56 protein-coding genes, 1 tRNA gene and 4 riboswitches (2 of these 61 running past the window's edge) are annotated in these 57,315 nt (G+C 60.6%); of the genes, 39 read left to right on the forward strand and 18 right to left on the reverse strand.

The genetic code is table 11. From position 1 onward, the window contains the following. Positions 1 to 1,694, forward strand: the 3' portion of a protein-coding gene (locus VGG22_13520; GenBank protein ID HEY1729392.1) for an HAD-IIB family hydrolase. 19 nt of this gene lie to the left of the window's left edge; 1,694 of the gene's 1,713 nt are visible here — the last part of the coding sequence; the start codon falls outside the window, past its left edge; its stop codon occupies positions 1,692 to 1,694. Here the strand turns inward: VGG22_13520 and VGG22_13525 are convergent. Continuing rightward, positions 1,691 to 3,118, reverse strand: coding sequence for a class II fumarate hydratase (locus VGG22_13525; protein HEY1729393.1), 1,428 nt, complete (start codon positions 3,116 to 3,118; stop codon positions 1,691 to 1,693). The genes VGG22_13520 and VGG22_13525 overlap by 4 nt on opposite strands. Positions 3,119 to 3,261: 143 nt before the next feature. Between VGG22_13525 and VGG22_13530 the strand changes: the two genes are divergently transcribed. After that, positions 3,262 to 4,446: a tetratricopeptide repeat protein gene (locus VGG22_13530; GenBank protein ID HEY1729394.1), complete on the forward strand. Its 1,185-nt coding sequence runs from the start codon at positions 3,262 to 3,264 to the stop codon at positions 4,444 to 4,446. On the opposite strand, the gene VGG22_13535 is transcribed toward VGG22_13530, so the two are convergent. Then, positions 4,443 to 4,823, reverse strand: a complete 381-nt coding sequence (locus VGG22_13535) for a Rid family detoxifying hydrolase (GenBank protein HEY1729395.1) — start codon at positions 4,821 to 4,823, stop codon at positions 4,443 to 4,445. The genes VGG22_13530 and VGG22_13535 overlap by 4 nt on opposite strands. Continuing rightward, on the reverse strand, positions 4,820 to 5,875 hold the full coding sequence (locus VGG22_13540; protein HEY1729396.1) for an aldo/keto reductase: 1,056 nt from the start codon (positions 5,873 to 5,875) through the stop codon (positions 4,820 to 4,822). The genes VGG22_13535 and VGG22_13540 overlap by 4 nt, the downstream gene beginning before the upstream one ends. Positions 5,876 to 6,040: 165 nt before the next feature. Here VGG22_13540 and VGG22_13545 point away from each other — a divergent pair, with 165 nt between their 5' ends. From VGG22_13545 to VGG22_13580, 8 genes are all read left to right on the forward strand, one after another. Continuing rightward, the gene (locus VGG22_13545) at positions 6,041 to 7,462 is read left to right on the forward strand and encodes an aminotransferase class I/II-fold pyridoxal phosphate-dependent enzyme (GenBank protein HEY1729397.1); all 1,422 of its coding nucleotides are present in this window, start codon (positions 6,041 to 6,043) and stop codon (positions 7,460 to 7,462) included. 104 nt (positions 7,463 to 7,566) lie between these two features. Then, positions 7,567 to 7,923 carry a hypothetical protein gene (locus tag VGG22_13550; protein ID HEY1729398.1) on the forward strand — a complete coding sequence of 119 codons (357 nt, stop codon included), beginning with the start codon at positions 7,567 to 7,569 and terminating at the stop codon, positions 7,921 to 7,923. An 84-nt stretch (positions 7,924 to 8,007) separates the two neighbouring features. Further along, a complete protein-coding gene (locus tag VGG22_13555; protein ID HEY1729399.1) occupies positions 8,008 to 8,484 on the forward strand; it encodes a VOC family protein in 477 nt (158 codons plus the stop codon). Positions 8,485 to 9,051: 567 nt separating this feature from the next. Further along, positions 9,052 to 9,291 (forward strand): hypothetical protein, encoded by a 240-nt coding sequence (locus VGG22_13560; GenBank protein ID HEY1729400.1) that lies wholly within the window; start codon positions 9,052 to 9,054, stop codon positions 9,289 to 9,291. Next, a riboswitch (Fluoride riboswitch) is annotated at positions 9,265 to 9,327 on the reverse strand. (Overlaps the previous gene by 27 nt.) A 59-nt stretch (positions 9,328 to 9,386) precedes the next feature. After that, positions 9,387 to 9,450, forward strand: a riboswitch (Fluoride riboswitch). 11 nt (positions 9,451 to 9,461) lie between these two features. Further along, positions 9,462 to 10,031: a hypothetical protein gene (locus tag VGG22_13565; GenBank protein ID HEY1729401.1), complete on the forward strand. Its 570-nt coding sequence runs from the start codon at positions 9,462 to 9,464 to the stop codon at positions 10,029 to 10,031. Further along, a complete protein-coding gene (locus VGG22_13570; GenBank protein HEY1729402.1) occupies positions 10,028 to 11,560 on the forward strand; it encodes a hypothetical protein in 1,533 nt (510 codons plus the stop codon). Before VGG22_13565 ends, VGG22_13570 begins: the two co-directional genes overlap by 4 nt. A gap of 11 nt (positions 11,561 to 11,571) precedes the next feature. Next, a complete protein-coding gene (locus tag VGG22_13575) occupies positions 11,572 to 13,065 on the forward strand; it encodes a hypothetical protein (protein HEY1729403.1) in 1,494 nt (497 codons plus the stop codon). 345 nt (positions 13,066 to 13,410) lie between these two features. Next, positions 13,411 to 13,686 carry a histidine phosphatase family protein gene (locus tag VGG22_13580; protein HEY1729404.1) on the forward strand — a complete coding sequence of 92 codons (276 nt, stop codon included), beginning with the start codon at positions 13,411 to 13,413 and terminating at the stop codon, positions 13,684 to 13,686. A 6-nt stretch (positions 13,687 to 13,692) separates the two neighbouring features. Here the strand turns inward: VGG22_13580 and VGG22_13585 are convergent, their stop codons facing one another. Genes VGG22_13585 through VGG22_13595 form a run of 3 tightly spaced genes read right to left on the reverse strand, consistent with a single transcriptional unit; the run spans position 13,693 to position 15,498 of the window. Next, a complete protein-coding gene (locus tag VGG22_13585; protein ID HEY1729405.1) occupies positions 13,693 to 14,868 on the reverse strand; it encodes an MFS transporter in 1,176 nt (391 codons plus the stop codon). A gap of 3 nt (positions 14,869 to 14,871) precedes the next feature. Further along, positions 14,872 to 15,333, reverse strand: coding sequence for an NUDIX hydrolase (locus VGG22_13590; GenBank protein HEY1729406.1), 462 nt, complete (start codon positions 15,331 to 15,333; stop codon positions 14,872 to 14,874). Positions 15,334 to 15,336: 3 nt separating this feature from the next. Next, positions 15,337 to 15,498, reverse strand: coding sequence for a hypothetical protein (locus VGG22_13595; protein ID HEY1729407.1), 162 nt, complete (start codon positions 15,496 to 15,498; stop codon positions 15,337 to 15,339). Between the two features lie 11 nt (positions 15,499 to 15,509). Further along, a riboswitch (Fluoride riboswitch) is annotated at positions 15,510 to 15,569 on the reverse strand. A gap of 191 nt (positions 15,570 to 15,760) precedes the next feature. Between VGG22_13595 and VGG22_13600 the strand changes: the two genes are divergently transcribed. From VGG22_13600 to VGG22_13635, 8 genes are all read left to right on the forward strand, one after another. After that, entirely contained in the window at positions 15,761 to 17,470 is a 1,710-nt protein-coding gene (locus VGG22_13600) for a dynamin family protein (protein ID HEY1729408.1), read from the forward strand. Beyond that, positions 17,467 to 17,862, forward strand: coding sequence for a hypothetical protein (locus VGG22_13605; protein HEY1729409.1), 396 nt, complete (start codon positions 17,467 to 17,469; stop codon positions 17,860 to 17,862). The genes VGG22_13600 and VGG22_13605 overlap by 4 nt, the downstream gene beginning before the upstream one ends. Before the next feature lie 109 nt (positions 17,863 to 17,971). Continuing rightward, entirely contained in the window at positions 17,972 to 18,931 is a 960-nt protein-coding gene (locus tag VGG22_13610) for an NADH-quinone oxidoreductase subunit H (protein HEY1729410.1), read from the forward strand. Beyond that, a complete protein-coding gene (locus VGG22_13615; protein HEY1729411.1) occupies positions 18,931 to 19,602 on the forward strand; it encodes a hypothetical protein in 672 nt (223 codons plus the stop codon). The genes VGG22_13610 and VGG22_13615 overlap by 1 nt, the downstream gene beginning before the upstream one ends. Continuing rightward, positions 19,599 to 21,041, forward strand: coding sequence for a proton-conducting transporter membrane subunit (locus tag VGG22_13620; protein HEY1729412.1), 1,443 nt, complete (start codon positions 19,599 to 19,601; stop codon positions 21,039 to 21,041). The genes VGG22_13615 and VGG22_13620 overlap by 4 nt, the downstream gene beginning before the upstream one ends. 38 nt (positions 21,042 to 21,079) lie before the next feature. Next, positions 21,080 to 22,447, forward strand: a complete 1,368-nt coding sequence (locus VGG22_13625; protein HEY1729413.1) for a nickel-dependent hydrogenase large subunit — start codon at positions 21,080 to 21,082, stop codon at positions 22,445 to 22,447. After that, the gene (locus VGG22_13630; GenBank protein HEY1729414.1) at positions 22,444 to 23,196 is read left to right on the forward strand and encodes a hypothetical protein; all 753 of its coding nucleotides are present in this window, start codon (positions 22,444 to 22,446) and stop codon (positions 23,194 to 23,196) included. Before VGG22_13625 ends, VGG22_13630 begins: the two co-directional genes overlap by 4 nt. Continuing rightward, positions 23,193 to 25,184: a proton-conducting transporter membrane subunit gene (locus tag VGG22_13635; GenBank protein ID HEY1729415.1), complete on the forward strand. Its 1,992-nt coding sequence runs from the start codon at positions 23,193 to 23,195 to the stop codon at positions 25,182 to 25,184. The genes VGG22_13630 and VGG22_13635 overlap by 4 nt, the downstream gene beginning before the upstream one ends. A 354-nt stretch (positions 25,185 to 25,538) precedes the next feature. Here VGG22_13635 and VGG22_13640 read toward each other — a convergent pair whose 3' ends face one another. The 5 genes from VGG22_13640 to VGG22_13660 form a co-directional block, all read right to left on the reverse strand. After that, positions 25,539 to 26,498 (reverse strand): DMT family transporter, encoded by a 960-nt coding sequence (locus VGG22_13640; protein HEY1729416.1) that lies wholly within the window; start codon positions 26,496 to 26,498, stop codon positions 25,539 to 25,541. Then, positions 26,465 to 27,775: a glutamine synthetase family protein gene (locus VGG22_13645; GenBank protein ID HEY1729417.1), complete on the reverse strand. Its 1,311-nt coding sequence runs from the start codon at positions 27,773 to 27,775 to the stop codon at positions 26,465 to 26,467. Before VGG22_13645 ends, VGG22_13640 begins: the two co-directional genes overlap by 34 nt. After that, the gene (locus VGG22_13650) at positions 27,759 to 28,910 is read right to left on the reverse strand and encodes a helix-turn-helix domain-containing protein (protein HEY1729418.1); all 1,152 of its coding nucleotides are present in this window, start codon (positions 28,908 to 28,910) and stop codon (positions 27,759 to 27,761) included. The genes VGG22_13645 and VGG22_13650 overlap by 17 nt, the downstream gene beginning before the upstream one ends. A 114-nt stretch (positions 28,911 to 29,024) precedes the next feature. Next, positions 29,025 to 30,317 (reverse strand): divalent metal cation transporter, encoded by a 1,293-nt coding sequence (locus VGG22_13655; GenBank protein HEY1729419.1) that lies wholly within the window; start codon positions 30,315 to 30,317, stop codon positions 29,025 to 29,027. Continuing rightward, positions 30,318 to 31,613 (reverse strand): CBS domain-containing protein, encoded by a 1,296-nt coding sequence (locus VGG22_13660; GenBank protein HEY1729420.1) that lies wholly within the window; start codon positions 31,611 to 31,613, stop codon positions 30,318 to 30,320. A 6-nt stretch (positions 31,614 to 31,619) separates the two neighbouring features. After that, a riboswitch (M-box (ykoK) riboswitch) is annotated at positions 31,620 to 31,787 on the reverse strand. 96 nt (positions 31,788 to 31,883) lie between these two features. Here VGG22_13660 and VGG22_13665 point away from each other — a divergent pair. After that, positions 31,884 to 32,627: an inositol monophosphatase family protein gene (locus VGG22_13665; GenBank protein HEY1729421.1), complete on the forward strand. Its 744-nt coding sequence runs from the start codon at positions 31,884 to 31,886 to the stop codon at positions 32,625 to 32,627. Here the strand turns inward: VGG22_13665 and VGG22_13670 are convergent. After that, entirely contained in the window at positions 32,601 to 33,959 is a 1,359-nt protein-coding gene (locus tag VGG22_13670; GenBank protein HEY1729422.1) for an MATE family efflux transporter, read from the reverse strand. The two genes, VGG22_13665 and VGG22_13670, sit on opposite strands and share 27 nt — an antisense overlap. Before the next feature lie 5 nt (positions 33,960 to 33,964). Between VGG22_13670 and VGG22_13675 the strand changes: the two genes are divergently transcribed. After that, the gene (locus VGG22_13675) at positions 33,965 to 35,107 is read left to right on the forward strand and encodes a site-2 protease family protein (GenBank protein HEY1729423.1); all 1,143 of its coding nucleotides are present in this window, start codon (positions 33,965 to 33,967) and stop codon (positions 35,105 to 35,107) included. On the opposite strand, the gene VGG22_13680 is transcribed toward VGG22_13675, so the two are convergent. Together VGG22_13680 and VGG22_13685 are read right to left on the reverse strand one after the other, a co-directional pair. After that, entirely contained in the window at positions 35,061 to 35,495 is a 435-nt protein-coding gene (locus VGG22_13680) for a VOC family protein (protein HEY1729424.1), read from the reverse strand. The genes VGG22_13675 and VGG22_13680 overlap by 47 nt on opposite strands. A 36-nt stretch (positions 35,496 to 35,531) precedes the next feature. After that, positions 35,532 to 36,902, reverse strand: a complete 1,371-nt coding sequence (locus tag VGG22_13685) for a tetratricopeptide repeat protein (GenBank protein ID HEY1729425.1) — start codon at positions 36,900 to 36,902, stop codon at positions 35,532 to 35,534. Between the two features lie 53 nt (positions 36,903 to 36,955). Here VGG22_13685 and VGG22_13690 point away from each other — a divergent pair, with 53 nt between their 5' ends. Beyond that, entirely contained in the window at positions 36,956 to 37,432 is a 477-nt protein-coding gene (locus VGG22_13690) for a hypothetical protein (protein HEY1729426.1), read from the forward strand. A gap of 1 nt (position 37,433) precedes the next feature. Further along, entirely contained in the window at positions 37,434 to 38,582 is a 1,149-nt protein-coding gene (locus VGG22_13695; protein ID HEY1729427.1) for a mandelate racemase/muconate lactonizing enzyme family protein, read from the forward strand. Here VGG22_13695 and VGG22_13700 read toward each other — a convergent pair. Continuing rightward, on the reverse strand, positions 38,572 to 39,486 hold the full coding sequence (locus VGG22_13700) for a VOC family protein (GenBank protein HEY1729428.1): 915 nt from the start codon (positions 39,484 to 39,486) through the stop codon (positions 38,572 to 38,574). The genes VGG22_13695 and VGG22_13700 overlap by 11 nt on opposite strands. Before the next feature lie 39 nt (positions 39,487 to 39,525). Here VGG22_13700 and VGG22_13705 point away from each other — a divergent pair, with 39 nt between their 5' ends. The 3 genes from VGG22_13705 (at position 39,526) to VGG22_13715 (ending at position 41,013) form a co-directional block, all read left to right on the forward strand. Beyond that, positions 39,526 to 39,957 (forward strand): GreA/GreB family elongation factor, encoded by a 432-nt coding sequence (locus VGG22_13705; protein ID HEY1729429.1) that lies wholly within the window; start codon positions 39,526 to 39,528, stop codon positions 39,955 to 39,957. A 72-nt stretch (positions 39,958 to 40,029) separates the two neighbouring features. Next, on the forward strand, positions 40,030 to 40,776 hold the full coding sequence (locus tag VGG22_13710; GenBank protein HEY1729430.1) for a hypothetical protein: 747 nt from the start codon (positions 40,030 to 40,032) through the stop codon (positions 40,774 to 40,776). A 149-nt stretch (positions 40,777 to 40,925) separates the two neighbouring features. Then, a tRNA-Ser gene (locus tag VGG22_13715) sits at positions 40,926 to 41,013 on the forward strand. 68 nt (positions 41,014 to 41,081) lie between these two features. On the opposite strand, the gene VGG22_13720 is transcribed toward VGG22_13715, so the two are convergent. Then, positions 41,082 to 42,428 carry an NCS2 family permease gene (locus VGG22_13720; GenBank protein HEY1729431.1) on the reverse strand — a complete coding sequence of 449 codons (1,347 nt, stop codon included), beginning with the start codon at positions 42,426 to 42,428 and terminating at the stop codon, positions 41,082 to 41,084. 68 nt (positions 42,429 to 42,496) lie between these two features. Between VGG22_13720 and VGG22_13725 the strand changes: the two genes are divergently transcribed. After that, entirely contained in the window at positions 42,497 to 42,829 is a 333-nt protein-coding gene (locus VGG22_13725) for a DUF6582 domain-containing protein (GenBank protein HEY1729432.1), read from the forward strand. Here VGG22_13725 and VGG22_13730 read toward each other — a convergent pair. Continuing rightward, positions 42,826 to 43,728, reverse strand: coding sequence for an L-threonylcarbamoyladenylate synthase (locus tag VGG22_13730; GenBank protein HEY1729433.1), 903 nt, complete (start codon positions 43,726 to 43,728; stop codon positions 42,826 to 42,828). The two genes, VGG22_13725 and VGG22_13730, sit on opposite strands and share 4 nt — an antisense overlap. After that, the gene (gene serS, locus VGG22_13735; protein ID HEY1729434.1) at positions 43,721 to 44,986 is read right to left on the reverse strand and encodes a serine--tRNA ligase; all 1,266 of its coding nucleotides are present in this window, start codon (positions 44,984 to 44,986) and stop codon (positions 43,721 to 43,723) included. Before serS ends, VGG22_13730 begins: the two co-directional genes overlap by 8 nt. A 12-nt stretch (positions 44,987 to 44,998) precedes the next feature. On the opposite strand from serS, the gene glp reads away from it, so the two are divergent. The 13 genes from glp to VGG22_13800 all read left to right on the forward strand — a co-directional run. Next, positions 44,999 to 46,255: a gephyrin-like molybdotransferase Glp gene (glp, locus tag VGG22_13740; GenBank protein HEY1729435.1), complete on the forward strand. Its 1,257-nt coding sequence runs from the start codon at positions 44,999 to 45,001 to the stop codon at positions 46,253 to 46,255. 5 nt (positions 46,256 to 46,260) lie between these two features. Further along, a complete protein-coding gene (locus VGG22_13745; protein HEY1729436.1) occupies positions 46,261 to 46,824 on the forward strand; it encodes a BON domain-containing protein in 564 nt (187 codons plus the stop codon). Then, positions 46,811 to 47,935, forward strand: coding sequence for an aminotransferase class I/II-fold pyridoxal phosphate-dependent enzyme (locus tag VGG22_13750; protein ID HEY1729437.1), 1,125 nt, complete (start codon positions 46,811 to 46,813; stop codon positions 47,933 to 47,935). Before VGG22_13745 ends, VGG22_13750 begins: the two co-directional genes overlap by 14 nt. Then, positions 47,935 to 48,663 carry a metallophosphoesterase family protein gene (locus tag VGG22_13755; protein ID HEY1729438.1) on the forward strand — a complete coding sequence of 243 codons (729 nt, stop codon included), beginning with the start codon at positions 47,935 to 47,937 and terminating at the stop codon, positions 48,661 to 48,663. Before VGG22_13750 ends, VGG22_13755 begins: the two co-directional genes overlap by 1 nt. Next, positions 48,660 to 49,592 (forward strand): hypothetical protein, encoded by a 933-nt coding sequence (locus VGG22_13760; GenBank protein ID HEY1729439.1) that lies wholly within the window; start codon positions 48,660 to 48,662, stop codon positions 49,590 to 49,592. Before VGG22_13755 ends, VGG22_13760 begins: the two co-directional genes overlap by 4 nt. A 58-nt stretch (positions 49,593 to 49,650) precedes the next feature. Further along, positions 49,651 to 50,010 carry a PaaI family thioesterase gene (locus VGG22_13765; protein ID HEY1729440.1) on the forward strand — a complete coding sequence of 120 codons (360 nt, stop codon included), beginning with the start codon at positions 49,651 to 49,653 and terminating at the stop codon, positions 50,008 to 50,010. A gap of 1 nt (position 50,011) precedes the next feature. Beyond that, entirely contained in the window at positions 50,012 to 50,497 is a 486-nt protein-coding gene (gene smpB / locus VGG22_13770; GenBank protein HEY1729441.1) for an SsrA-binding protein SmpB, read from the forward strand. Between the two features lie 96 nt (positions 50,498 to 50,593). Beyond that, the gene (tilS, locus tag VGG22_13775) at positions 50,594 to 51,406 is read left to right on the forward strand and encodes a tRNA lysidine(34) synthetase TilS (protein HEY1729442.1); all 813 of its coding nucleotides are present in this window, start codon (positions 50,594 to 50,596) and stop codon (positions 51,404 to 51,406) included. A 1-nt stretch (position 51,407) separates the two neighbouring features. Next, a complete protein-coding gene (gene hpt, locus VGG22_13780; protein ID HEY1729443.1) occupies positions 51,408 to 51,947 on the forward strand; it encodes a hypoxanthine phosphoribosyltransferase in 540 nt (179 codons plus the stop codon). 47 nt (positions 51,948 to 51,994) lie between these two features. Beyond that, positions 51,995 to 53,911, forward strand: a complete 1,917-nt coding sequence (gene ftsH, locus VGG22_13785) for an ATP-dependent zinc metalloprotease FtsH (protein ID HEY1729444.1) — start codon at positions 51,995 to 51,997, stop codon at positions 53,909 to 53,911. 21 nt (positions 53,912 to 53,932) lie between these two features. Beyond that, a complete protein-coding gene (locus VGG22_13790; GenBank protein ID HEY1729445.1) occupies positions 53,933 to 55,228 on the forward strand; it encodes an insulinase family protein in 1,296 nt (431 codons plus the stop codon). Continuing rightward, positions 55,225 to 56,520: an insulinase family protein gene (locus tag VGG22_13795; protein HEY1729446.1), complete on the forward strand. Its 1,296-nt coding sequence runs from the start codon at positions 55,225 to 55,227 to the stop codon at positions 56,518 to 56,520. The genes VGG22_13790 and VGG22_13795 overlap by 4 nt, the downstream gene beginning before the upstream one ends. After that, positions 56,517 to 57,315 carry the 5' portion of a glycosyltransferase gene (locus VGG22_13800; GenBank protein HEY1729447.1) on the forward strand. Its footprint extends 350 nt past the window's final position, so 799 of the gene's 1,149 nt are visible here — the first part of the coding sequence; it begins with the start codon at positions 56,517 to 56,519; its stop codon lies beyond the right edge, outside the window. Before VGG22_13795 ends, VGG22_13800 begins: the two co-directional genes overlap by 4 nt.

Here is a 57,315-nt window from a genome sequence, read left to right on the forward strand (position 1 = left end):
CGGTGGACTTCGATGGAACGCTCGCACACGACAGCCGAGTGGCCGAGCAGGCACTCGAGGCGCTGCGGGCATTGCGGAAATCCGGCCGCCGTTCCATCCTCGCGACCGGTCGTATCCTCGACGACCTGCGCGGCGTCTACAAGAACCTCGAGTTGTTCGACGCCGTCGTCGCGGAGAATGGCGCGGTTCTCTTCGACCCGGCTAGCGGCAAGACCGAACTGCTTGCACCGCCGCCGTCCGAAAAGTTCGTCGAGGCGCTGCGTGCGCGCGGCGTCGCGCCGCTCGAGGTCGGGCACGTGATCGTTGCGACGTGGCAGCCGCATGAAGCTGCGGTGCTGGAGACGATACGCGAGCTCGGGCTCGATCTGACGGTTATCTTCAACAAGGGCGCCGTCATGGTATTGCCTTCCGGCATCAACAAAGCGACCGGACTCGAAAAGCAGCTCGAGGCTTTCAAGCTTTCATTCCACAACGTAGCCGGTATCGGCGACGCAGAAAACGATCTGCGTTTCCTGGAACGCTGCGAAGCATCGGCTGCAGTCTCCAACGCTCTGGACAGCGTCAAAGAGCAATGTGACCTTGTGATGGAAGGCGATCACGGACACGGCGTTCGCCAATTCATCGAGCAGATCATCGAGGACGATCTTGCATCGCAATCCGAGCGTATCGATCGCCGTCATCGTATCGCGCTCGGGAAGTTGCAAGACGGAGTGCTCGACGTATCGGTCGCGTGCCGCGGCGTCCTGATCGCGGGAACTTCCGGCGGTGGAAAGTCGACGATGGCGAGCGCAATCATTGAACGCGTCGCGGAAGGCGGCTATCAATATACGATCTTGGATCCCGAAGGTGATTTTTCCGACCTCGAAGGCGCGATCGCCGTCGGCGATGCGGAGAGCGAACCCAATCTCGCGACGGTCAGCGACGTCATCACCTCCGGTCAGAACAGCGTAATCTCGCTCGTCGCGATCAAAGTTGACGATCGCGCCGTGCAGGCACGGCAGCTGCTCAGCCGCATCGCCGAGTTACGAGCGCGCTTCGGGCGCCCGCATTGGCTGATCATCGATGAGGCGCATCATTTTTTCCCGGCCGCCGCGAAATCGTCGTCTGATTCGCTCGAGCCGTGTCTCGGCGTCCTGTACACGACGACCGAGCCGCAGCTGGTCGCGACCGAGGCCCTCCGCTGCGTTGACGTCGTTATCGCGATGGGTGAAGAGCCGCGTGCAACAATCGACGCGGCCCGAAAGCAGCTGGGCATCGAAGGCTCGATCGGCGGCGCCTCCGTTCCGAAAAAGCTGCGCCGCGGTGAAGCGCTGGTTTGGCGGCGCAGCGACCCTGAAACGCTTGCTCACATCGAGACGATTGCCGGAAAGTCCGAACGCCGGCGCCACGCGCGAAAATACGCCAAGGGCGAATTGGCGGAAGAGAAGTCGTTCTATTTCACGGGGCCAAAGCGCAAGCTCAATCTCCGCGCGCAGAACCTCTTTACGTTCGTGCAGATGGCGGAAGGCGTCGATGACGAGACGTGGACGTACCACTTAAAACGCCACGATTATTCAGGCTGGGTTCGCGAGATGATCGGCGACGACGATCTCGCTGCTGAATTCCGTGCAACCGAAAGCGAACGCAAGCTCAGCCCCAGCGAAGGCCGTAAACGCATCGCCGAGGCTGTGCGCGAACGCTATACGGTAGGTTAGCCGCCGCCGGCGCCGACGCGATCGGCGCTGGGTTCGGTCATCAGCATCGGATCGAGGATTTCTTTGAGCTTCTCCGCGTCGAGATCCGTCTTGCGCAGGGCGACCTCGCGTACGGTCTCGCCCGTTTTCGCGGCTTCCTTTGCAATCGCAGCAGCCGCGTCGTAGCCGATGATCGGCGCAAGGCTCGTGCACATCGAGAGGCCGCGCTCGACCATTGCCGGGCCTTGGCCCGTCGCCTGGATGCCGCTGATGGTCTGCTTCGCGAAATTTGCCGCCGCTGCCCCGAGCAATTCGATCGAATTGATGAGGTTGTGGGCGACGACCGGCATCATCAGATTGATTTCGAAGTTGCCGCTGGCACCGCCGAATCCGATCGTCGCGTCGTTGCCGATGACTTGCGCGCACACCATCATCACCGATTCGGCGATGACCGGATTGACTTTGCCCGGCATGATCGAGCTTCCGGGCTGTACTTCGGGTAGCGTGATCTCGCCGATTCCGGCACGCGGACCGGAACCGATCCAGCGAATGTCGTTTGCGATCTTGAACATCGATACGGCGATCGTGCGCATTGAGCCGCTCGCCTCAACGGCGTTATCGAGGGTAGACTGTGATTGAAAATGATTGGTGGTCTCACGAATCTCGCTGCCGACGTCTTTGCTCAAGCGCGCGGTCGCGCGCTTCGCGAACTCCGGGTGCGTGTTGATCCCGGTTCCGACGGCCGTTCCGCCGAGCGCGACTTCCGAGAGTTCTTTCTTGGCGTGATTGGCGCGCTCGACCGCGCGCTCGATTTGTCCGGCGTAACCGAGAAACTCCTGACCCAGGCGAATCGGCGTTGCGTCTTGCAGATGCGTGCGTCCGGTTTTGATGACGCCCCAAAACTCTTTGCTCTTCGCATCGAGCGCGGATTTGAGCTCGCGTAGACCGGGAAGTAGCACTTCGTCGATTGCCATCACTGCGCCGACGTGAAGCGCGGTCGGAATCACGTCATTCGAGCTTTGTCCGAAGTTGACGTGATCGTTGGGATGCACGGGTTTCTTCGACCCGAGAACTCCGCCGAGTTTTTGAATCGCGCGATTCGAGATGACCTCGTTCGCGTTCATGTTCGTCGACGTGCCGCTTCCGGTTTGATAGATGTCGAGAACGAAATGCTCGTCGAGTCCGCCGTCGGCGACTTCTTGCGCCGCGCCGACGATGGCGTTGACGATGTCCTTCGGTACGAGGCCGAGCTCGCCGTTGGTTTGCGCGGCAGCCTTCTTGATCAACCCAAGCGCTTTGATGAAGCGCCGTGGAAAGCGTCGGTCGCTGATCGGAAAGTTGAGGACGGCTCGCTGCGTGCCGGCACCCCACAATGCTGTGGCCGGTACCTGCATCTCGCCCATCGTGTCCTTTTCAAGCCGGGTCGAGGATCCGTTTCCGCTCATGTTTCTCCTAACCTCAATTCGCGGGCAGCTTCGTCCAAATGTGAGACACCCCCCGTACGAGGAAAGTCGCCGCAAAAGCCTGCTTGCTAGTTGCGATGGACGGCGGCCGGTTCTATACTTTCGCTACCTGGGGGTCTCGCGGCATGCGCAAAACCATCGTCGTGTTGCTCTTGGCGTCGCTGACGCCATTTTTCGCGCCGCCCGTTCCGGCTCGCGCTGAAACGACCACGCTGTTCGAGCAATCCGTCGGCGGAATGATGGATCAATGGCGTGCCGAGGCAGTCAACGGCCAGCTTTCGGCCGTTATTTCGAAGATCGAAGACTTCGCGCGCCAGCATCCCGACAACAAGGGTCCGGCGCGACTGCTCGGTGATCTGTATTTTCGTAAATCCGACTTTCCCGCCGCCGAGCGCACCTATAAGAAGATATTGGCGCGCTATCCGGACGACGGCGAGACCTGGAATCGGCTCGGCGGTCTCTATGCCGCAGAGGATCGCGTCAATGATGCGATCGCTGCGTTCAACCGAAGCGTCCCCGATCCAAACGAATACCCGACGCTCGTTTCGCTCCATCGGCGGCGCGGAGATCTCGCCGACTTCGAGAGCATGGTCGCGTCCGATGCGCAACACAATCCGACCGATGAGCAGAAGCTGCTCAGCTACGGAATGGTGCTGCGGGGCGTCGGGAAACACGATCAGGCAATCGCCGTATTCAAGCAAGCCTTGAATTTCAGTCAGCCGAACGAGAGATGCCCGGCGCTGGACGATCTCGCTGTGGCCTATGCCGATGTGCATCGTCTCAACGATGCGATTCCCTTATTGCAAAGTTGTCTGGGCGGTAACTCCAAAGACTATTCTGCGCTCGTCAATCTTGGCGAAGCGTACATTGAACTTAACCACCTCGGCGATGCGCGTGACCTGCTGGAGCGAGCTATCCGAGTCAAGATCGACAAACCCGAGGCGTACGTCGACGTCGGCTACATCGAGGATGTTTCACAAAATTGGAAGTCAGCGGTCGCCAACTATCAGAAAGCCATTGCCGTCGATCCGCTCTGGCGCGATGCGTATATCGACCTCGGCTACGACTACTACTCGCAGAAAATGTACGCGCTCGCCGAAGCCGCGTTCATCAAAGGCCTATCAGTTTCACCACGTGATGGACGTCTGTGCTACTTGCTTGGCGTAACATATCGCGACCAAGGCAAAGTCGCGCTTGCGAAACAGGAATACGAGCACGCGGTCAATTACGGCAACGAAGAGAACGTTATCCTAGCCGCCCGCCACGATCTTAGCGAGCTTGAGGCCGAACCACCGAATACCGCGCACTAGCTCCGAAGAGCGATAGCCTCGATCTCGACGCGCGCGCCGGCCGGCAACGCGGCGACGGCGACGGTTGAGCGCGCGGGCGGTGAATCGGCGAATACCTCGGCGTAGACCTGATTCATCGCCGCGAAATCGTTCATGTCGACGAGAAAGACGGTGGTCTTCACGACGTCGCTCAAGCTCGCTCCGCCTGCGGAAAGCACCGCGGCAAGATTGAGTAGCGCACGCCGCGTTTGCGCGCCGACGTCGCCTTCGATCAATTTGCCCGTCGTGTGATCCAGCGCCACTTGCCCGCTGCAGAAGAGCATGCCGTTGGCTGCGATGGCTTGCACGTACGGACCGATTGGGTTTGGCGCGGCCGGACTATGGACGGACGTTTTCATGCGTGTGCTAACCGGGCGTTCTCTTCCGCGAGCTGTTCGAAGGTCATCGTTCCCTTATATTTCATGGGTGGTTCTTCGACGCCGAAGTTCGTCTTTGCGAGCTCGGCGATGCGCCCCATTTCATCGGCGGTTAAGGCCGGGGCGTCCGAGGTCGCCGCGAACTCGCGCAGCTGTTCGGCATCGTAGATGTTCGGCAGCACGGTCATGACGCGCGGCTCCGCGAGCAGCCACGCAAGTGCGGCCTGCCCGAGCGTACGTTTCGAACGCTCGAGAAAGCGCAGCGTCTCAATTTTCTTGATGCCGTTGACCAGCCACGAGCGGGGGCGGTGCGAGCGATGATCGCTGGGCTCAAACGTCGTCTCGAGCGTGTACTTGCCTTCGAGCATTCCACTCGAATGCGGGACGCGAATCTGATAGCCGGTGTCGGCGTTCGAATCGCGTGCGGCTTGCAGCATTGCGTCGCCCGGAAACTGCTCGAGCATATTCCAGATCATCTGGACGCTCGTCGTGTTGCGTCGCGTTGCCGCCTCGACACCTTCGTACAGCCATCCGATCGCGGGACCGAGCGCAACGCCGTACGAGCGGATCTTGCCTTCTTCGCGTAGTGACTCGAGGAGCTGCCACAGCGTATCATCGCGGACTTGATCGAGATGCGCATTGTGCATCTGCCAGATGTCGATGTAGTCCGTCTTCAGACGCTTGAGCGAGCCTTCGAGCGCGCGGCGGACGTACGCCGGAGAGAAGTCGTGCGGGATCTCGGATTGACCCTTGCGGTCGCCCGTATGCGAATAGAAATCGTAGCCAAACTTCGTTGCGTAGATGACCTTGTCGCGCTTACCGTCAAACGCGCTCGCGAGATGCTCCTCGCTGAGGCCATTACCGTACGTGTCGGCGGCGTCGAATAGCGTGATCCCGAGATCGTGTGCTTCGCGCAGCAGCGCGACCGCCTCTGCGTCAGTTTTGTTTCCCCACCAACCGGTCGACGTGGTCCACAACCCGAACCCGACTTCGCTGACGGTAATATCGGTCTTGGGGTACGTGCGGTATTTCAATTTAAAGGCGCTCCGCCCCAGGCTCCGCAGCCCCACGCTTGCGCGTGGGGCCCCCTGCCGCCGAGCCCGGCATCATTACGAAAAGGCAAGATTCCCCGAGGGGGGCTCGCAACGACATTTTCTTGCCAGGCATGATGCGCCTTCACCGAGAGAAAAGTCGTACGCATGCCTGAAGACTTTCGTTCTCAGTTCGAGCGCGTCGCGGATTGGATCGACGGCTACTATCGCGATGCGCGGCGGTACCCGGTTCTCTCGCGGTACAAGCCCGGGGAGCTCGTCGCTGCGCTTCCGGCCGAGGCGCCGGAAGAGGGCGAATCGTTCGACGCGATCTTTGCCGACTTCGAGAAATTGATCGTTCCGGGAATCACGCACTGGAATCATCCGCGCTTCTTCGCATACTTCGCAATCAGTGCGGCGCCGATTTCCGTGCTCGCGGAGATGCTCGCGGCCGCACTCGACGTCAACGCAATGTTGTGGCGTACGTCGCCGTCGGCGACCGAGCTCGAGGACGTCGTCACCGCGTGGTTGGCACGGCTGATGCGACTGCCGAAGCATCTGCACGGCATCATTTACGACACGGCCTCGATCAGCGGTTTTACCGCCCTTGCGGCAGCGCGCCAACAAGCCGAGCCGTCGATTCGGATGAAGGGCATGGCAGGGCGCGCCGATCTCGCGCCGCTCCGGATCTACATTACGGACCAGACGCACAATCATATCGAGAAGGCCGCGATCGCGCTTGGCATCGGACAAGAAAACGTCATCAAGATTCCGTGCGACGCCCAGTTTGCAATGCGGCCGGACGCGCTTGCCGCGCAAATCGAATCGGACCTTGCCGCCGGCATGAAACCGATGTGCGTGTGCGCAACGGTCGGAACGACCTCAACGACGTCCAGCGATCCGCTCGTCGCGATCGCCGAAGTAACGCGCAAGCACAATGTGTGGCTGCATGTCGATGCGGCGTATGCCGGTCCTGCTACGATTCTGCCTGAGATCCGCCCGATTCTCGACGGAGTCGAGCATGCGGATTCGCTGGTAATGAACCCGCACAAGTGGATGTTCGTCCCGGTCGATCTCTCGGTGCTCTACGTTCGGGAGCCCGAGATTCTCCGGCGCGCATTTTCGCTCGTGATCGACATTCTTTATACGCCGGAAGTCGGCGTGCACAACTACATGGACTACGGTTTGCAGCTCGGCAGGCGGTTCCGCGCGCTCAAGCTGTGGTTCGTGCTGCGGCATTACGGTGCGGCCGAGATTCGCAAGAAGCTCCGAGCGCATATTGCCCTCGCGCAAGAGTTTGCGTCGTGGGTCAAAGCCGAGAGCGGTTGGGAAATCTCGGCGCCGCATCCCCTTTCCGTCGTGTGTTTCCGCTATGTAGCCGACGGCGGAACGCCCGAAGCCATTGACGCGCGCAATCAGGCAATTGCGGATGAAGTAAACGCGACCGGCGAGATATTCGTCTCAACAACGCGTCTTAGGGGAAGACTCGTTTTGCGGCTTGCAATCGGAAACGAGCGCACCACGCACGATGACGTCGAGGTCGCGTGGCGCCTTATTCGCGACCACGCCCGCGCAAAGGTGCAAGCGTAGGCCAACTCTTGGCACCACGAGCGAAGCCGAGGGGCAGCCTAGCAGTTGGCTTACTTCTGCTCGCAGGGTGCGCGTCGACGCCGCCCGCGACGTGCACGCCGCAGATGAACGCGCGCTTTCAAGCCAGCCTCATGGCGCGCAGCCGCGTCGTCGAAGGCGTCAGCGTGTGCGGGATCGTCAGCGGGCACCCGCACGAAAGCGGCGGAGAGCACGGTTTACATGTCTACATTCCGGTGCGGCTCGAAGCTCCAGGCGGCGCGACGTACGTAACGGAAGTAGTCCCGAACGAAGTGCTGGACGGGCGCATAGAGGTTCACGAAGGCGACCGCATCATTGCCGTTGGTCAGTTCGTCTATCCGAACAGGTATGGCTACGAGGGCCTCATCCACGACACGCATCCTGCAACTCATCGCGGTGGTGCCGACGGTTATGTCGACGTGAACGGAAAGATATATAGATGATGTTGGTGCGAGGCCGAGCGCTCACGGGGGCCCTAACCGCGAAGCGGTTGGGGGGCGCGGAGCCTAGGGAGGAGCGCCGTTAGAATGAACGTCAAAGGGCTCAATCATGCGGTGCTGCGGGTGCGCGACCTCGAGCGCAGCCTCGCGTTTTATCACGATGTACTCGGACTCGAGACAATCGCGCGCGCCGGACGGACGATGGCGTTCATGCGGGCTCCCGGTTCGGAGAATCATCACGATCTCGGCTTGGCGCGTGTCGGTCCCGATGCGCCGGCACCGGACGAACGCGGCGTCGGCCTCTACCATCTTGCGTGGGAAGTCGAGGAGATCGAGTCGTTGCGCGACGCACTCGCGGCATTCCAGCGCTACGGTACGCTCAGCGGCATGAGCAATCACGGCTCAACGAAATCAGTGTATGGCTACGATCTCGACGGTAACGAGTTCGAGGTAATGTGGGTGGTGCCACGCGAGTATTGGGGCGAGTTCGAGAACAGCGCACCGACTGCCCGACTCGATCTCGAAGCCGAAATCGCGAGTTGGGGAAAGAAAACGCACGCATGAAGAGCGCCTAAGAGTTTAACAAATTGGTGGCCATCATACGATTTTCGAGCCGTCGTGTATTTTTGTGTGAGGCAGCCGGGCGAAAGGACGGTTCGACCCATTGACGAGCTCGGTAACGTATTCTTGGTGCGCATCATTCGAAAGGCCAAACCGAGCCGAAGCGGCGATTGCCTCGATTGCGTCGTAGCGCACGTCGCCAAAGGTAACTTTACCATTCTCCAGCACGGCATAAGATGCGTGCCCGGCACGGTGAGACATGCCGACGCTCCCCGGGTTGACAATGAGATTTCGGCTTTGCCATGACCCAGGGCGATGCGTATGTCCGATGACGATGAGATCGCACTTAGGAAAAGCACGCGAAATCCGATCGATTTCATCGTCCGTCGGTTTTATGTACCGACCGTAGTCGCCAGGATATGCGTGCGTTACGGCGACGGCGACGTTCTCGAACCGCAATTCGATTTCAGGCGGAAGATTCTTCAGCCAACGAAGGTGCGCGCCAGAAAGTCTCTCGCGTGTTCGCGAGCGGCTTTCGCTTGTCGCCGTGGGGAGCGATGGCGGGGCTGCGTGAGACGTTCCGTTGGCGATGGCGTCGTCTTCGTCGCCGCGTACACAATGTGCGCCGCGTCGTTGAAGCTCATCGATGACGCCGGCGCTATCTGGGCCGAATCCAACAGCGTCTCCGGCACAAAGCACAGCATCGGCGTCCGGAAGCGCTCGCAAGGCTGCTGCATTACCGTGAATATCGGCGATAAGAAGAACTCGCATCTGGACTCCTGTCTTAAAACAGGAGCCATCAGCCGTTAACCGGCGGTTGTGGCGAGCTCCATCGCCCTCGAGCCGCTTCTGCCCCATGGGCCGACCCACCCACTTGAAGCCTACGCCCGTCGCACTATACTAGAGGGGATATCGGCGATGGGGCTCGCCGCAGACGTCGCGGACGCGACTGATGGCTCCTAGTTTTGTAGGAGAGCCATATGATCGATGATCCGCACCTCGCCACCGCGCGCGAATTCGAACGTTCTGCGCGCCATACACTCACAGACGCTTGCGGCACCGATATCGCGATCCTTGATCGGCTGTGCGCCGATGCCTTCGCGAACGCGCGTGCGGCGTTCGAAGATGCGCTGGGCTCAGCCGGCTACGATCAGAACGGGATGCACAAGCTGCTTAACGAGCGCGCAAGAGTCATCGCCGAACACTGTACGCGTCGGGTTCGCGACACGACGAACGTCCGATTTCGCGCGCGCTTTCGGTCATACGCCGAAGCAGTTTGGGAGACTGAATCACGGCTGGTTGCCCGCCCGCGTCGAATTGCACTCCCGCGAATTCACATTCGTGCCGTTCAACCCGCGATTGGCGCACACGCCTCACCCGACGATATCGTCGAGGCGTGGATGCTTGACTTAACCACTCAACTCCACGCAGCAGTGCGCGAAGCAGTAGCGATTGCCGTCGAGACGGTCATCAAACGCCTCATCGCGAGCGTTTCTCGATCAAGAACCGCCCACGCCTTGTTCACACTACGCTCGGTGACGCCGTCATGACAAGTATTCTGTTCCCCGTATCGCCTTCGGCCGAGGTACTCGCCGACCGCCAGCCGGACTGCTTTTCGGACCTGAACCTTGATCAGATCGTTGCGGCGATCATCGCCGGCAAAGAAGAGTACAATCTCAAGCCGTTCTTCCATCTTGCGCTTATTGACCATGAAGGCATTCTCTATCGCCAGAACGTTTTTGCGGATATTGAAAACACACAAGTGCTTGAAAACGTGCGACGGTTTGCGACCCGCATGCACGACATGCGCGCGCATGTTGCTCAATCAGAAAAGATGCGAAACACGTATGAGGCGGAAGCCTGGTTCCTTGAAGCGATCGCGATGTACTGCGAGGCAGTGCGCGAACTTGCAACCCAACTTGATGCTGCTGCTCCTCAATCGATTGGGTTTGAACGCTTCCGACAATATCTCTTAAGATACGTCGGGAGCAGCGCTTTTCGAGCGCTCGTCGCGGAAAAAGAACAGGTCGAGTCGCAGCTTGCGGGCGTGCGCTACAGTATACTCGTCCAAAATGGCGGCTTTAGCGTTCTGCGTTACGACAATGAGGCGGATTACGGTGCCGTCATCGATGAGACATTCGAGAAGTTCAAGCGGTCGGCGGCGACCGACTATCTCGTAACGTTCAAAGAACGCTCGCCGGAGATGAACCATATCGAGGCGCAGATTCTAATCTTCGTAGCGAAGCTGTTCCCCGACGAGTTGGGTCATCTCAACCGCTTTTGCAAGCGACACCGCGTATATGTTGATGATGTCATTGCGAGGTTCGATCGCGAGGTGCAATTCTACGTCTCATATCTCGAATATATTGATAAGCTTCGAGGCGCAGGGCTGAGTGTTTGCTATCCCGTCATCGCGCAAGGGTCCGATAAGTGTATATTCGGTAACAATATCTTCGATATGGCGCTGGCGCACAAGCTGATCGGTGCCCAGTCATCCGTTGTCTGCAACGACTTCTCACTCGATGGCGAGGAACGGATGATCGTCGTCACCGGCCCGAATCAGGGCGGAAAGACAACGTTCGCGCGGACGTTCGGGCAAGTGCATTATCTGGCGGCCATAGGCTGCCCCATCGCCGGCAGTGATGCGCGACTCTATTTGTTCGACAACCTCTTCACGCATTTCGAACGAGAGGAGAGCATCGAGAACCTACGCGGTAAGCTCGAGGACGATCTTCACCGCCTCCACGAGATCATCGAGACCGCTACCCCGGCGTCGATCGTCATTCTCAACGAAATATTCACGTCGACGACGATTCACGATGCCGTCTTCCTTAGTCGACACGTAATGGAACAGCTGCTCTCGCATGACGTACTCGGTGTGTGGGTGACTTTTATCGACGAGCTCTCGAGCCTGAGTCCGAAGACGGTCAGCATGGTGAGTACGGTTGTCCCCGATCAACCGGCAATGCGGACGTTCAAAGTCGTTCGGCGCGTGGCAGATGGGCTCGCGTACGCGCTCGCCATCGCGGAGAAATATCATGTCACATACAACGCCCTTCTGGAGCGGATACCGTCGTGAAGGCGTTCCTTATGTATCCCGACCGCGATTTTGATATCGAACACCCACTTCCGTGGAATGCCTTGGACCTCGCGCAGGATCTCGAGCTCAACGCGCTCTTCACGGCGATGAGTCGCGAAGATAAATTTCTCTACGAAGTTACCCGACGTGCAGTGTTTTCGAGCATAAGCGATATCGCCACGATTCGGTATCGACAGGCGATTCTCGCTGACTGTCTAGCGTATCCCGACGCGCTGCGCCAGATGTATGCGATCGCTGTGGAGGCGGAAGAGGGGAAGCGGGGTTATTACTGGATATCGAGCGGCCGCTATCCGTCCTCGACGCTCACGGGCGCCGTTGGTTTGCTCGAGTTTTGCGTTGGCATCCTTCGAAAGCTCCGAAAAGCGACGGATGCTTATCATGAAGCCTTTCGTTCTCCCGGGTTCAAGACGTTGTGCGCGACGCTTAAGGAAGAGCTCTCCGATGACTACTTCGATGTCGTCGAAGCACACCTCAAGCGTCTCAAGTTCAAGGGCGGCGCGCTGATCAGTGCGCGGCTCGGCGCCGGTAACAAAGGCGTCGATTACATCTTACGGCGCCCGAATCACCCCGACCGTAATTGGTTTGAACGGCTCTTTGGGGGAGGGCCGGACGCTTACTCTTACCAGCTACATCCGCGCGACGAGGCTGGGGCGCGTGCGCTCTCCTCGCTCCGCGACCGCGGCCTCAATCGCGTCGCGAACGCAGCGGCGCAGGCCGCCGACCATATTTTGAGTTTTCTCAAGTTATTGCGCGCAGAACTCGGGTTCTATGTCGCGTGCCTCAACGTGCACACGAAACTCATCGAGAAAGGCGAGCCGATCTGCTTCCCTGACGTCAGCGAGAGTAACATCCGGCGGCATTGGTTTAAAGGTCTTTACGACGTCTCCTTGGCGCTGACGATTTCCGATCGCGTCGTTGGCAACGACGTGGACGCCGATGATAGCGAAGTCGTTGTTGTGACGGGTGCCAATCGCGGCGGAAAGTCCGTATTTCTGCGCAGCATAGGCCTCGCACAACTAATGATGCAGTGTGGTATGTTCGTCGGAGCGGAAGCGTTCGCGGCAAACACGTGCGTTGGCCTCTACACACACTACAAACGCGAAGAAGACTCGTCGATGACGCACGGAAAGTTTGCGGAAGAAATATCACGCATGGACGAGATTGCAGGATACTTGCACCCGAATTCGCTGGTGCTGTTCAACGAGTCGTTCGCCGCAACCAATGATCGTGAAGGTTCCGAGATCGCACGACAAATCGTAGCTGCGTTGCTCGAAAAACGCATCAAGATATTCTACGTGACCCACCTCTATAAATTTGCTCGAACTCTTTGGGAAGAAAAGGCGCACAAGGCGACGTTCTTGCGCGCCGAGCGTCAATCGGATGGTTCACGTACGTACAAACTTGCCGTCGGTGAGCCGCTTGAGACAAGTTTTGGTGAAGACCTCTACAACGAAATCTTCCTCGCAGAGAAACAGCGCACATGAGCGGCCCAACAACCAAGGTACTGCTTGTGCGACACGGCCACGTCGAGGGCATCGATCCACCGCGATTTCGGGGTAGAAACGACCTACCGCTGACGCCCCTTGGAATCGTGCAAGCTGAGGCAGTCGGGAAGCGAATTGCAGAGCGATGGGAGCCGGCCTCAGTCTATGCAAGTCCTATCGGTCGCGCGATGCATACCGCCGAAGCAATTGCGCATCCGCTTGGGCTTGCGGTGCGCCCCGAACCGGATCTCATTGAGATTGATTACGGAGAGTGGACGGGCCTCGGACACGCCGACGTCCTTTCTTCATGGGCCACCGAAGCGAAGCTCTGGTTCCGGGCGCCCGATGTCGCACATATTCCGGGAGGCGAGGTACTTAGCGACGTTTCCCGCCGCATCTCACGCGGCGTGGGCAATCTCGTACGCCGGCACCGCAACCATCGTGATCGTCGGCCACGAGGCGATCAATCGCGTTGTCTTACTGTACGCACTGGGATTGCCGTTGTCCCATTATTGGCGCTTTCGTCAAGGCCCGTGCTGCATCAACGAGCTGGATTTCGAACCCGACAAATGTATCGTCTGCTCGATCAACGATATGTCGCACGTTCCGGTCCGTGCGTAGGCGTTCCTACATTCGGTGTTGTGGTCGGAGTCTTCGGGCGACGCGGATGAATATCGGAACGGCGATAAGCTGCAGCGCGACGCAAAAGGCGACGAGATCGACTAGCGATCGCGTATAGAAAATGCCAATCACGAGGCTTCCGGCGAACCAAGCGACTCCATACGCAGCGGTGAAAATGCCAAACGCAGACGCTCGGTGCTCGCGCGCAACCATCGTTGATACGGCTGCCGGTATGATCGATTCGTGGACGCCCATGCTCATGCCCCAGAGAGCCGATCCGAGAACGCTGAGCCAGAACGATCCGAGAAAAACCAGCGGTGTCGCGCATGCGGCGACGACGGTTAAGGGGACGAGAATAACAAGTCCGAAACGATCGAATAACCGTCCAAACGTGAGTGAACCGGCGCCACTTGCCGCCATCGCGATCGCGTAGAACACGGGCAGGAACCCATTCGAGACGGGGAGTTCTGTATGAAAGCGATACGAGATCAGCGAGAAATCCGCGAACCCCGCAGCGACGAGAATCGCTCCGCTCAGATACAGCCAAAAAAGTGGCGGGATTCCCCGCGTACGAACTTCGAGCGTTCGTGACGCCAGGGTTTCTGGTCGCGGATATATGATGCGCGCGATACACAGAAGAAATAGACAGGTTAGAGCCGGCACAACGAGGACGGCGAATGCTTGTTGGTATGCACCTTGCGTTGCGAGTATTGCTGCAATGATCAACGGGCCAGCAAGTGCACCGGATTGATCGAGGGCTTCATGGACTCCGAAGGCCCAGCCGTAGCCAATCTCTTCAGCCGCAACCGACAACATCACATCGCGCGGCGGATTGCGCGTCGCCCTCCCGACGCGCTCAAGTATGATGAGCGCCGCAGCTTCTTGCCACGTGCGAGCGAACGCGAGCAATGGAACGGCGACCATTTGAACGGTATATCCCACGATCGTAATGGGCCAGAATTTCCGCGTGATCTCGCTTAGGGTGCCCGAAGCCAAGCGCCAGGCGTGGCCTAATAGTTCACCGACCCCTGCGACGGCACTGATCGTGAATGCACTCGCACCGAGCAATCCGAGAAACGGTCCTGTAATGCTGCGCGCGCCTTCATACGTGCAATCGGCGAAAAAGCTCAAGACGCCGATGACAAGGACGAACTTTAGCGACGCGCGTTGTCGCGCGAGCACCTGTTACTTTTTCAGTGGATGGTCAGTGTCGGTAATATTCCCGAGATAGAGGCCGCTCGTGTTCAGGTTGATCAGCGGCAAGAGTTTTGACGGCAGGAAGTCGTCATGAGCAATATTTGGATTAAGCCAGCCGACTTCGACGATGCCGTCGGCTCCGCGACGAAGCGTCGCGTCCTCCTCGATGATCTCGCACGCAAAACAGAGTTCCAGGCGCCGCGGATCCCAACGGCTTGAACCAATCTCGAAAACGAAGGCGAGATGGTCGACACGCACGCGATAGCCCGTCTCTTCGCCAACCTCACGAACCAGTGTCTCCTCAAGCGATTCGCCAATATTCGAAAAGCCACCAGGCAGTGTCCAAAACCGCTCGCCGCGACGGGCGTGACGTACGGAGAGTACAAATCCACGCTCATCTCGTACAACCGCAAGCGTACGGACACGTTGTTGTGTGACGGCTCCCTCCATTGCTTACCCCTTGTTCCGAATGCAGAGAAGCGTCGAGAGGAAAAGCATCAGATCGCCGCTCGCGAGATGTTGCCGCAATCGCGCGGTGTAGAGCGTGAGTCGACGTTTGAGCTGACGTCGAACGCTATAGATTGCCCAGTCGGCAAAGATCATGGTTGACTCCATTTCGCACAAAGTTTCGCGTAGGAGTCATCAGTCCGAAGACGCTTGCGGCGAACTCCATCGCCGGGGTGGCTTCTGCTTATCCGCGAGTCCGATGGTTCCCCCATGCGGGCGCTTCGTTCTCTTGCCGATTTCTTGACAGCAGCAGCGTAGGACGGTTCAATACTACTGGCGCGAGGCGCGCTGGGCGATGGATCCCGCCCTCGAGACACGTTCTCGAAAACCGCGGCACGCTAATGGGTCCTCCACGCTTGGAGGATTTCACGTGTCACTAGGTCGAGCGGCAGCCGCACTCCGCGAGATAGAACGCATCGCATGGCGACATGCCGATGAAGCGACCGCCATTGAAACACGTTCGCTGATCAATCGTTCGACGGGTAATGAGTTGACGGTGCTCATCGCCGGGCAGTTCAAGCGCGGAAAGAGCACGTTAATCAACGCGCTTATTGGCAACGATATTCTACCGACCGGCGCTCTGCCGTTGACGTCGATTGCGACGAGCGTTCACTTCGGTACGGAAAGCGCGATTGTCAGCTATCGTGATGGAGGGTCATCGCAAATCGACATCCGCGATCTTGGCGAGTATGTCACTGAAGCTGGAAATCCGGAAAACGTTCGCGCGGTAAGTGCAGTCGACGTTCACGTGCATGCCGAGTTCTTGCACGGACTTCGCATCGTCGATACGCCCGGAGTTGCTTCGGCATTCGTGCACAATACGGATGCCGCACGTAGTGCCCTCCACGAAGCCGATGTCGCGATACTCGTCGTCGGTCCCGAACCACCGATTGGTGAGGCAGAGATTGTGTTCGCGAAAGAGGTTCGCGACGCTTCGGAGCGTCTTTTCGTTGTGTATAACAAAGCAGACTTGCTACCCGGGCAAGAGCGCGAGATCATTGGGTTTACGCAGCGCCAACTTGACGCGGCGCTCGGCTTTGAGCCCCGAATCTTTGCTCTCAGCGCTCGGGACGCGCTTTCTGCCGCTCAAGATGGACGATCAGATTCGCGATTTATGGAATTCGTTGCAGCGCTCACAGCCTTTCTCGATCGCAACCGGGATCTTGTTCGAGAGCGGTCGATTGCGCGAAAAGCTGCTGGCCTGGCGCGTCGCCTTCAATTCCTGATCGCGCTCCGCCGCCACGCTCTACGTTTACCGCTAAACGAACGCGAAGCGATGCGTCTGCGATTCGATACACTCGTAACCGAACTTCGAGATCGTAGCCATGAACTGGCCGGCTCTCTCGATCAGGCGCTCAAAGAGATCGGCGAAAGCGTCGACCGTCACTTGGGAGAATGTTTCCAGCGATCGTGTGTCGCTCTTGCTACCGAATTGCGCTCGCTCGCGCATGATGGTGAGATCGATGCCTTCGAGCGCGCGCTTGAAAAGGGCGCGGCGACCAGGACAGGCGCCTGGGCAGACGACATCACGGAACTCTTGAATGAGCGAATGAAGGCAAATGCTGAGCGATTGCTTCGTCAAGTCGATCGTCTCGAAAGCGAAATTCTTGCGCTCGGTGCAGGCCTCCTGAAAGCTGATCTCCCACTCCCTACGTCGCGAGCATCGACATTCGACGTTCCGGGAATCTCATTCCCGAAGGAGCGAATCGTAGACACGGGTTTAGAGATTCTCGTGCGCAGCCTCGCGCAACTCTTGCCACGAAGCTTGCGCTCGCATCTTCTCGCGCGTCGTCTTTCGCAACGCGTGGAAGAAACGCTCGGTGCGCGTCGTGGCCGACTGCGATACGCCGGGCGACGAGAAGCCGAACGTAACGTGCAAGAGCTTGGCCATCTTGCGACGATGCGACTCGCCGCTGCAGAAGGCGCAATTCGCCGTAGTTTGAGTACCCCAACAGATGCAAGCGATGACGACATTCGCGTTCTGTTGCGCAGTTGTGAGCATGACGAGGCGACGGCTGCTGCGCTGGCGGCTGATCTGGATGCTATTCCGTTAGAGGTCGAACAGGTTGTGAGCCGATGATCTTCAAGCGCCTATTGCGATTGGACTCACGAGAAGACGTTGTCAGCACTGACGACGATCCGCAGCCATTGCGGGCACGTATCGCGGATTTGGAGGAGCGTCTTCGCTCATCCGAGGCAATGGTACGGGAGCGGAGCGAAACGCTGTACGATTTACAACGGCAGTATTCAGCAGAGCATTTTGACTATGCTGAATCGATGCGAAATCTCAATATCGAACGCATGCGTAACGCCGGCGCATATGCTGCGAAAGATATTATAGTTTCACGGTACCAATTGTTACAGACGCGCATCGCAGCCCTCAAACGCCGGCTTCGCGTCCATGAACACGTCGACGACCTGCGTGAAGATGACGCCCCAATCCTCATCGAGGAACCGCATTCGGAAGGTTAGAAAGGGGTCTCAAGCGTGGTGGAGTCCGCGCGCGGCACGCGCCGCAAACCGCCGATCGGCCGATGACTCCTGACCCCGTGTATTTGATGACCCACGGTCAGGAGAGTCGTTGCTGAGCCTTTCACCGCTTGCCGTGCAGGCTGCTCAAGTCCTCACGGTAACGCTACTGTCGCCGCTTTTGAGTGGCGTCATTTCGCGCACTGAAGCGATGCTTGCCGGCAAGCGCGGGCCTTCGGTATTTCAGCCTTATCGCGACATTATCAAGTTTTTCCGTAAGCAGCGGCTGTTGCCCGAGCATGCGTCGTGGGTGTTTCGGGCCGCACCATACGCGGCGTGCGGAGCGTATGCAACGTTCGCGACCCTCATCCCCGTGCTTACGACGTATCCGCTACCCGGTGCTACGTACGGCGATATTCTCGGTAGCGCTTTTGTTTTCGCATTTGGATCGTTCGTCACCGCGCTTGCAGCCATTGACGGTGCCTCCCAATATACGTCGATCGGCGCCAGTCGAGCGACGATGGTTGGCGTTCTCGTCGAGCCGACGCTGATTTTTGTCTTTTTCTCCGTCGCGTTCATCACCGGGACGGACCTCCCGTACGCGCTCAATGCGACGCTACGTGCGTCGGCTGCCGACGTGTTGCGTCCTGCGCACGTGCTCGCGACCGCCGCATTCTTTATGATGATGTTGGTCGATACCGGACGGATTCCGATCGAGAGCTCGTCAGCGACGATTGAGTTCGGCATGATCGATGATGCTCGTCTCTTCGAGCACAGCGGCCCCGAGATGGCGCTCTTCAAGTGGGGCAGCGCCATGAAGCAGTTCCTGCTCTATACCGTTTTCGTCAATGTGCTGCTTCTTCCAATGGGGTTGTCGTCGACGGGGAGTCTTCAAACGGTTCTCTTAGCTATCGTGCTTCTTTTTGTGAAGATGTGCATTGTCGCATGCGCAGTCGTCATAATTGAAACCACGTTTGCGAAGCTTCGTTTGTACAAGATTACCGAATTCATCGCCACGGGTCTCCTCGTCGCCGTCCTGGCGGTCTTCGCGTACGCAGTGGGATTCGGCTAGTGCCACTGCACCACTTATCGGTTCCGGAAGCCGTCGCGGGCACAATCGCAGCGCTGTTGCTGCTAACGCAGCTTGCATTGTTCCGATCGGTCGTGCTATCCGAGCTGATCACGCTCTACGCAGTTCAGTCGCTATTTGTCGCGTGCATCTGCCTCGATGTGGGTCTTGTCGCCGGCGCATGGGATCTTATCGCGCTTGCGATCCTGACGTTTCTTTTCAAAGTAATCGCGCTCCCGATCTACATGCGCAGGTTGATGAACGGCGTTTCGACGCGGGTCGAAATCCCGAGCAAGATCAATGTGCTGCTTTCGTTGCTGATCGCAGCGGCACTCGTTGGAATTGGATGTCTGACGGCCTCACAGTTGCCACTCAAGACCGGCGCCTTTCTTCCAATCGCCGACCTCGCAACGATGCTCTCGATCGTCTTTATTGGGTTTCTCGTTGCAATATTACGGCCGAACGCATTCGCGCAAGTCATCGCATTTCTCACACTTGAGAATGGCGTTTTCTTTGGAGCAGTGACGCTTGCTCCCGGACAGCCGTTTGTGGTTGGCATCCTCGTGCTCTTTGACGTCCTCGTAGCCGTCGTTGTCTTTGCCGTATTAGTGCGCATTCTTGTCGCGATTCGATCGAGTGCTGCAACGGCGCAGCTTCAGGAGCTCATTGGATGATACTTATCATCGCAATGATCGCCATACCAGCGGCACTCGCCATCATCAGTATCGTCGTCCCGTCACGCATTTCGGGCCCGCTGACCGCGCTCGGTGGACTGTGCACCGCAGCGTGCATCATCGCCGCCGACTTGGGGGGCGCTTCCGGCGTTCGCGCTCCCGACGCGCTTTCTGCGATCTTTCTGTTGCCGGTAGCCATCATTTACGGAACGGTTGGATTGTATACACACTGGTACGTGCGAGCTGAGAGCCCCGCGAATTCCGAGGGCGAGCGCTATCGGCGCGAATTCCTTGCACTCACTAACGCGTTTGCATGCAGCGAAATAATCGTCCCGCTCTTGACGAACATGGGCGGCCTGTGGGTGGCGCTCGAAACGACTACGATTCTCTCGGCCTTACTCATCCGGTTACAGGGAACGGCTGCCGCACTCGAGGCTGCGTGGAAGTATATCTTGATCGCGTCCTGCGGTCTCGCGTTCGGCCTTGTCGGCGTCGTCCTACTCTACGTTGCCGGTATTGGACCGCTCGGCGACCATCATATCCCGCAGTGGTCTGCGTATATTGGTGCCGCAGCACATCTGAACCCTGACGCCGTCCGGCTCGCATTCATTTTTGCACTCATCGGATTCGGCACGAAGATGGGTCTAGCGCCAATGCATGCGTGGCTGCCGGACGCGCACGGAGCAGGCCCCACGCCGACGAGCGCAATGCTTTCCGGCGCGCTTCTTTCGGACGCGCTCTATGCGATTCTCAGGTTTGCTGCTATCGCAAATCTCGCGGTGGGCCATGGCCTCAGCCACATCCTGTTCTTCGTCGTTGGTTTGATCTCGCTGTTTCTCGCCGCATTCTTTCTCTTGCAGCAACGTGACATCAAACGTATGCTCGCGTATTCGAGCATCGAGCACATGGGAGTTATCGCGTGCGGTCTCGCGTTTGGAGCTCCGCTCGCCGTCGCGGGAGCGTTGCTTCACGCAATCAATCACTCCGCGTCCAAATCGCTCGCATTTTTCGCCGCGGGACGGCTGACGGAACGCTACGAAACGCGCGAGATCGCCGGAATTCGTGGAGGCATTGCGACGCTACCGGTTTCGGGGACGCTCTTTGCGCTTGCGGGTCTTTCACTCGCCGGACTTCCGCCGTTCGGGATCTTCCGCAGTGAGCTCATGATCCTCGGCGGCGGCTTCCAATCTGGCTCTTGGATCCTCGCGATCGTTGTTGCGCTACTGCTGGCCGTTGCATTCGCCGGTATTCTCCGCTGGGTAACCACAACGAGTGCCGGTTCTGCCGAGGGGGAGATTCATCGTGGCGAACGCTTCGGTGCGGCTATCTATGCGATGTTGCTGGGATTCATCGTCGTGCTTGGATTGGGTTTGGTCGTTCCACCGCAACTCACGCAACTACTTGAGCGCGCCATTGCGATTGTGGGGCAAGCATCGTGATCGCGCGGTCAAATGCGGTGGAAGCGGGCGAACGCGCGATGAGGCGCGTCGCTGAAGGAGCGCGTTTCGTGTGGCTCTTTTGCGAAGCCGGTCATGCCGATATGATGCTCCACTATGTGACCGATCTCGATGGCAAGCTCGAGTTCGCGAGTGGCGTCATTCCAGAATCCGGAGAAGTCGCTTCGATTGCGGGAGTTGTCCCCGCGGCGCGTTGGCACGAGCAAGAAGTCCACAACCGGTTCGCTGTTCGTTTCAATGGCTCTACCGATGATCCACCGATTATAAAATCGCCTGAGCAAGACGCCGAGAAATTGCGCCGTGCGCTCGGGGACGAAGTTTCGACCGTCCTATACGGTCCAGTTCGTTCGGGCATTGTCGAGTCAGCGTGTTGGATCATCGAAACCGCCGGCGAGGATTTCATTGCCGTACATCCCTCAATGTTTTTTAAACATCGGGGACTCGAAAAGCGGTTCGAGGGGGCGGCGCTCGAGTTCGCTCCCCTCATCGCCGAACACATCTCTGGTGTCACACCGTCGAGTCACGCTACGGCGTTCTGCCGCGCGGTCGAGGCGGTTTGTGGGATCGACGTGCCGCCACGCGCCCGTGCGGCACGTACGATCCTCGTCGAACTCGAGCGCATCCATCAGCATCTCGATTCGCTCGCAAAGCTGGCGGACGACGGATCGCTCTCAATAGGATCGGCCCAAACCTTCGCTGCGAAAGAACGTGTGCACCGACTGCTCTCCGAGGCGACGGGTCACCGGTTCGGGCGAGGTTCAATCTGCGTTGGTGGAACGCGTTCCGATATCTTTGGCACGCTGCGAACAGCTGCCGAACGGGCACTCGACGTCGTCGAACGGGAGGCGCTCTCCGTTTTGCGTGGACTTTTTGGAACACAATCGCTGCTCGATCGCCTGATTGGAACGGGTCGCCTATCGCGAGAGACTATGCAGGCGTATGGCGGTGTCGGTCCGGTGGCGCGCGGCAGCGACGTCGTCAACGACGCTCGCTTAACGGATGGCTGGCTCTACATGCCCCTCGATGCGTCGGCTGCGATCGAACTGAATGGCGACGCGATGGCGAGGGCGCGTATCAGACAGGCGGAAATCCGCCAATCGTTTCGACTCGTTCGCGAAGCACTCGACGCTTCGCCCACCGGCGCGTCGCGCCTGGATCAAGAACACATTCGGGGCAAGGGCCGCGCTCACGCGCGCGTTGAGTCACCACAAGGCGAGCTGCTTTATTTCGTGCACTATGATGATGATGCGCTGGTGCGTGTCGCCGTGCGTTCGGCCTCTTTCGCAAACTGGCCACTTTTCGTTCCATCGCTGCCTGGGAACATTTTCACAGACTTTTCGTTTATTGAGCACTCGTTCGGGCTTATCCAATCGGAGACCGATCGATGAGCAACTGGATTGGGCGTGGACTCCGGCGCGGCATTCTGACGACGAAGTATCCGTTTCAAGGAGACGCGATGCCCGAACGGTATCGCGCACGTCCAGTTGTGTTTCCTGGTGCGACGAACGAGCACATCGAACGGGGCGCCGCGGCCTGTCTTTCAGGTGCGATTCAACGCAGCGACGGAGGGGCAATCATCGACATGCAGCGCTGCTTTCAGTGCGGCGAGTGCGCACGTGTCGCGCCGGAAGCATTTACGTTTACAAATGATTTCGAGCTTGCGCTTACGGGCGATAGCATCGAGATGGTGCGCGCGGAGCTACGACGCCGCACCAAGGCGCTCGGTCGATCGATCCACATACGACATGTGGACTGCGGCAGCGACGCATCGTGCGAACAGGAGCTGCAAGCGATTTTCAATCCGTTCTATGATGCGAATCGGCTGGGCATTTTTTTGACCGCGTCGCCGCGGCACGCTGACATTCTCGTCGCGACAGGGGTAGTCACGCACGCGATGGTTGAGCCGCTACGTCGCACGTACGAGGCGATGCCATCGCCAAAAGTCGTCATCGCGCTGGGAAGTGCCGCGTCGTCGGGGACGATCTTTGATGACGACGATGTGGCAGGGCCAGTCGACGGGTTTATTCCCGTCGACGTGAAGGTGCCGGGTACGCCACCAGCTCCGCTCACGATTATCCATGGGCTTTGGGTTGCGCTCGGTCATGTCACCGCGCGTCGCCCGGGAGCCACGTCATGACGTCGATTAATATCGCGCTTGTTGCGCTCGCGCTCGCGATCGCCGGAATGCTTGCGGCGCTCTTCGTTTCCGCAGCGATTGGACGTGCGCTCGGCTTTCTTGCGGTGGCACTTGCTGGGTTGGCGGCACTCATCGCCGGTGTTGCGGCGCTCGTGACCGGTAGCGCGCAGGCCGTCGGAAACGTCGATCTTCACGTCGTCGTTCGACTCGATGCAACATCAGGATTTTTTGTCGGTATTATCGGTGCAATCGCGATCGCCGTAGGCCTCTTCGGTCTTGGAGGTCGTTCGAGCGATGAGCGGCGCACTGGGCGAACTGCCGCATCAACGGCGTGCGCAATCCTGCTTGCGTCGCTGCTTGTATGTCTCGCAGACGACGTCTTCCTATTCTTGTTTGCGTGGGAACTGCTGGCCCTCGCATTCTACTGGGCAATCACTTTCGCAGGCACGGACGAAAACGCGGAACTCGCCGGCTATTTCACGCTCACTCTCACGCACGTCGCAGGCGCAGCGCTCTTCGTTGCGCTGCTCGTTCTCGCTCGCAACGGAACGTCGGTGTCAGGCGCTCTCGGCGCTGCGCAGACGATGCCGGAATTTGCTCGAGGTGCGATCTTTGTGCTCTTGCTGATCGGTTTCGGAGCGAAGATCGGTTTGCTACCGCTGCAGGGGTGGCTTCCATACGGCTATCGGGCCGCACCATCAGTGGTTTCAGCGCTGATGGCGGGAGGAGCGCTCAACGTCGGATTCTACGGTATCGTCCGCTTTGTCTTTGGCCTAGGAGGCGGAACGCCACTGTGGTGGGGGCTGCTTCTGGCGAGTCTCGGTGCGCTTGGCGCAATCCTCGGGATCGCGTGGGCCGTCGCGCAACGCGATGCGCGGACGCTTGCAGCCTACTCAAGCATTGAAAATTCGGGCGTTATCGTTGCCGGGCTCGGGATCGCACTTGTGGGGAAAAGTGTCGACCTGCCGCTGCTTGTGGGAGTTGGGGTCGCATCAGCATTCTTCCAGATTGCAGCTCACGCATTCGCGAAATGCACCCTGTTCCTCGCATGCGCTGCGCTCGAATCGCGAGCAGGATCAACAGACTTCGATCAACTCGGCGGTATTGCGCGCAGGATGCCATATACGGCCGCGGCTGCGATTGCTGCGGCATTTTCGCTGGCAGCAATTCCGCCGCTTGGCGGTTTCGCGAGCGAATGGCTGACACTCGAATCGTTCATGCAGGCATTCCGCTCGGGTAACGCTGCAGTCGACGTTACCTTTGCGCTCTGCGCTGCGGCGATTGGTGTCGCAGCCGGCCTTGCTGTCGTCGCGTTCGTAAAGTTCGCAGGGATTGGATTCCTCGGTGCGGCGCGTAGTGCGGAAGCATCGGAGGCGCGTGAAGGTCATTTCCTCTGGCCTTTCGCCTCGTTGCTTTCGGCCGTCGCCGTCTTCGCGCTCGGCATCCTCGCGCCGCAGTATCTCTCGCTTATCGCCGCCCCGATCGATCAGCTCTCTGGAACGTCGACCGTCGCCTCGATGCTTGCAGCGCCGCCGGTCGTGCAGCCGGCCTTCCACGGATTCTCTTCGGTTTCGCCACTTGGCCTCGGTGTTTTGATTCTCTGCTTTGCCCTGGTCTTTGCGATCATCGCGCGCTTGTTCGCGCGGCCGCGCTTGCGATCTGCGGAAGTCTGGACGTCGGGTGAAGCATATCGTTCGTGGACGCAATACGGTGGAACGGGATTTGCGAACCCGACGCGGGTGATCTTCGACGTTGGGATTCGGACCGTTCGGAGTATTGAGGAAACGGAAGACGTGGGCATCCGCTACGAGAGCAAGACTCGACAGTTCTTTGATGTCGCATTCTATCGCTGGATAGCGACCGCTGCACTCTGGATCAGTAGCGTCGTACGGCGGACGCAATCGGGCGTCATCGGCACATATCTAACGTATATCCTCGTCTTTACGATCGTTTTGCTTGTTCTTTATCCATCCTTACGACACTGGTAGCTGGTTGCTATCATTTCCCGAGAGCGAAGACGAGAATTGCAGCGGTAAGAGCGACGAACGCGCCGGTAGCGATGTCACCAAGGGCTCCGACGAGCCGAGTTTCTAGCTCGTATCGAGCATGTACGCAGGGCCAATCCTGATCACACAGGGTGCCCTTGTCCGTCAGATGCGGTCGGCGCGATGGCAATGGCGTGTCCTCCAGCGGGAGGAGCCATCAGCATTGCTGCGGTTTCCAAGATGCAAAAATCTCAGGGGCGGGATCCATCGCCCAGGCATTCCCTCGCGAGGAACGCCTGCCACCATTTTGGACGTGTCACCGGACGTCTGTCAATGCGGCCGTGGCCATTGTTAGAGTCAGCGGCTTTCCGGAGCGAAAGCTGTATGCGTGCCGATCGGCTTCAGGGCGAGCGCAAGCGCAACCAGCAGCAGCGCGCCGGCCAAGAAATCCCACGCATTCACTTGCTCGTGCAAGATGCCGAGCGATCCGACCATGCCGAAGAAGATCGAGCCGTAGCCGGTGATCGCGGCAACGGGTATGACGCCCAAGATACGGATCGATAGGCTTTGCAGCACCTGGCCGGCGATTGAAAGCAGGACGACGAGCTCGAGATCGAACGCAAGGATCGTTTTGAGATCATAATAGCGCAGCGGCAGGATGCCTTCGTCGAGACGATGGTTCGCGGCGCCGATCGCGACGAGAATTAGGGATCCGAGCGCGCCCATGATTCCCGCGACGAAGAGTGCCGGGTACGTGCGGTTCAGCACGCGGAGCGCCAGCGCCATGACGCCCCAGCTGAAGACCATGACGAGAATCATCGCGTCGCCTGCAGGCGTCGAACCGCTCGCGGAGCGCGAGAACGTGAGGACGCACGCGCCGATAGCCCCGCCCATGATCGCTACGATTCGAACCGGATGGAGGCGCTCGTGGAGAAAGATCACCGCGAGAATTGACGCAAAGACCGGTGCGAGCGCGAGCAGCAGTACGGCATGCGCAGCACTCGTGTGACCGACGCCGAGCGCAAACATTCCCGTCGTCGCGGGGCCGTAGCAGATACCGCTGAGCAAGAACCAGGCAAGGTCACTGCGGCTCGGACGCAGGGCGTCGCGCGGCCGCGTTGCCAGCGCCAATAGCAAGAATAGCGGTAATGTCCACAACGAGCGCGCCGTAACGAGGCCCAGCGGATCGATGTGCGAGGGCGTGCCGGGAGCGTAGAGGACTTTCGTTGCGGTCGCGTTCAGACCGAAGAAGATCGCGGAGCCGAGCGCCGCGAGAAGTCCCGCTAGAATCTTGTCAGGTACTGTGTGCGTTCCCACGGATGTACGACGCGACGGTAGCGCTCGTACTCGGCGAGTTTCGCGTCGCGAAATGCATGATAGATGTGATCGCCGAGTGCGCCACGCAAAATGGCGTCGGCATCCAGCTCGTCGATCGCTTGGCGCAGTGACTTCGGCAGCGTTCGAATACCGCGCTCGCTTCGGAATTTTCCGGTTAGCTCGTAGCTCGAGCCGGTGAACGGGTCACCGGGGAGTAGGCGGTGACGCAGACCGTCGGCGATCGACTCGATCAAAACCGCGAACGCGAGATACGGATTGCACGACGGATCGGGGCTGCGCATCTCGATCTTCGTTTCCATTCCGGGCGCCGTCGGAACGCGAACGAGCGCATTCGCGCTCGCTTCGGACCAGACGGTGTAGATCGGTGCGTCCCACGCGGCCACGAGCCGTTTGTAGGAATTCACCGTCGGATTGCAAACGGCGGTTGCGGCCGGCGCGTGTTGGAGCAGGCCGCCGATGGCGTGCAAACGTTGATCTTCGTCGAGGCCGTCGAGACCGAAATAGACGTGCAGACCATTGCCGGCGACATCCTCGGCCGGCTTGGGCATAAAGGTTGCTTCCATACCCAATCCGCTCGCGACATGTTTGACCGCGCCGCGCAGCGTCACGAAATTATCCGCGCTTCGCAAGATTGGCGCTTCCGCGAGATCGATCTCGTGTTGATCTTGCCCGTGCTCGTGGTGCGAGCTCGAGATGACGAGTCCCATCTCTTGGAGTGCGGCGACGACGGCACCACGCGCATAGTCGCCGCGGTCGTTCGGCGACCAATCGAAGTACGATCCGACGTCGCTGGCTTGAATCAGCGGCGCGCCCTGCTCGGTGCGGGGGAACATGTAAAACTCGACTTCGAGCGCGGTTTCGACTCTCTTGAGCACGTCGCGCGCATCGTCGAGCACGCGGCGTAACGTCGTACGCGGGCAGCCTTCGAAATCCGAGCCGTCGGCGTTTGCAATCGCGCAGATCAGGCGCGCTTCAGTCGCTGCACCTTTGGTCCACGGCATGATCGAGAAGGTCGAGAGATCCGGCAAGAGGACCATGTCGACTTCGGCGTCGCGCACGAACCCGTCGATCGAACCGCCGTCGAAGCTGACTTTGCCCTCGATCGCGCGCTCGAGCTCTGCGACCGGGACACTCACGGATTTTTCGATTCCGAGAATATCGACGAACGTGAGACGCACGTACCGAACGTCGCCGTCTTTGGCGGCTTTCAGTACGTCGCGCTTGCTGACGCTTTTGCCGTTAACTGCCGAGAGCATCGAGGGCAATCGCCATGCGAAGCGTGAGTTGATCGTGCGGGGAGTCCAAGTCGAAGCCTCCGATGTCGCCGATCTGGCGCAGGCGGTAAAAGATGGTGTGACGGTGCACGTTGAGCTCCGCGGCCGCGACCTTGATGTTTTGTCCGACATCGAAAAAGAGACGCAACGTACGCACTAGCTCGGTCTGATGCTTTTCATCATACGCGCGCAGCGGCTCGAGAATTCCTTGTGCGAAACGGTAGAGCTCGTCGCGCGAGACTCCGCCACGAAGCAAGAGCGGGTACGCGCCAAGCTCTTCGTGCGACAGGATTCGTCCGCCGCCGAAAATGCGGCGCGCGATCAAGAGTGCTTCACGTGCATCGTCAACTGAAGCTGCGACGCTTGCGACGTCCGCTCGGCGGCCCACGCCGCCCACGATCTTGACGTCGACTTTCGCCTTCGCGAGCGAACGCGGCATGCTCGTGGCGGCCGTGCGCGCATTCGCCGCATCGACTTCGAGCGGGCTCGGAACGAGGAAGACGAAGCCGCCGCCGCGCTCGAGCACGACCAATTCACTGCCCCCGCGTCCGCCGAGCACCTCACCGGCGACTTTGCGGATCTCGGTGCTGCGCTGCGCGGCGACACTTTCGTCCAGGCCTTCGGGCTCGATGACGACGGCGACATAGTGCGTCGAAAGCGGGATCCCACGCGAAGCTGCGTCGTCGCGAGCTTCGGACGGATCGTCGTATGCGCGCGAGAGCAGGCGTTCCCAAAACGAGCGTCGCCGTCCGCGGTTCCCACTCGAATCGCGCGCCAGTTCGACGGCGATCACGTTCGCGCAGAGACGCGCCAGCGGAATCCGCGTGTCCATTTCCTCCCACACCGTCAACCAGCCAAGGGTCGTTTCACCGGCGCGAACCGCGAAGCAGCGTCCATTCCGGTCGGGCGGCGCGCTGATCGCGACACCGTCCTCGCCCGGCGTCCCCGCGCGCATGACGAAATCCCGCGCCGAGGCCGGCAGCGTCCGCGACCCGGCGCCGCTCAGCGAAAGATGGCGCCATTCGGCGTCTTCGAGCAATACCGGACTTCCGAGCGTTTGCGCGAGCTGCGCGCACAACGCTTTCGGGCCGCCGCCGCCGGCGGCGACGCGCGTCAAAGCATCCGCAAAGCTGAGCAGCTCGCTCGCGTCTGGCTCCCTTGAGACGTGGCGGGGGGCATGCACTTGGCCCCTTCTGACCCCCTACGACGCGAGGAGGTTGCGGCTCCGACTTTAGCCGGATTTGATGAAGAGCGGTGCGATGGTCTCGTAGACCGACAGCAGTGTCAGAGCACCGACGATGATCGCCGTAGCCCACGCGATGATGTTGAAGGCGAGACTGTTTACGTGCTCGCCCATCAGGCTGCGCTTGTTCACCATGATCAGCATGAAGACGAGCAAGAACGGCAGCAGAATTCCGGAGACGATCTGCGAGATCAGGATGACGCTCAGCAGCGGAACTCCCGGCAGGAGCACGAGACCAACGCCGATCGCGATGACCGTTGCGTACGCGGTGAAGAACACGGGCGCGTCGCGGAAGCGATTGTCGACGCCGGCTTCAAATCCGCCGGCCTCGCAGATATAGTACGCGGTCGACAGCGGCAGGATCGACGCCGTGAAGATGCCGGCGTTCAGAATGCCGAGCGCAAAAAGGACTTCCGCGAACTCGCCTGCGAGCGGCTTGAGCGCTATCGCAGCATCAGACGCTTGATTGATTGCAATCGGCGCGAGGTGCGGATGCGATGCGTTGAAAACGAAAATCGTGGCTGCCGTGCACAGAATCATGAAGAACGACATGAAGTCCGTTACGAAGCAGCCGAACACGACATCGATTCGCGATAGCGCGTAGTCGCGGACGCGAACGCCCTTTTCTACGATCGCGGCCTGCAGATAGAAGCACATCCACGGCGAGATCGTGGTTCCGACGAGCGCGATGACCATCCAGAGGTAACCCGAATCGGTCTGAAAGCTCGGAACGAAGAAGCCGCGCCAGACATCGGGCCAATGCGGCTGCGATTTCAGGCCGGATATGACGTAAGAAAAATAAAGCGCGGACGAAACCAGGAAGACGCGTTCGGTAATTTTACGATTGGCGCGCAGAATCAAGAAGAAGACCAGCAATCCCACGATCGGTACGGCGAGGAATCGCGAGACATGGAAGATCTCGGCCGCGGCGGCTACTCCCGCAAACTCTGCGGCTGTCGTGAATACGTTCGATGAGACGAAGGCAAGGCCGAGTATCGCCGTCCAACGGACGCCGAAATTCTCGCGGATCAGTCCCGAGAGACCCTTGCCGGTCACCGCGCCCATGCGCGCGGCCATCTCTTGCACGACGACGAGCGCAATCGTGATCGGTATGAGGACCCAAAGAATCTTGTAACCGTACTGCGCGCCGGCTTGAGAATATGTCGCAATGCCGCCGACGTCGTTGTCGGCGCTGGCGGTAATGATGCCGGGCCCGACGATTGCGAGCAGTCCGAGCAGGGCTGGAAGGAAGCCGCGTCTGCGTGTGAGCGAGACAGCCATTTACGCTACCCCGGCACGTTCCTGATGTTTGTGCTTGCGCGTGAAGCGCGGCAACTGTCGCTTGACTCGCTCCGGTAGGATTGCGTCGATCGCGTCGTCGACCGTCACGATGCCGAGCATCATCCCTTTTTCATCGACGACTGGACACGCCAGAAGGTCGTAACGCGCAATCGTGCCGGCGACGTCCTGTGCACTGGTTTCCGTGTCGACGTGCACGACGTCGCGTTCCATGATGTTGTGGATCGTGTCGGTCGGTTTTCCGAGCAGCAAATTGCGCAGCGAGAGAACGCCGAGCAGCTTCTCGGATTGATCGAGGACGTACAAGTAGTAGATGAACTCGGTCTCAGGCGCCAGCTCGCGGATCTTGTCGATTGTTGCGGCGACCGTACGATGAGGATAGATCCACATGTAGTCGGTCGTCATCAAGCCGCCGGCGGTGTCTTCCTCATATTCCGTGAGCTCGCGAAGCTCGACTGCGCGCTCCGGCTCCATCGCGGAGAGCAGTTCTTTCTGCTGCTCTTCGGGGAGATCGCTAAGGAGATCGGCGGCATCGTCCGAGTCCATCTCTTCGATGATGTCGGCCGCGCGTTCCGTGCCGACTTCTTCGATGATCGTCTTCTGCATGTCGGGCTCGAGATGTTCGAGCGCGTCGGCAGCGGTTTCGTCGTCGAGGTGCGTGATGACGCGCGCCGCGTCGTTCGTCGAGAGATCGCTGATGATCTCTGCGAGATCGGATGGATGAAGCCGGGGCAGCTGCCGCTGCGAAACGGAAAGGCGGACGTCGGAAGGCGAGAGGTCGTCGATCGGCGCGACGTCGTTCCATGAAATCATGCGTCGCGGAATGCGGTCGAAGACGGGCGCCGGAAGACGATTGGCGCCGAGCCTGCGCAACAAGCCGGAGAGACCGATGTCAGCTGCAACGACGCGCAAGGTTCCGCCCGTGCGCGCGATCTCGATGTCGTTGATGCGAACGAGTTTACGGCCTTCGACGTCGACGATCTGCTTGTCGAGCAGATCCTCGACCAAATACAAGGCCTGATCTTCCGGCGGCGGCGCCTCTGTCGGAGCAGCGCTGAGCGAAACACGGTTCGGTTCGATGTCGACGAGCGTATCACTCGGCGCGAGATAGTGACCGCTTCGCGCCTTGATGATCAGCGAATCGATCTTGGGAAACGTATCGTGCGGCTGTGTCACGACAAAATCCGTGACGCGTCCGATCGTTATTTGTCCGCTCGGGCCGACGACGACCGCAGTCTTGCCGACGATCTCCGAGAGGAACCCTTCGTGGAATCCCACCGTGATACACCTCCTCTACGTCGAGTTTTGGCACCACACGCTATAGAGTCAAATGATCTCAGCCGCGTTAGGTACCGCCTTGATTCGACGGTGCCTGGTCACCCATTGGGGTCTCTCGACCTTTCCGGGCAGCGGCGTGTCTTCGTGTGGACGCCTCACCTAACGAGGAATCCTTACTTATCTTATGGAGCTTCGTAAGGTGCGTCAAGCCGGAGCAGCGTTCTGGATCCGTTAAACTTAGCGATCGACTGTGCCCGCGAGGCCGGCGAGCTGCTCCTCGCGCGATTTCAATCGGGTCTTCATTATGAAGAGAAGTCGCGTCGCGGCGATCTCGTTACCGAAGCCGATCGTCAAAGCGAAAAGCTGATCCTCGAACGTATTCGCGCAGCATCGCCAGGGGCGACGATCGTTGCGGAAGAGAGCGGCGTGCACACCGGCAGCTCCGATGAACGATGGTTTGTCGATCCGCTCGACGGTACGACGAACTTCGCGCACACGTATCCGCTCTTTTGCATCTCGATTGCATGCGAGCGACGCGGAGAGCTCGTTGCGGGAGTCGTTTACGCGCCGAAGTTAGGCGAGCTCTTCGCCGCCGAGGTCGGCAGCGGTGCGCGGCTGTTGGCAAACGGTCAAGACGAGCATCCGATCTCCACCTCGAATGTCGCGCATGTCTCCGAGGGGCTCTTGTGCACGGGCTTCCCACCCGGCGGCCTGGGCGCAAACCTGCCCTCGTTTCGTGCGCTTTCGGAAATCGCACATGCCGTGCGGCGGGACGGAGCCGCCGCGCTTGATCTCGCGTTTCTTGCGGCCGGCCGGTTCGACGCGTTTTGGGAATTCGGCCTTTCGGCTTGGGACGTCGCAGCGGGCACGTTGCTCGTGCGGGAAGCCGGCGGAGCGGTCACGGCAAGCAACGGAGAGCCGCTGGATTATTTCGGGCGCACGATTCTCGCCAGCAACGGTTTGCTGCACGACGAGATGCTCGAGCGACTAAGTCGTTTGCGAGAGTCCGGCTAAGGCGGGAATACGCCGCGTCGTCCAATCACCGCGCCGCAATCGCAGCCACGTGATTAGCGAGCGCACGCTCCAGGACGCGATCCATGCGATGCCGATTGCGTAAAGGCCGAACTGCACGACGTGGGTGAGAAGCGCGACGATGGAAACGGCGACGAACGCGCCGATAATCCCCGTCCACATCGAAAAGCGCGTGTCGCCGGCGGCGCGAATCGGTGCAAGCACGGCGATCGCATATGATTTGATCGGCAAGGTCGTGAGGTGAAGGGCAAGCGGCAACGCTGCGACGTTTGCGAGCGCCGGACTCAAGGTAACGAGTGCAGTTAACGGCCACGATAGCTGTATGAAAATCACACCGACGATCGCGCCGACCAGTACGGCGAGACGCGTTGCGTGCATGAGAAAATCTTGCGCGCCTTGTGTGTCGCCTGCACCTAAACGTTGCCCGATGATTATCTGCATCGAATCACCGAACGCCCCCGGGACCGCCCACGTCAAGTCGGTCACGACCGTGAACGCGCGGAACGCCGCGACCGCGACGGCGCCGAGCGGCGCGAGAAATGCGACGGTAAGCGCATCGGGGACGAGCAGCAGGACGAGCATTACAAATTCAGGCAGCGCAAGCAGCGTCGAGGCGCGGCACAAACTGAAATCGATGTCGAGTTCTTCCAAGATGTGATATTGCGGACGTCGCATCGTAACGAGGATGCAATAGACCGCGCCGACGCACTCGGAGAGCAGCGAGGAGAGACCGGCCCCGAAGAGCCCGAGCCTCACGTGCGTCCCGACGCCGAGTGCGAGCACGATCAGCAGCGGAATGTGCACGATGTTGATGATGAACAGCGTCCGCGGCGCGAGCCGCATATCGCCGGCCGCGCCGAATGCCGCGATGGCTTGTGCAGCGATCGTCATTGGAATGAGCGAGATGCAGCGCAAGATCAGATAGTGCGAGGCTGCACCGCGAATCGGAATCGATCCCAGCATGAGGCGCATCGTCGGCTCGGCCGCAAAGATCGAAATCAGCGCCACCACGACTGCAACGACGAAGGGCGCGACCAGCGACGCCCGGACGATGCGGCCGAAAGCCGCAACATCGCCTTTGCCGAGCGCTTGCGCTTCCATGATCCGCCCCGCGCTCGGGAATGCCCACAGACCGATCGCGAGGATAACGAAGATGCTGGTCGCAGCGCTGATTCCGGCCAGGGCAGCGGTGCCGATTGCACCCACCACGATCGTATCGGCAATGCCCAGAAATTGATCGGCGACGAGCGCAAGTGCATTCGGCGCGCCAAGCCGCCATAAGGCCGCCGGGACGTTGCGATGGTCGACGATCACGCTCCATGCCAACCCGTACGGGGGGCGTGAAGATGCGCCGCCCGAAGCGTCGCGGCGTGAAGATTGGGCGCATCTTCGGGATCGAGATCACGATCCACGCGACGTGGCTCTTCGGCTTCGCGTTCGTAGCCTGGACGTTCTCAACCGGAGTCGGTCCCTTCGCGCCCGTGCACGTCAACGACACCGTGCGCATCGGCCTGGCAATCTTTACGGCACTGCTCTTTTTTGCGAGCGTTTTGATTCACGAGCTCGCGCATTCATTATTGGCGCGCAGTCGCGGCGTGCCCGTGAGCGGGATTACGTTGTGGCTGTTCGGCGGCGTCTCACAGTTCGAAGCGGACCCGCAAACGGCGCCCGTGTCGGCTTGGATCTCGGCAATCGGTCCGCTGAGCAGCCTGGCACTCGCCGCTATCTTCTATGGTTTGATGCGCCTCTTTGGTCTGGTAACTCCGCTCGGCATTGCGTTCGGATACTTGACCTACGGCAACTTGCTTCTCGCGATTTTCAATTTCGTGCCGGCCTATCCACTCGACGGTGGCCGCGTATTGATGGCGCTCGTTTGGCGCGCGACCGGGGATAAGTATCGCGCAACGCGCGTCGCCGTCGTCGTCGGACGCTTCTTTTCGTGGGCGCTGATGGGCCTCGGTATCATCCAAGTGTTTGCAGGCGACATCATCAGCGGCTTCTGGACGATGATCATCGGCTGGTTCTTGTTGCAAATCGGCACGGCCGAAGGTTTGCAGGCCGAAGTTAAACAGGCGCTCGGCGGACATAGCGTCGGTGAGCTTGCAACACAGGGGAATCCGATTGGCGCCGATGTGACGGCCGAAGCGGCACTCCAAGCGATGTTGCGCACGGGAAGCCGTGCGCTACCCGTCATGTTCGGCGAAAAGCTCGTTGGGATCGTCTCGCTCGAAGACATAGGTAAGGTGGCTCCCGACGAGTTGAGCAAAACCTACGTCACTGCCATCATGACGCGCGAAACGGAGCTCGTGCCGGTTGCTCCCGAGACTCCCGCGACCGAAGCGCTCCAACTGCTGGCGCGCAGCGGACACGATCAGTTACCGGTGATTTCGCGCAGCGGTCAGCTCGTCGGGTTCATCACGCAAGAGAGCGTTCTGCGATGGGTTGCCGCCCATCGCCGTTGACTTCCGCACCGAGGAACGTTAGCTCGACGGTCACGCCGTTCGGGTCGTCAACGAAAATTTGCACGTCGCCGTTGCGTGGCACGACGCGCGTCTGGAACGGAAGCTTCCGCTCCTTTAGAAGCGCGCACAGCGCGTTGTAGCCGGTCATGCGGAACGAGACGTGATCGATTGCGGCGCCGGCCCGGCCTTCCGCCATTCCGTGCGCACCTGCGTCGCGCGCGTCGGTAAGATGGATGACCGCTTGTTCGCCCGCGTACAGCCAATAGCCGTTGAAATTAAACGGTGGCCGTTCGCCGTTTCGCAAGCCCACGATATCGACGAAGAAATCGCGCGTCGCTTCAGGTTGCATCGTCCGGATATTGATGTGGTCGAGCTTTGTTGCGGGCATACGGCACCTCGTGCGTAAGGTTTTCCCCGACCCGGCCTATTCCCATCCTCCGAGGCGGGCGCGGTCGAGCAGCATACTGCGCGTGGCTGCCAAAATGCGCGCGACCGGCGCGCGCCGGTAGTCCCACTCCGCACCGGGCGGCGGCGCTGGAACTGTCATCGTTGCGTTGGCTTCGAAGACGAGGATCCGCCCGCGTTCATCGAGCCCGAAATCGATGCCGCCGTAGTCGAGCTCGAGGCGTGCACTGATCGCGTACAATGCACGGAGCCCTTGCTCGCCGAGCACCGACTCCGGCGAAACGAGATATGCTTCGTCTTCAGCCCGACGTTCCGGATGTTGTGCCATCTCCGCACTAAAGAAATGCACTTTCCAGTTGTTTGAGACCGCCGCGTGCATCGGGTAGAGCTCGTCGCCAACGATCATCATCCGGTATTTTCGAAAGAGTCCGTCCGGGCTTTGCGTAGGGAGCGCTTCGATTGCGAGCAGCTCGCCCGCGGGTAAGAGTGCCAGCGCCTCGGGAACTTTTTCGGGTTGCTCGACGTGTACGAAGTGTTGACCCGAATGGAATCCGGGCGCGCGCAGGAGCATCGGCCAGCCAAGGTCGGGTATTGGGCCGCTCCGCGAAAACCGGTGCGTCGCCGGGATCACTACGCCGGGGAGGTCGCGCAAGCGTTCGGCAAGCGCCGTGCGGGCTGTGGCGAGGACGGCATCGGGACAGTTGACGATCGGTGCGACGCTTAAGGCTACAATCTCACGCGCGCGTTCGAGGGCAGCGGCGTTACGGTCCGCATCGGTGATCGTGTTGAAGAGGACGTGATGCTGCGGAAGCTGGACCCCGTCGTTGAAGCGTTCGACGATCAGGGTTGCGATCGAGAACGTCGCATCACTGAGCCACTCGCCTGACGTAGCGCCGAACTGGTCTTCGGACGTCAGCAGCAGCAATCGGGGAACGCCTTCGCGCAGCGCGCCGTACGTGCTCGTGCTTACGGCGGCGGTGCCGAGCGCAGCCCGCTGATGCCGCAGCGATTCCGTCTCGCTGCCCTCGATTGCATGGATGCGCGCCATGCCCAGATGGCCGATCGCGGAGTCGGGATCGAGCGCGAGTGCCTGCTCCAAATGCGAACGCGCTTCGGGAAATTGTTCCAGCTCGAAGAGTACGATACCGAGGTTGGCGCGCGCCATCGCATCGGACGGTGCGAAATCGACCACGTGTTCGAGCAGGGTGCGCGCGCCCTCACGTTCCCCTTCCCGATGTAAAATGCGCGCGAGATTGTTGAGCGCGCCGGCGTGCGTGGGATCACGCTCGATCAGATCGTGATACGCCTCTTTGGCCTCACCGACGCGTCCTAACGCTTCGAGTAGAATCGCGCGTTGGAAGAGGAGATCGACAAGATTCGCGTCGGCCATAAAATCACAGTGCCTACCGCCTGGCACTCTGACCTGCCAATAACAAAGTCGTGGTGTCAGAAGTCGGGTGGGTACTTGCCGGGCTAGTCTTGGCGCTGGGCGTCGCGTCCATGCTCTTCTTCGACGAGCGGAAGGCGGCCCTCGAGCGCTCCTTGCTTCGCGAATTGCGCGAGGTACAAATGGTCAACCAAGACCTTTGGGACGGCCTCGGGCCTGAGCGGTATAAGGAAATCGTGTCGATCTACGTCCGGATGCGCGAAACGTATGTTCGCGCCAACTTCATCATCGATTTTTGGAACAAGGCCGGCCGCGCGTACGGAAAGCGTCAGATCAACCGCCAGCGCTTCATTCGAAAGGTCGCGCCAAAGTGCGACGGACTGTGGCGCGACTTCGGCGACCTGATCGGCTATCTGCAGCAATGCGAGCCGCAGCGCATCGCAGGCTGGCGCCGCATCGAGGCGGCGTCCGTCCGTGAGCTCGCGCGCACGATGAAGCAAATCGAAAAGATCAAGACACAAAAAGCAGCGTAGGATGCGCATCCTCGAGATTCGCGATGACGTCGCGCCGATCGCGTCGTCTATTCGTAACGCGTTCATCGATTTCAGCACGATGACCGCAAGCATCGTCGCGATCGTCACCGATCAGAAGCGTGACGGCAAGCCGGTTATCGGATTCGGATTCAATTCGAACGGCCGCTACGCGCCGCAAGGGCTGTTGCGGGAGCGCTTCATTCCCCGTTTGCGGGAGTTTGCCGAGGCGGATCCCGTGGCGGCGTGGACGGCCATGATGCGCAACGAGAAGCCGGGCGGCCACGGAGAGCGCTCCGTTGCAGTCGGCGTCCTCGATATGGCGCTCTGGGACGCAGTTTCCAAAGCCGAAGGTCTTCCGCTCTGGAAACTCCTGGCGGATCGCTATCGGAAGGGCAAAGCGGAGCCGGACGCCTGGGTGTACGCCGCGGGCGGCTACTACTATCCGGGAGACGACACGAAAAGCCTCGCCGAGGAATTGAAGCGCTACCTCGATCTCGGCTACGACACAGTGAAGATGAAGATCGGTGGTGCCGATCTTGCGACCGATCTGCGGCGAATCGAAACTGCGCTCGGCGTCGTCGGCGAAGGACGGCGTCTGTGCGTCGACGTTAACGGACGCTTCGATCTCGAGGAGGCGCTCGCGTACGCGGATGCGATCGAGCCGCTCGAATTGCGTTGGTACGAAGAACCGCTCGATCCGCTCGACTACGCGACGCACGAGCAGCTCGCGCAGCGCTATCGCGGCGCGATCGCGACCGGCGAGAACTTGTTTTCGATGCAAGACGCGCGCAATCTCATCCGGCACGCAGGCCTACGTTCGGACCGTGATGTGCTGCAATTCGATCCTGCGCTTTCGTACGGACTCGTCGAGTATTTGCGTACGCTAGAGATGCTCGAGGGCCACGGTTGGTCGCGCACGCGCTGCGTTCCGCACGGCGGACATCAATTCGCATTGAACATCGCGGTCGGACTCGGCCTCGGCGGAAACGAATCGTATCCGCAGGTGTTCGCGCCGTTCGGCGGGTTTGCGGATGATTATCCGGTTCAGAGCGGTCGCGTCAAGCTACCGGAGCGCCCCGGAATCGGCTTCGAAGAGAAACGCGAGCTCTACGCGGTTTTAAAGAAGCTGGTCCCCGACCTCATACCGTAGCCGGCACCGCTTCGACGTTCTCGAAGAAGTATTTCGGCGGCTGCGGACCCCACACGAATAGCGCGTGTTCGGCCGGCACGTTGCGGCTTTCCCAAGCGCAGCCTTTGGGAATGTAGTCGATGTCGCAAAAGTATTCGGCGAAGCTTCCCCACGGGTCGCGTATGTAGTGGAAGAAGTTCGATCCGATGTAGTGTCGTCCGAAGCCCCAGCCTTCTTGATGGCCTTTGCCGTGCATGAAGATCGCGCCGATCCCGATCTCGTCGACGCCGCCGACTTCGAAGCTGGCGTGATGAAAACCGGGATGTCCGGATTTTCCGAAGGCCAGCACGTGATGATCGCTGCCGTGCGGCGTGTGCATGAACGCAACGATCTCGCCGGAACGGTCCGAAAGGCGTAAGCCGAGAAAGCGCTCGTAAAAGGCGACTTGCGCCAGCACCTCAGGTGAGAAGAGCAGCGTGTGTCCAAGTCGTCGCGGCGTTGCACGTTGCGGGCCATCCGGCGCTGCGCGCTCGCCCTCTCGGGCGAGACGGACGTCCATCTGCGTTTTCGCGTGCGGTGAACGCCGGCGCGTGACCGCCAGCTCGACGAGGTTTCCGTCCGGATCGCGGAACCACAGTCCGTCGCTCTGGTACTCGCGCGGCGAGTCCAGCAATTTGATGCCGCCCGATTCCAAGCGGCTGCGGAACGCGTTGCGTTCGCTCTCTTCGATTCCGAACGTCAGGTGGTGCAGATGCTTGGTGGGGCCTTCATAGAGGAAGCCGGCCACACCGTTGCCCGTCTCCAGCTTGAGAGCGTTTTCGCTCGTCGACGTGCGCAGGCCGAACGACGAATAGAAGTCGCCGCCGGCTTGCGGTTCCGGGACGGTGAGCGCAAAATGGTCGAGCGAGTGGACTGCGGGATCCATGCGTGAATGATTCTGACCCGCGGGGGGAAAGACCCACGAATGAGCCGCGCTTTCATGAAAGAGCTGGAAGACGCGCCGGAACCCAAGTTTGTATCCGGCCCGCGGGAGCATTCGATCACGCCCGCCGGCAAGCGTGCGCTTCAGAAGAAGCTCAAGACGACAAAGGACGACGAGACGCGACGCGCGCTCCAGGACGAGCTCGATGCATCCGTCGTCATCGAGCCTCCGGGCGATCGCAGCATTGTTGCGTTTGGCGCCGCCGTCACCGTGCAGCCCAACGATCAAAAAGACGATCGCGTGTTCACGATCGTGGGTGAAAGCGAAATGGACGTCGCGGATGGGAAAATCACCGACGCATCGCCGCTTGGAAAGGCGCTGCTCGGCGCCCACGTCGGCGACGATGTCGTCTGGCACCGGCCTGTGGGCGATGTCACTCTTCGAGTCAAGGCAATAAGGTACGAGGATCACTAGTAGGGTGTGACCTTGCGCCTGCTTCCACGCCCAGAGGTTTAGCCCCAACGGCGAATTGGAACGTTTGTGGGGATGCTACAAGCGACGCAGCGCCGTCTCAATGAACTCGAATGGGCTATGGCGCGCTTGTTGCGCGCGCCACGTGATGTTCGTCGAAGCAAACGGCAATTCGGAGTTGCAATGTCGACCGACGGCGGAATGACGTTCACGAACGCATATCCCGTCGACATCAGTGTCGACGGTGTCGGCTTGATCACGACGCAAGAGCTCAAGCAGCGAAGAGTGATCGTCACGATCGATCTCGACAGCAAGCGCATTCAAGCGCTGGCGCAGTGCGTCACCGCTCAAAAAGGGTTGCTTAAAGGAAACGTCGTCTGGCGCATCGGCGCGCGCTTCATTCAGATCGCGCGTGAAGACCGGATGTTGATCGACCGCTTCATCAAACGGCTTCCGCTCACGGCTGCACCGAAGCCACAGCACCACGGGCTGTTCCCGGACAATGTGATGAAGAAGATCCTCGAGGAGCTCGTCGCCCTCGAACGTCTTGCACCCGTACGTCACGGGAAGCAGCCGCTCGTGAAGATGTCGCACGCCGGCGTCATTCAGCGCGGAAAGCAAACGATGCACAGCGTGAAGATCGAGTCGCGCGTCGTGCGCGAGGGAACGACGACCGTTTACACCACGCAGGTGTTCGTCAGCGATCGCCTTACGCGCATCGAACTCGTGCCGATGGATAACGGCCGCCCGGAGCTGATCGTCCCGACCTCGTTGCGCCGCCCCGCACCCGCAAAGGCTCCCTGGCAGCGCCTCTTCACGTAGTAGCTTTTTCTTGTCACACCGCAGCGTAGGCGCGCATTGTCATCCCGAGCGTAGTCTCGCGCATTGTCATCCCGAGCGTAGGCGCGCGAAGCGCGCCGTAGTCGAGGGACAGCGGAAATGCAGATGACCGCTTTGAATGTGCCGTTTGCGGAGAGGTGGCAGAGCGGTTTAATGCGGCGGTCTTGAAAACCGCTAAACGTGATGAACGTTTCGAGGGTTCAAATCCCTCCCTCTCCTTAGAAGTTCCGCTACTCGCCGAAGGTGCGGCGCGCACATAACGTGGGCGTGGAAGCTCTTTGCGTTCCTTATGCTCCCAACCACACAAATCGCGCGACAAGCAAGACCGCAACTGCGTATAGCAGCGGGTGCACGACCTTGCCACGGCCGCTGAAGAGCATGATCGCAGCGTAGCTGATCACGCCGAAACTCACGCCGTTTGCGATCGAGAACGTCAGCGGCATGGTGATGATCGTCAGGAACGTCGGAATCGAGGCCGCGGGATCGGCCCACTCGATGCGCACTAGCCCTTCGAACATCAGCGCACCGACCACGATCAATGCCGGCGCGGTTGCTGCAGCCGGAATCGCCGACGCGATCGGCCAGAACACCATCGACAGCACGAAGAGCGCGGCGACCGTTACCGCAGTCAATCCCGTGCGGCCACCTTCGCCGATGCCGCTTGCGCTTTCGATGTACGCCGTCGTTGTGCTCGTGCCGAGCGCAGCGCCGATCATCGCCGCGATGCCGTCGCACGCAAACGTACGCCGTGCGCGCGGAAGATCGCCGTTCTCCGTCATGACGCCGGCGCGGTTTGCGAGCGCGACGAGCGTTCCGGTTGCGTCGAAGAAGTCGACGAAGAAAAACGTGAACACGACCGCAACGATGCCGAGGCCGAGCGCGGCATGAATATCGAGCGCGCCGGTTAGTCCCGACGGCACAATTGGAAGCGCGACCAGACCGCTCTGAATCCCGCCGAACGCGACGAGCGTGCCGTGCGGCCCGGGGTACACCGGCGCGTGCGTGACGATCCCAAGCACGGTCGTAACCAGGATACCAATCAGGATCGCGCCCGGGATGCGCAACACGAACAGCACTGCCGTCAGAATGAAGCCGAAGATTGCGAGCAGCGCCGGCGCGGCGAGTATGGATCCTGCGGTGACGAACGTTGCCGGATTCGAAACGACGAGACCGGCATTTTTCAAGCCGAGAAATGCCAGGAAGATGCCGATACCGGCCGTGAGCGCGAATTTGAGATCGCGTGGAATCGCCGCCACGATGGCTTGGCGTGCGCCGATAGCGGAGAGCACGACGAAGCACGCACCCGAGATGAACACGGCGCCAAGCGCGGTCTCCCACGGAATTTTTTGTCCGAGCACGACCGTGTACGTGAAGTAGGCGTTGAGGCCCATGCCGGGCGCCTGCGCGAAGGGATAGCGCGCGACGATCCCCATCAGCAGCGAACCCGCGGCAGCGGCCAGCGCAGTGACGACGAGCAGCTTCGCAAAGCCGTTCGGGATCTGGATCGCGTTGCTGAGCACGGCCGGATTCACGAGGAGGACGTACGACATCGTCAAGAACGTCGTCAGTCCGGCGCGCAGCTCGCGCGGAATCGTTGAACCCGAAGCGCTGATTCCAAAATACCGGTCGATCATTCGAGCGCTACGTGCTGCGCACGCTTCCTTGCTCCTTCAAATTTACTCGTAATGGGAAAGAAGCGCGTATGAGAGCTACCTGGAAACCATACGAACGTCACGGCCGTCTGACGAAGCAGAGCGATCTTCCGGACAGCGTTTTCGCGTTTCCGAAACAACGAAAAGAACCGCTGACCGATGCACGGCATGTGCGCAATGCGGTTGCGCGCTTCGATCAAGTCGAAGGCGTCAGCAAGGCCGATCGTGAGCTTGCGTTTGCGAACATCAAGCGTGCGGCCCGATACTACGATATCGATCTTTCCGAAGATTCGGCTAAAGATCTTCCGCCGCGACCGCAGCCCGGACGCAAGAAAGCCGCGAAGAAAGCCGCCGCGACGCGCAAGCGGAAGAAGGCGCGCTAACGCTTGGGTGAAGCTGCGCGACGCAAGCGGTCGCGTAGTGCTACGCCGAGGCCTTCGTTCGCGGGGAGGACGACGACGATCGCATCGGCGCCCTCGCGATCCGCTGCGCGCAAACGTTCGTAAAGATCACGCGCCAACGCGTGGATCTCGGCCGAGCCGATGAGGATGACGCGTTTCCCTTGCGCTTTGAGGGCGGTTGCGAGGCCTTCGGCGACCGCGTCGTTCTCGGCAAGCTCGATGCGTGCGCGCGGCGCGTAGTGCGAGGGCAAACTCCCGGGAACGCGCACGTCGCTTCCGCCTTCAAGCAGCGGCGCACCGATGGCTTCCGCGAGAACCTCGCGCGTAATACCGCCAGGGCGCAAGATTGCGGGCGCGCCGTGTGCGAGATCGACGATCGTCGACTCGACGCCGATCGTCGCCGGTCCGCCGTCGACGACGAGATCGACTGCATCGCCGAGATCGGCGATGACATGCTCGGCACGCGTCGCGCTAACCGAGCCGAAACGATTTGCCGACGGTGCGACGACGCCCCGACCGAACGCGCGTAAGATCTCCTGCGCCATCGGATGCGAGGGCGCGCGCAATGCAACCGTGTCTTGCGAGCCGGTTACGAGATCGCTCGCGCGCGGCGAGCGCGACAGCACGAGGGTCAGCGGTCCTGGCCAGAAACGTTCAGCGAGCTTTTGCGCAACGTCCGGAACATAGCGTGCCCAAAGCGGGATTTGCGCCGCATCGGCGAGGTGCACGATCACGGGATGTCCGATCGGACGTCCTTTGATCTCGAACACGCGCCGCACCGCATCTTCGCTTTCGGCGTCGGCGCCTAACCCGTAGACGGTTTCGGTCGGAAACGCGACGACGCCGCCCTCGCGCAATATCGCGACGGCGCGTTCAATCAATCGTCTTGAAACCCGTGTATTTGACGAGGGCCTCGGGAACGCGCACGGTTCCGTCTGCTTGCTGATAGTTCTCGAGAATCGAGAGCAACGTGCGTCCGACCGCGAGCCCCGAACCATTGAGCGTATGCACGAACTCCGGCTTTGCCTTCGCATCGCGACGGAAGCGAATGTTCGCGCGGCGCGCTTGGAAATCGGTACACAGCGAACAGGAGCTGATCTCGCGGTACATCTCTTGCGACGGTACCCACACCTCGAGATCGTAGGTCTTTGCAGCGTTGAAGCCGGTGTCACCGGCGCACAGCAGCATCACGCGATGCGGCAGTTCGAGGTCTTGCAGCAAGGCTTCCGCATCGGCGGTAAGACGTTCGAGATTCGCGAGGCCATCTTCGGGCGTGCACAGTCGCACCATTTCGACTTTTTCGAACTGGTGCAGACGCACCATGCCGCGCGTATCTTTTCCGGCTGCGCCGGCCTCTTTGCGAAAGCAGGGCGAGTACGCCGTGTAGCGCGCGGGAAGCTGATCGATCGTAAGAATCTCTTCGCGATGCAACGCCGTGAGCGGAACTTCTGACGTCGGAATCAGAAACAAATCCGCGTCGGGATCGCTGAACATCGCATCCGAGAATTTCGAAAGCTGGCCGGTCGACCACATCGTGTCCCGTGAAACGAGAAACGGCGGCACGACTTCGGTGTAACCCGCGCCGGCAGAACGATCCAAAAAGAAATTGATGAGCGCGCGCGAGAGCTGCGCGCCCTTACCGCGCAGCACGACGAACCGGCTTCCCGAAAGTTTTGCGGCGCGTTCGAAATCGAGAATCCCGAGTGCTTCCCCCAGCTCGTAATGGGGCTTCGGTTGGAATGGAAAGTCTGCGGGCTTGCCCCAGCTGCGAACCTCGACGTTGTCATCGGCCCCTGTGCCGTCGGGGACGCTCGGGTCGGGGATGTTCGGAACATCCGTAAGCAGTTCGTTCAGGCGTTCTTCGACGATGGGGACGCGTGCGTTCGCCTCCGCGATCTGCTCGTCGAGCGCGGCGATCGCGGGTTTGAGGCGCGCCGCTTCGGCGGCGCGGTCGGAGGCACGCGAAATCTGCTGGGTCAGGCCGTTTTTCTCGGCCTTGAGGCGTTCGGCGTCTGTGAGCGCCGCGCGCCGCTCGACGTCGAGCGCCAGGACGCGATCGACGAATGAAGCGTCGCCCTTCCGCGCCGCTGCACGGCGGACGCCTTCAGGGTCGCGACGGATAAGAGCGATATCGAGCAGAACCGGCCCGTTATGCGTGCACCAGGAGCGCTCCTACCCGGGCAAACCTTCGACCCGTCGGCACTTCTCGCGCCGGCGCAAGCGATTCTGGCCTACCGCTCGCGCGTTGCGCTGGCGCCGCTCGGCATTGAGCGCGTCCCCCTGGATGCCTCATTCGACCGGATTCTGGCGCAGGATGCTGCAGCCGATGGCCGTTATCCATCGCATCCGCGTTCGACGATGGACGGCTTCGTCGTGAGATCTCAAGACGGTCTCGGCGAGCGACGCATCGTCGGCGAGATCCGCATGGGACAGGCGCCGCCCGCCAGCCTCGGAGTGGGCGAGACGATGCGCATCCCGACCGGTGGTGCGGTCCCCGACGGCGCGGACGCGGTCATTCCGGTTGAAGATACGGAAGAACGCGATGGCGTGATGCTGCCGCGCGAAATGCCCGTTCCGGGCGACGCGATCACCCCGGCCGGTGAGGACATGGAGCCCGGCGATCTCGTGCTTGCGGCCGGACGCCGCATCGATGGATCGGCGATGAGCGTGCTCGCAACGCTGGGCTTCAGCGAGGTCCCCGTTTTCCGCCGGCCGCGTTTCGCGATTATCTCGACCGGCGACGAGCTCGTCGATCCGTCGCAGAAACCGGGCGTGGGACAGGTCCGCGATTCGAATCGTTACGCGTTAGCCGGCGCACTGCGTGAGCTCGGCGTCGAGCCGATTCACATCCCGCGCGCAAGCGACGAGCCCGGGCAAACCGAAGATGCAATTCGAGGCGGGCTCGAGGTTGCGGACGGCGTTCTTTTGACCGGAGGTTCCTCGGTTGGCGTTCGCGATTTGGTGCCGCGTGTGGTCGATCGTCTGGGTGAACCCGGCGTCGTCGTGCACGGCTTGCGCGTTCGTCCCGGCAAACCGACGGTGCTTGGGGCAATCGGTGCGAAGCCGGTGATCGGTCTTCCGGGAAATCCGACGTCCGCCATGATGATTTTTCGCACGATTGCGGCCCCGATTTTGCGCGGAATGACGGGTGAGGTGCTGCGTCCGTCAGCGAAGGCTTTCGCGCGTGCAGGAAGTGATTTCAAAGGAAGAGCGGGTTGGACGTGGTTTATCCCGGTCGTCGTGACGGCCGAAGGCCCGAATCGCACGGTCTCATCCCTTGGCATACATTCTTCGCATACGAGCTTGCTTGCGCGAGCCAACGGATTCGTCGTGCTCCCGGAAGATCGCCCGAATGTTGCACAAGGCGAGCAAATCGAGGTGCATACTCTCAGCGGCGGGGAAATCTAGTTGGCATGCGTCTTCGACTAACACTCTGCACGGGTGCGATGCTGCTTCTTGCGAGCGGCTGCGTGCATTCTTCGAACACCGGCGTCACGATCACGTCGCCGACGGTCCCGCCCAATGCGACCCAAACGCTCAAGGACGGCTTGCTTGCAGCGAAGATTCGTGCGGAAGTCGTCTCCGTCGACGTCGATGCGGCGACGCATTTGGGCGTACACGTCCACAACGGCGATGTGTCGATCACCGGCATCGTGCGCAATTCTACCGAACGTTCGAAGATCGACGTCGCGGTTCGTAAGGCCGGCGGGGTGCAGCAGTTGCACGACGAGATTCGTATCGATCCAAAAGCGCAGTCGTTTTCGAGCGGCGATTTCGCGGTGGCCGCGCATGCCGCCGCATCGCTCGCCGCGCAAACCGGTATCAATGCCGCAAGCATTCGCGTGAGCGCCGAAAACGGCGTGCTCACGTTGCGTGGAAAGGTTCCGTCGCTGTCGATCAAAACGACGGCGGTGGAATCAGTCGAACATTTGGACGGCGTCAAACGCGTCGTCGACGAACTGCGTGTCGGCAAGTAGAAAAACCCCGTCACCGGCGCCGTTGATCGCCGCGGTTCCCAAGACGACGCCGTTCGTCGCACCGGAAGTTTTGGGCCGGCGCTACGGCCACGCGAAGATGCTCCGGCTAGGCGCGAATGAAAGCGCATTCGGCCCGTCGCCACACGCGATCGCGGCCATGCGCGAACAGGCGCCGCACAATTCATGGTACGGCGATCCGGAATCCTACGACTTGCGCGTCGCACTCGCAAAGCGGCTCGGCTGCAGCCCCGAGCATCTGATGATCGGATCGGGGATCGACGATCTGCACAGCCTGGTCGTGCGCACGTTTTGTGCACCCGGTTCCGTCGCGCTCGAGACGGAAGGCACGTATGCGACCTTCGCCTATCACGTCGCGGCTAGCGGCGTTCAGCTACGAACGGTGCCGTACCGTAACGACGGTTCGATCGATGTGGAGCAGCTGATCGACGTCGCGCGTCGCGAGCGCCCGAAGATGATCTATCTCGCCAATCCCGACAATCCGAGTGGAACGTTCATCGAGCCGGATCTCGTCGCCGCCTTGCGCGACGCGCTCTTGCCGGACCAGGTTCTCGCGCTGGATGAAGCCTACGCGGATTTCGTGCCGCCCGAACGCCTCATGATGCCACTCGTCGATCCGCAAGTCGTGCGCATGCGGACGTTTTCAAAAGCGTATGGACTCGCGGGTGCGCGTGTCGGCTACGCGGTCTGCGATCCCGCGATCGCTCAAACGTTCCAGAACATTCGCCAGCACTTCGGTGTGAATCGCAACGGACAGATCGCCGCGCTCGCATCGCTCGACGACGACGAGTTCATTCGCAGCGTCGTTGCCGAGGTCGAGCGCGGACGCGAAGAATACTACGCGCTGGCTGTGCGCCACGGTCTGCGCAGCGTCCCCTCCCTCACGAATTTCGTCTGCATCGAGATCGGCACCAAGGCCGAAGCCGATGCATTTCTCGAGGAGATGCTCCGGCGCGGCGTGTTCCTGCGCAAACCGAGCGCTCCGCCGCTCGACGGTTACGTGCGCGTTACGGTCGGCACGGCGGAAGAACGCCGCCGTTTCGCCGAGATTTTTGCCGAAGCGCTGGCCTCGATGCCGGCGGCGCGCGTCTAGTGCGCTACGCAATCGTCACCGACATTCACGGCAACGTCGAAGCCTTCGACGTTGCGCTCGCGCGGGTTGGAGAAGGCGACGTGCTGTGGTGTCTGGGCGATATCGTCGGCTACGGTCCGAATCCGAACGAATGCGTCGACAAAGTGCGCGAGCGCGGCGGCGTGACCGTCATGGGCAATCACGATCTCGCCGCGATCGAAAATTTCGGCGTCGAATGGTTCAATTCGGCGGCCCAACAAGCGATCAAGTGGACGCAGGGCGTCCTTTCGCCCGAGAACGGCAAGTGGCTGGCGACGCTCGACTACGAACATCGAGAGGCAGATTATCTGCTCGTGCACGGAGCGCCGCATCCCGACTACTTTGCCTACATCGCCGATAAGGACAGCGCCCGCCGCTCGTTCGAATCGACGGATGCTACGCTGATCTTCATCGGTCACACGCATCTCGCCGAGATGTACGCGCTCGCGCCCGACGGTACGATCGCGCACCGGCACTTTCAGTACGGCGGTACCGCGCAGTTCGAAGAAGGCTACCGCTACATCATCAACGTCGGGAGCGTCGGGCAGCCACGCGATTTGAATCCGCAAGCCAGCTTCGGCATCTACGATTCGGAAAAGCGCAGCATCGAGGTCATCCGCTTCGACTATCCCATAGCTGCTGTGCAAGAGAAGATCGAGTGCGCGCACCTTCCCGAAGTCTTGGCGCGGCGGCTAGGGATGGGCCGTTGAGGGCGCCGACCCTCATCGTAACGCTGGCGTTCATCGCGCTTCAATCGCTGGCAGGCGCCGAGCCGGCGCGCAACGACTATGCTAACCGCAAGTTCGCCGCCCAGCTCGACATCGCGCTGCACGATTTTTATGCGCGCAACTTCGATCAGTCGCAAAAGGAATTCGAAGACGCGCTGAGCCTGGTACCTGACAACACGCTCGCGATCTCGTTCTTGAATGCATCGGCCGCGCACGTCGGTGGTGGTCTCGAAGCGCTCACGAACCGCGAAGAAGACGCCGTCGGCAAGTCGCCCAAGAATTACTTGGCGCACGTGCGCCTTGGCTTCTCGTATTTGTTTGCAGCATCGCTTGGTGCGGATCGCAGCCTCGACGCACGCGAGGAGTTCAATACCGCCGTCGGGATCGATCCGAGCGCGCCAGCAGCCCACATCGGCCTCGGCATCATGCGTGAGAACGAACGCTCGGCGAACCGCGCGAAGGTCGAGTTTCTCGCCGCCATGCGGGCCGATCCGAACAACGTGCTGGCGCGCGAGTATCTCGCGGGCATCTATCAGGTCGATCTACGCGAGCCGCAAGAGGGGTTACGCTACGCGGTCGCCGTCCCCAATCTCGTCCCGAATTACGCCGACATTCAGTTCCATTTGGCCTCGATAATGGTCGATCTCGACGAGTACGCAGCGGCAATCGCATACGCGAAGGCGGGGCTTGCGCTGGACCCGGGCCGGGTCGGTGAAGCAGGGCAATACGGCTATACGCTCATCGCGCAGATCTTGCTCAAACAGAAGAAAGTCGCCGACGCGAAGAAATACTTGGAAGCGGCGGTCGCAAATGATGCCGACGGCGTCTATGCACGCAAGCTTCTCGACAAAATCGCAAAGGGCGACTACGACGACAAATCCAGCGGCAACCCCACCGAATCCAAGCGCTGAGCCCGTCGATGACGGGCACTGCTTTTGTTGCGGCGCCGACAATCCGATCGGACTGCGCTTGCGCTTTCGCATTGAGGGCACGACGGCGACCTGCGAGACGTCTTTGCCGGCCGTCTATCAAGGTTGGCGCGGCATCGCGCACGGCGGCATCGTCATGGCGCTGATCGACGAAGCTATGGCGTATGCAGCGGGCGCGGTCGGATGGAAAGGCGTGACTGCCGAGGTTACGACGCGTTTCCGGCACCCCGTCCCGCTCGAAACGCCGTTGCGGCTCGTTGGACGCGTGATGTGGGAGCGTCGCAACGTCGTCGGCGTCGAGGCCGAGATCCTCGGCACGGACGGCACCGTTTTAGCCAGCGGCGAGGGAAAGTTCGTCGGCAAAGCGCGCATCGAACCGGGGACGCTCGGCCGTGCCTAAGATGCGCATCGCGCGTACCGAGAAACGGGCGCAAGAGAAAGCCGCGAACGAGCCGGCACTCGACAATCGGCGCGCGCGTCACGAATTCGAGATTCTCGAGTCGCTCGAAGCTGGATTGGCGTTGACCGGGACGGAGATCAAGAGCATTCGCACGGGCGGTGTCAGCCTCAATGAAGCTTTTGCTCGCGTCCGTAATGGCGAGCTGTGGCTCGTTAACATGTACATCCCGCCGTATAAAACGGCGAGCGCGTTCTCCGCGCACGATCCGCGCCGTTCGCGAAAATTGCTCGTTCACAAATCGCAACTCGAACGGCTCGCTTCTCGCAGCGCCGAGAAGGGATTGACGATCGTTCCACTTCGGCTCTACTTTACGCGCGGTAAAGCCAAAGTCGAAATCGGCCTCGCCAAGGGCAAGAAGCTCTACGACAAGCGCAAGTCGATTCAAGACCGTGAGATGAAGCGCGAGCTCGCACGGGTAACTCGATGACGCGCGGAGCGCCGTTAAATTAGACGGGCGCATCCGGAGCGCGGGCTCGACGCAATTCTCGAAAGTCAGAAGATCGCCCCAAAACGTGCGACGCTGCTGGTCGCGTGTTCGGGCGGTCCGGATAGCGTGGCGCTTGCGAGCTTACTCGCGCGCGTCGCGCCGCGACACGAATGGCGCCTCGTGCTCGGTCATGTCAATCATCATCTGCGCGATTCGTCCTGGCAAGACGAAGCGATCGTCCTTTCGATCGCCGCGCGTTTTGCGATTCCGGTTCGAATCGCCGCGCTCGATCCCGAAAAGGTTCGTGCCGATGAAGCCACGCTCCGCGAACTGCGCTACGCCGCCCTGACCGCACTCGCACAAGAAGCGGGTGCGCGCGTCGTCGTCACGGCCCACGTCGCCGAAGATCAGACCGAGACGGTCCTTCTCGCACTCTTCCGCGGTACCGGCTTGCGCGGCTTGCGCGGAATCCCCGTCCGGCGGCGTCTGGTCCCGGGCATCGAGATCGTGCGGCCGCTATTGCGGATCGGTCACGACACGCTGGAAGCCGAGCTCGGGGCGAGCGCGCTGCCGTACGTACGCGATCCCACGAACACGAACATTGCATACCGTCGTAACGCCCTACGCCAAGCGCTGGAAAGCCTGCGCGGCGGTTTCCCACGGCTCGATGAGGCCGTCGCGCGCTGCGCGGCGATCGTCGCCGCCGAATTCGAGGAGAAAGGCGTCGCGGGCGCGCGCCGGCGGCTGCGTGCGACGCTCGAACGCGAAGTGGGCCTTCGCGACGTTTCGTTCGAACGAATCGAGGCTGCGCTTGGCGCGCAGCGTGGCCGCGTTCACATCAAGGGTGGCGTCGAAGTCGTAAAGGGAGGTAAGAATGCAAACGCGCGAGTCGTCCGTCGAAAAGCTTGAGATGATTTTCACGGCAGATGAAATTGCTGCCGCGATCGATCGAATGGCGCACGATGTTGCGCGCGATTACGCCGACGAGTCGCTCCTTCTCATCGCGATTCTCAAAGGCGCGATGTTCGTCGTAACCGACCTTGCGCGAGCACTCTCGCGGATCGAGCCGGGTCCGCGTTGCACGCTCGACTTCATGGCCGTCTCGAGTTACGGAAACAATACACGCAGCTCGGGCGAGGTTCGCTTGCTCAAGGACACGAGCGAGAGCGTCGAGGGTCGCAATATCCTGATCGTCGAGGATATCGTCGACAATGGTCTCACGCTGCACTATCTGCAGGGGCTTCTGAAGAGCCGAGCGCCGAAGAGCCTCCGCACGGCGGTTCTCCTGGACAAGCCGTACCGCCGCACCGCGGATGTGAGGCTCGATTACGTAGGCCTCGTCTCGCCTGACGCCTTTGTCGTAGGGTACGGTTTGGATTATCAGGAAAAGTACCGGACTTTGCCCTTTGTGGCGAATTTAATTCTCCCGCCTGGGGAACCCGTTCCTTAGGGCGGGAAAACCTTTTGGGCCGCTGAGGGTATCGATACTAGGAACCGATGGGAAAACACGCTAGAGCCATACTGCTGATCCTGGCGATCTTCGTCTTCGTCATCTTTGTTGTCGAGAAAGTACTCTCGCCGACGCAAACGACGAGGATCGCCTATTCACAGTTCTACACCTATATTCAGCAGGGCAAAGTCTCGAAAGTTACCCTGTCCGGGCATGATGTGACCGGTGAGTACCGCGACAGCGGTGCCAAGTTCCAAGTTACGACTCCCGGCGAATCGGATTACTTGCCCGAGCTTCGCAAACACGGCGTCGAGATAAACGTGGACCAGCAGAACACAACTCCGATCATCGGTTGGATTCTGCAACTCGTTCCGTTCGTATTGATGGGACTGTTGCTGATCTTTATTTTGCGTCAGGCGCAGAGCGGCGGAAGCCAAGCGCTTTCGTTTGGGCGTTCGCGCGCGAAGCTTCTTTCTGAAAATCGTCCGAAGGTGACGTTCAATGACGTCGCCGGCATCGAAGAAGCAAAACAAGAGCTTGCGGAAGTCGTCGAGTTCCTCAAATATCCGAAGAAGTTCCAAGCGCTCGGCGCGCGGATTCCCAAGGGCGTTCTGCTCTTAGGGCCGCCCGGTTCCGGCAAGACGTTGCTCGCACGCGCGATTGCGGGCGAGGCGGGCGTTCCTTTCTTCTCGATCTCGGGCTCCGATTTTGTCGAGATGTTCGTCGGCGTCGGTGCATCGCGTGTCCGCGATCTCTTCGAACAAGCCAAGAAGAGCGCGCCCTGTATCGTCTTCATCGACGAAATCGACGCGGTCGGTCGCCAACGCGGTGCCGGGTTGGGCGGCGGACACGATGAGCGCGAGCAAACGCTGAACCAACTGCTCGTCGAGATGGACGGCTTCGATCCCAACACCGGCGTCATTCTGATCGCCGCAACGAACCGCCCGGACGTCCTCGATCCCGCACTGCTGCGTCCCGGACGCTTCGACCGTCAGATCGTCGTCGATCGCGCCGACGTCAGGGGTCGCGCGCAGATCCTCGCGGTTCATGCCCGAAATAAACCGCTTTCGAAGGAAATCTCGCTCGAAACGCTCGCCAAAAGGACACCCGGATTCTCGGGCGCCGATCTCGAGAATTTGCTGAACGAAGCCGCGCTGCTCGCAGCACGCCAGAACAAGTCGGTCATCGAAATGGCCGACTGTGAAGAAGCGATTGACCGCGTCATCGCGGGACCGGAACGCCGCTCGCGCATCATCTCGCAAAAAGAAAAAGAAATCGTTGCGTATCACGAGTCGGGCCACGCAATCGTCGGCGGAATGCTGCCGAACGCCAATCCCGTCCACAAAGTGACGATAATCTCGCGCGGCATGGCGCTCGGCGTAACGATGCAACTGCCGACCGAAGACCGCTACCTGATGACGCGGGCTGAAATCATCGATCAGATCACGGGACTTTTGGGCGGACGCGTCTCCGAAGAGCTACAATTCAAAGAAGTCACGACCGGTGCAAGCAACGATTTCGAAAAGGCCACGGAGTTGGCGCGCCGCATGGTGACGCAGTACGGTATGTCGACCCAGCTCGGAACCGTGCAGTACGGTCGCGGAAATCATCAAGTGTTCTTGGGCCGGGATCTCGGCGAAGACCGCAATTATTCGGAAGAGATTGCGAGCAAGATCGACGGCGAGGTTCGTCAGATCATCGACGATTGTTATCAGATCGCACGCGGCATCTTGGACGCCAATTGGGCCAAAGTGCAGCGCATGGTCGAGTCGCTCTTGGAGCACGAGACGGTCGAGGCCGACGAGGTCCAAGCCATCCTCTCAGAGTCACCCTATCCGCGCCCGGTAGAATCGCCCGAGCCGCCCGCCGAGCTGCCTGCCGCAGCCGCTGTCCCGGTCGAGCCCGACCCCGTCACGGACAAACCCAAGCGTCTGCCGCCAAACATCTCGCCCGAGCCGGCCTAAGCCAATGCGGCCCAGAAGCTGATGGTGCGCGCGGGCGGCCTGGGGGCCGTCGCACTCGCGGCGGTGTTTCTCTTTGGCGCCGCACTCGGGCCGTCTGCGACGACGACGAAGCTGCCGAGTGGCGTTACGAGCATCGTGCGCCCGCTGAGCGGTTCGCCCGTTGCCGCGATCGAGCTGTGGTTCCGCGCGCCCTCGATCGGATTTGACTCCGCGCCGAAGCCGGGACTGGCGAATCTCGCGGCGCTGACCGTCGCGGCTTCAGCCCCGCTGACCGGGACGCCGCTGGCGACCCTGGTCGCAGAAGTCGGCGGCCGCTTCAGCGTCAATGTCTATCCGGAAACGATCGAAATTGCAGCGCTCGTCCCAGCCACCGAAGCAGCTCGCGTCCTCCGAACGATGAGCGGCGTCTACTTCACCCCCGTTCTCAACGACGATGGACGCACGAAGGCGCTTGCCGAGGTGCGAACCGACACTCGCTTGCGCGACATCACGCAGCCCTCGGAGACACTTCGAGAAGCTCTTTTCTCGGCGCTCTTCAAGAGCGGCCCCGATCACTATTCACCGGTCGACTCCAGCAGCATCATGTCGCTTACGCTCGATGATTTGCGGACGTTCGCGACACGCGCGTTTCGTGCATCGAACGCAACGGTCGTCTTGACCGGCGACGTCAATCAGCAATTGGCAGAGGATGCAGTCATCGGCCGCACCGATACGAGCGCCCCGGAACCGACCGCCAATTTTTCGAGCATCGTCTCGCAAACGCCGCAGAGCGTCACGCGCACGGGCCCTGTCCCCGGCTTTGGTTTCGCCTGGAGTGGTCCGCCGATCAAAGATGAACGCGCCGCGACCGCCTTGGATTTCCTCGCCGACTACCTCTTCGATCCGGATTCCGGCGTCGTTTCACGTCAGCTCGACGACATCGACGCATCGATCGACGCGCAATACGTGACGTACTACGATCCCGGTGTTTTTTACGTCGAAGCGACGGGTGGTCAAGCGACAGCTGCACGCGCACGAGTTGAGGCCGCGCTTGCAGCGATGCGCAAACCGCTCGATCGCCAGACGTTTGAGGTCGCGCGGCGTTTGTTCGAATATCACGTCATGAGCGACGTAGCGACACCGCTGTCGCTTGCAGACAACTTCGGGTGGTACGCTCTCGAAGGAAACGCAGCTTACGCGCCGGGCGCGGATCTCGACGCAGGACGCTACTTCGCATCGATTCGCGCGCTGACGCCGGAGATCGTCGCAGAAACCGTTACAAAATATCTCAGCGCGTCTCCGCCGGCGACCGCGGAGCTCGAGGTGCGGGCGAAATGATGCGCGCTATTCTCGCGCTTGCGCTCATCGCCGCCCTCGGATTGCCCGCTGCGGCCGCCGTCGATAAGTATCCGGCGACGACAATGATCGAGAATGTGCCGGCGCAAGTCGATCCCTCCGCCGCGCTCGCCGGCGTGCAGATCATGCTTCCGGGCGGCCTCGATCGCCAAGGCGGCCAGCAAAACGGTTTCGCGGCACTTCTTGCCGAGGTAATTGCGCAAACGCCGGTACCGGGTGGCGAACGTCCGTTGCCGTTGCGCAGCGCAATCTCCGCTTCTGGTGCGAACTTGACGGTCAGCGTCGAGCCGCAATACGTGCGCTACTACGTGGAGGGTTCGCCCACGACGATTCGTGCTGCTCTTGCGCTCTTAGGCGGCGCGCTCGCAGCGCCGGATTTCTCGCACGCGACGATTTCGCGCGCACGAAAGACGCTCGCGTCGCGCATCATCGACGCCAATGAGAGTCCATTCGGCGTCCTTTCGGAGATGCTGCGGCGTTCGTACTATGCGGGTAGCGGCGCAGGCTACGCACCGCTCGGTTCGCTATCGGTCGTTTCGAACGCGGGCTCCGTGGCGCTCAAGAAATTCTGGTCGGATAACTATCGGAGCGGTGGCGCAACGATCGCCGCTGCAGGCCGCGTCGATGCGGACGTTGCGCGCGCCGCGCAAGCCGTCGTCGCGCGGCTGCCCGCGGGTTCGCCGGCTTCGCTCACGCAGAAGACGCTGGCGCCGACCGATCCGCCGACGCGCATCGTCACCCATCGCGACGTCGCGTTGCCGTGGGTCGGCGTCGGATTTGCGGCGCCTACGCCCGGCGCCAAAGATTTTGCGTCGATGCTGGTCGTTCAAGCCATCGTCTCGACGCTCGGGCAAACGGATTCGATCGTCAGCCGCCCGGCGCTCTTTCGCCCGATCAACGCGATCTATCAGTACGAAGTCAAGCCGGCGAACTTCATCATTTATGCGAGCGGAACCGGAATCGGAACGAGTGCCGGGTGGCGCGAGATCTTCCAAGCGACGGATGTGCTCGCGGCCAAGCAGTTGGATGCGTCGGTGATAGAGCGTTATCGAACGCTCGCGCGCGGCCAATTCGTGATCGACAATATGACGCTCGAGGATCGCTCTGCGCTCGTCGGCTGGGTCGCGCGCATGGGCCTGGATCCGGACTATCCGAACAGCGTGCTCGACGCAATCGACGCGGTGACGCCGTCCGACGTGCAGCGCGTCGTCAAAGAGTACTTGCAGAAGTATACGTTTGCGCTCGTTTTGCCGCGTACACAAGAACAACACTGAGCGTCGCCCTCGTCCACGACTACCTCAATCAGCGCGGCGGCGCTGAGCGCGTTTTCGCGCACATTGCGCGCGCGTGGCCGGACGCGCCGGTATATACGGCGCTCTACGACGAACGGCAGTGCGGAGATCTCGTCCCCGCGAGTCGTGTGCACACTTCATTTCTCCAGCGCGTACCGCTGGGCAACCGCTTCTTTCGGGCGCTCGCGCCGCTCTATCCAGCCGCCTTCGAGAGCTTCGATCTCTCCGCATACGGATTGATCGTCAGCTCGACGACTGCATGGGCGAAAGGCGTTCGTACGGCGCCGAATTCCGTGCACGTCTGCTACATCAACACGCCGAGCCGCTTTCTGTTCGCGTACGACCGTTACGTCGGAGGTTTCGGCGTACGCAACATCGCGCGGCCGCTCGTCGCGTCGCTGGCTGCATGGGATCGGCGCGCCGCGTTACGTCCCACGGCCTTCATTGCGAACTCCCGCAACGTTGCCGAGCGTGTACGCCGCTACTACGGACGTGAGGCCTTCGTGCTTCCGTGCCCGGCCGATGTCGAGCGGTTCACGCCCGGCCGCGGTGAGGGTGATTATTTTCTCGTGCTCTCGCGGCTATTGCCGTATAAAGCTATCGATCGAGCCATCGATGCAGCTGCGCTCGCGGGCGTGAAGCTTCGCGTCGCCGGCAGCGGACCTGCGCTCGATACACTGCGCGCGCGCGCACGCGGCACGACGACCGAGATTCTCGGCTACGTTCCCGACGAGCAAATAAACGCGCTCCTTGGCGCGGCACTCGCGGTAATCGTCC

It is taken from the genome of Candidatus Baltobacteraceae bacterium, from assembly GCA_036489885.1.
Classification (GTDB): domain Bacteria; phylum Vulcanimicrobiota; class Vulcanimicrobiia; order Vulcanimicrobiales; family Vulcanimicrobiaceae; genus JAFAMS01.

Excerpts from the sequence above, each read along its gene's own strand:
- VGG22_13525 (HEY1729393.1), bottom strand. The coding sequence starts at position 3,118 with ATGAGCGGAAACGGATCCTCGACCCGGCTTGAAAAGGACACGATGGGC.
- VGG22_13530 (HEY1729394.1), top strand. The coding sequence starts at position 3,262 with ATGCGCAAAACCATCGTCGTGTTGCTCTTGGCGTCGCTGACGCCATTT.
- VGG22_13535 (HEY1729395.1), bottom strand. The coding sequence starts at position 4,823 with ATGAAAACGTCCGTCCATAGTCCGGCCGCGCCAAACCCAATCGGTCCG.
- VGG22_13545 (HEY1729397.1), top strand. The coding sequence starts at position 6,041 with ATGCCTGAAGACTTTCGTTCTCAGTTCGAGCGCGTCGCGGATTGGATC.
- VGG22_13550 (HEY1729398.1), top strand. The coding sequence starts at position 7,567 with ATGAACGCGCGCTTTCAAGCCAGCCTCATGGCGCGCAGCCGCGTCGTC.
- VGG22_13555 (HEY1729399.1), top strand. The coding sequence starts at position 8,008 with ATGAACGTCAAAGGGCTCAATCATGCGGTGCTGCGGGTGCGCGACCTC.
- VGG22_13565 (HEY1729401.1), top strand. The coding sequence starts at position 9,462 with ATGATCGATGATCCGCACCTCGCCACCGCGCGCGAATTCGAACGTTCT.
- VGG22_13570 (HEY1729402.1), top strand. The coding sequence starts at position 10,028 with ATGACAAGTATTCTGTTCCCCGTATCGCCTTCGGCCGAGGTACTCGCC.
- VGG22_13575 (HEY1729403.1), top strand. The coding sequence starts at position 11,572 with ATGTATCCCGACCGCGATTTTGATATCGAACACCCACTTCCGTGGAAT.
- VGG22_13580 (HEY1729404.1), top strand. The coding sequence starts at position 13,411 with ATGTCGCACATATTCCGGGAGGCGAGGTACTTAGCGACGTTTCCCGCC.
- VGG22_13590 (HEY1729406.1), bottom strand. The coding sequence starts at position 15,333 with ATGGAGGGAGCCGTCACACAACAACGTGTCCGTACGCTTGCGGTTGTA.
- VGG22_13595 (HEY1729407.1), bottom strand. The coding sequence starts at position 15,498 with ATGGAGTCAACCATGATCTTTGCCGACTGGGCAATCTATAGCGTTCGA.
- VGG22_13605 (HEY1729409.1), top strand. The coding sequence starts at position 17,467 with ATGATCTTCAAGCGCCTATTGCGATTGGACTCACGAGAAGACGTTGTC.
- VGG22_13620 (HEY1729412.1), top strand. The coding sequence starts at position 19,599 with ATGATACTTATCATCGCAATGATCGCCATACCAGCGGCACTCGCCATC.
- VGG22_13625 (HEY1729413.1), top strand. The coding sequence starts at position 21,080 with ATGAGGCGCGTCGCTGAAGGAGCGCGTTTCGTGTGGCTCTTTTGCGAA.
- VGG22_13630 (HEY1729414.1), top strand. The coding sequence starts at position 22,444 with ATGAGCAACTGGATTGGGCGTGGACTCCGGCGCGGCATTCTGACGACG.
- VGG22_13635 (HEY1729415.1), top strand. The coding sequence starts at position 23,193 with ATGACGTCGATTAATATCGCGCTTGTTGCGCTCGCGCTCGCGATCGCC.
- VGG22_13645 (HEY1729417.1), bottom strand. The coding sequence starts at position 27,775 with ATGCTCTCGGCAGTTAACGGCAAAAGCGTCAGCAAGCGCGACGTACTG.
- VGG22_13655 (HEY1729419.1), bottom strand. The coding sequence starts at position 30,317 with ATGGCTGTCTCGCTCACACGCAGACGCGGCTTCCTTCCAGCCCTGCTC.
- VGG22_13675 (HEY1729423.1), top strand. The coding sequence starts at position 33,965 with ATGCCAACCCGTACGGGGGGCGTGAAGATGCGCCGCCCGAAGCGTCGC.
- VGG22_13680 (HEY1729424.1), bottom strand. The coding sequence starts at position 35,495 with ATGCCCGCAACAAAGCTCGACCACATCAATATCCGGACGATGCAACCT.
- VGG22_13685 (HEY1729425.1), bottom strand. The coding sequence starts at position 36,902 with ATGGCCGACGCGAATCTTGTCGATCTCCTCTTCCAACGCGCGATTCTA.
- VGG22_13695 (HEY1729427.1), top strand. The coding sequence starts at position 37,434 with ATGCGCATCCTCGAGATTCGCGATGACGTCGCGCCGATCGCGTCGTCT.
- VGG22_13700 (HEY1729428.1), bottom strand. The coding sequence starts at position 39,486 with ATGGATCCCGCAGTCCACTCGCTCGACCATTTTGCGCTCACCGTCCCG.
- VGG22_13705 (HEY1729429.1), top strand. The coding sequence starts at position 39,526 with ATGAGCCGCGCTTTCATGAAAGAGCTGGAAGACGCGCCGGAACCCAAG.
- VGG22_13710 (HEY1729430.1), top strand. The coding sequence starts at position 40,030 with ATGCTACAAGCGACGCAGCGCCGTCTCAATGAACTCGAATGGGCTATG.
- VGG22_13720 (HEY1729431.1), bottom strand. The coding sequence starts at position 42,428 with ATGATCGACCGGTATTTTGGAATCAGCGCTTCGGGTTCAACGATTCCG.
- VGG22_13725 (HEY1729432.1), top strand. The coding sequence starts at position 42,497 with ATGAGAGCTACCTGGAAACCATACGAACGTCACGGCCGTCTGACGAAG.
- glp (HEY1729435.1), top strand. The coding sequence starts at position 44,999 with ATGCGTGCACCAGGAGCGCTCCTACCCGGGCAAACCTTCGACCCGTCG.
- VGG22_13745 (HEY1729436.1), top strand. The coding sequence starts at position 46,261 with ATGCGTCTTCGACTAACACTCTGCACGGGTGCGATGCTGCTTCTTGCG.
- smpB (HEY1729441.1), top strand. The coding sequence starts at position 50,012 with ATGCGCATCGCGCGTACCGAGAAACGGGCGCAAGAGAAAGCCGCGAAC.
- hpt (HEY1729443.1), top strand. The coding sequence starts at position 51,408 with ATGATTTTCACGGCAGATGAAATTGCTGCCGCGATCGATCGAATGGCG.
- ftsH (HEY1729444.1), top strand. The coding sequence starts at position 51,995 with ATGGGAAAACACGCTAGAGCCATACTGCTGATCCTGGCGATCTTCGTC.
- VGG22_13790 (HEY1729445.1), top strand. The coding sequence starts at position 53,933 with ATGGTGCGCGCGGGCGGCCTGGGGGCCGTCGCACTCGCGGCGGTGTTT.
- VGG22_13795 (HEY1729446.1), top strand. The coding sequence starts at position 55,225 with ATGATGCGCGCTATTCTCGCGCTTGCGCTCATCGCCGCCCTCGGATTG.